This is a genomic window from Escherichia sp. KTE31 (genome assembly GCF_000407925.1).
Classification (GTDB): Bacteria; Pseudomonadota; Gammaproteobacteria; order Enterobacterales; family Enterobacteriaceae; genus Escherichia; species Escherichia ruysiae.
Map to the genome: position 1 here is coordinate 1,374,832 of NZ_KE136722.1, position 57,671 is coordinate 1,432,502.

The 57,671-nt window shown below is 50.9% G+C and carries 49 protein-coding genes and 4 pseudogenes (2 of these 53 only partly in view); 35 read left to right on the top strand and 18 right to left on the bottom strand.

Annotation, left to right across the window (positions count from 1 at the left end; genetic code table 11):
• Positions 1-93, top strand: partial view of a phosphoglucomutase (alpha-D-glucose-1,6-bisphosphate-dependent) gene (pgm, locus tag WES_RS14525; protein ID WP_001297249.1) — the 3' end only. It extends 1,548 nt beyond the left edge of the window; only the last 93 of its 1,641 coding nucleotides appear in the window; its start codon lies off the left edge, out of view; it ends in the stop codon at positions 91-93.
• 222 nt (positions 94-315) lie between these two features.
• On the opposite strand, the gene potE is transcribed toward pgm, so the two are convergent.
• The 10 genes and pseudogenes from potE to kdpF all read right to left on the bottom strand — a co-directional run bounded on the left by potE (position 316) and on the right by kdpF (position 12,277).
• Positions 316-1,635: a putrescine-ornithine antiporter gene (gene potE, locus WES_RS14520; RefSeq protein WP_000075810.1), complete on the bottom strand. Its 1,320-nt coding sequence runs from the start codon at positions 1,633-1,635 to the stop codon at positions 316-318.
• A complete protein-coding gene (gene speF / locus WES_RS14515) occupies positions 1,632-3,830 on the bottom strand; it encodes an ornithine decarboxylase SpeF (RefSeq protein WP_016159080.1) in 2,199 nt (732 codons plus the stop codon). The genes potE and speF overlap by 4 nt, the downstream gene beginning before the upstream one ends.
• 303 nt (positions 3,831-4,133) lie before the next feature.
• Positions 4,134-4,238 (bottom strand): leader peptide SpeFL, encoded by a 105-nt coding sequence (gene speFL, locus WES_RS23945; protein WP_107164369.1) that lies wholly within the window; start codon positions 4,236-4,238, stop codon positions 4,134-4,136.
• Positions 4,205-4,324, bottom strand: a pseudogene (locus tag WES_RS24705) (TonB-dependent receptor). The gene speFL and the pseudogene WES_RS24705 overlap by 34 nt, the downstream one beginning before the upstream one ends.
• A gap of 187 nt (positions 4,325-4,511) precedes the next feature.
• Complete coding sequence (gene kdpE / locus WES_RS14510; protein WP_016159079.1) at positions 4,512-5,189, bottom strand: two-component system response regulator KdpE; 678 nt, start codon at positions 5,187-5,189, stop codon at positions 4,512-4,514.
• Complete coding sequence (kdpD, locus tag WES_RS14505) at positions 5,186-7,870, bottom strand: two-component system sensor histidine kinase KdpD (protein WP_016159078.1); 2,685 nt, start codon at positions 7,868-7,870, stop codon at positions 5,186-5,188. The genes kdpE and kdpD overlap by 4 nt, the downstream gene beginning before the upstream one ends.
• Complete coding sequence (kdpC, locus tag WES_RS14500) at positions 7,863-8,435, bottom strand: K(+)-transporting ATPase subunit C (protein ID WP_016159077.1); 573 nt, start codon at positions 8,433-8,435, stop codon at positions 7,863-7,865. Before kdpC ends, kdpD begins: the two co-directional genes overlap by 8 nt.
• 8 nt (positions 8,436-8,443) lie before the next feature.
• Positions 8,444-10,492: a potassium-transporting ATPase subunit KdpB gene (gene kdpB / locus WES_RS14495; RefSeq protein WP_016159076.1), complete on the bottom strand. Its 2,049-nt coding sequence runs from the start codon at positions 10,490-10,492 to the stop codon at positions 8,444-8,446.
• A gap of 22 nt (positions 10,493-10,514) precedes the next feature.
• Positions 10,515-12,188, bottom strand: a complete 1,674-nt coding sequence (gene kdpA, locus WES_RS14490; protein WP_016159075.1) for a potassium-transporting ATPase subunit KdpA — start codon at positions 12,186-12,188, stop codon at positions 10,515-10,517.
• Positions 12,188-12,277, bottom strand: coding sequence for a K(+)-transporting ATPase subunit F (gene kdpF, locus WES_RS0121135; RefSeq protein ID WP_001272653.1), 90 nt, complete (start codon positions 12,275-12,277; stop codon positions 12,188-12,190). Before kdpF ends, kdpA begins: the two co-directional genes overlap by 1 nt.
• 312 nt (positions 12,278-12,589) lie before the next feature.
• Here kdpF and WES_RS14485 point away from each other — a divergent pair, with 312 nt between their 5' ends.
• The 9 genes and pseudogenes from WES_RS14485 (at position 12,590) to phrB (ending at position 22,771) form a co-directional block, all read left to right on the top strand.
• Positions 12,590-12,796 carry a YbfA family protein gene (locus tag WES_RS14485; protein ID WP_000424926.1) on the top strand — a complete coding sequence of 69 codons (207 nt, stop codon included), beginning with the start codon at positions 12,590-12,592 and terminating at the stop codon, positions 12,794-12,796.
• Positions 12,797-13,039: 243 nt separating this feature from the next.
• Entirely contained in the window at positions 13,040-17,191 is a 4,152-nt protein-coding gene (locus tag WES_RS14480) for an RHS element core protein (protein WP_016235166.1), read from the top strand.
• Positions 17,188-17,685 (top strand): hypothetical protein, encoded by a 498-nt coding sequence (locus WES_RS14475; RefSeq protein WP_016159072.1) that lies wholly within the window; start codon positions 17,188-17,190, stop codon positions 17,683-17,685. Before WES_RS14480 ends, WES_RS14475 begins: the two co-directional genes overlap by 4 nt.
• Positions 17,686-17,697: 12 nt before the next feature.
• Positions 17,698-17,959: pseudogene (locus WES_RS24710) on the top strand (RHS repeat-associated core domain-containing protein); the annotation flags it as partial.
• A 9-nt stretch (positions 17,960-17,968) separates the two neighbouring features.
• Positions 17,969-18,382, top strand: coding sequence for a phospholipase A2 family protein (locus tag WES_RS23560; protein WP_016159071.1), 414 nt, complete (start codon positions 17,969-17,971; stop codon positions 18,380-18,382).
• 21 nt (positions 18,383-18,403) lie between these two features.
• Positions 18,404-19,024 (top strand): ankyrin repeat domain-containing protein, encoded by a 621-nt coding sequence (locus WES_RS14470; protein ID WP_016159070.1) that lies wholly within the window; start codon positions 18,404-18,406, stop codon positions 19,022-19,024.
• A 298-nt stretch (positions 19,025-19,322) separates the two neighbouring features.
• Positions 19,323-20,306: pseudogene (locus WES_RS22470) on the top strand (ISAs1 family transposase).
• A gap of 540 nt (positions 20,307-20,846) precedes the next feature.
• Entirely contained in the window at positions 20,847-21,356 is a 510-nt protein-coding gene (locus tag WES_RS14455) for a YbgA family protein (RefSeq protein ID WP_001075790.1), read from the top strand.
• The gene (gene phrB / locus WES_RS14450) at positions 21,353-22,771 is read left to right on the top strand and encodes a deoxyribodipyrimidine photo-lyase (RefSeq protein WP_016159067.1); all 1,419 of its coding nucleotides are present in this window, start codon (positions 21,353-21,355) and stop codon (positions 22,769-22,771) included. The genes WES_RS14455 and phrB overlap by 4 nt, the downstream gene beginning before the upstream one ends.
• 129 nt (positions 22,772-22,900) lie before the next feature.
• Here the strand turns inward: phrB and dtpD are convergent, their stop codons facing one another.
• Positions 22,901-24,382: a dipeptide permease DtpD gene (gene dtpD, locus WES_RS14445; RefSeq protein WP_016159066.1), complete on the bottom strand. Its 1,482-nt coding sequence runs from the start codon at positions 24,380-24,382 to the stop codon at positions 22,901-22,903.
• A gap of 270 nt (positions 24,383-24,652) precedes the next feature.
• On the opposite strand from dtpD, the gene ybgI reads away from it, so the two are divergent.
• From ybgI to nei, 5 genes are read left to right on the top strand one after another with little or no spacing between them, the layout of a single operon-like run.
• Entirely contained in the window at positions 24,653-25,396 is a 744-nt protein-coding gene (gene ybgI, locus WES_RS14440; protein WP_000798868.1) for a radiation resistance protein YbgI, read from the top strand.
• A 22-nt stretch (positions 25,397-25,418) separates the two neighbouring features.
• On the top strand, positions 25,419-26,075 hold the full coding sequence (gene pxpB / locus WES_RS14435; RefSeq protein ID WP_016159065.1) for a 5-oxoprolinase subunit PxpB: 657 nt from the start codon (positions 25,419-25,421) through the stop codon (positions 26,073-26,075).
• Positions 26,069-27,001 (top strand): 5-oxoprolinase subunit PxpC, encoded by a 933-nt coding sequence (gene pxpC, locus WES_RS14430; protein WP_000912708.1) that lies wholly within the window; start codon positions 26,069-26,071, stop codon positions 26,999-27,001. Before pxpB ends, pxpC begins: the two co-directional genes overlap by 7 nt.
• The gene (pxpA, locus tag WES_RS14425; protein WP_016159064.1) at positions 26,991-27,725 is read left to right on the top strand and encodes a 5-oxoprolinase subunit PxpA; all 735 of its coding nucleotides are present in this window, start codon (positions 26,991-26,993) and stop codon (positions 27,723-27,725) included. The genes pxpC and pxpA overlap by 11 nt, the downstream gene beginning before the upstream one ends.
• A gap of 35 nt (positions 27,726-27,760) precedes the next feature.
• Positions 27,761-28,552, top strand: a complete 792-nt coding sequence (nei, locus tag WES_RS14420) for an endonuclease VIII (protein WP_001113993.1) — start codon at positions 27,761-27,763, stop codon at positions 28,550-28,552.
• A gap of 60 nt (positions 28,553-28,612) precedes the next feature.
• On the opposite strand, the gene WES_RS14415 is transcribed toward nei, so the two are convergent.
• From WES_RS14415 to WES_RS23960, 7 genes are all read right to left on the bottom strand, one after another.
• Positions 28,613-29,659 (bottom strand): AbrB family transcriptional regulator, encoded by a 1,047-nt coding sequence (locus WES_RS14415; protein WP_001144721.1) that lies wholly within the window; start codon positions 29,657-29,659, stop codon positions 28,613-28,615.
• Positions 29,660-29,810: 151 nt separating this feature from the next.
• Positions 29,811-30,872 (bottom strand): fimbrial protein, encoded by a 1,062-nt coding sequence (locus WES_RS14410; protein ID WP_000102196.1) that lies wholly within the window; start codon positions 30,870-30,872, stop codon positions 29,811-29,813.
• Positions 30,869-31,600: a fimbrial biogenesis chaperone gene (locus WES_RS14405; RefSeq protein ID WP_016159063.1), complete on the bottom strand. Its 732-nt coding sequence runs from the start codon at positions 31,598-31,600 to the stop codon at positions 30,869-30,871. Before WES_RS14405 ends, WES_RS14410 begins: the two co-directional genes overlap by 4 nt.
• Positions 31,601-31,614: 14 nt before the next feature.
• The gene (locus WES_RS14400; RefSeq protein ID WP_167578187.1) at positions 31,615-34,074 is read right to left on the bottom strand and encodes a fimbria/pilus outer membrane usher protein; all 2,460 of its coding nucleotides are present in this window, start codon (positions 34,072-34,074) and stop codon (positions 31,615-31,617) included.
• Between the two features lie 50 nt (positions 34,075-34,124).
• Positions 34,125-34,691 carry a fimbrial protein gene (locus WES_RS14395; RefSeq protein WP_000472410.1) on the bottom strand — a complete coding sequence of 189 codons (567 nt, stop codon included), beginning with the start codon at positions 34,689-34,691 and terminating at the stop codon, positions 34,125-34,127.
• 385 nt (positions 34,692-35,076) lie between these two features.
• Positions 35,077-36,360 carry a citrate synthase gene (gltA, locus tag WES_RS14390; protein WP_000785828.1) on the bottom strand — a complete coding sequence of 428 codons (1,284 nt, stop codon included), beginning with the start codon at positions 36,358-36,360 and terminating at the stop codon, positions 35,077-35,079.
• A gap of 205 nt (positions 36,361-36,565) precedes the next feature.
• Positions 36,566-36,673 carry a hypothetical protein gene (locus WES_RS23960; RefSeq protein ID WP_122983127.1) on the bottom strand — a complete coding sequence of 36 codons (108 nt, stop codon included), beginning with the start codon at positions 36,671-36,673 and terminating at the stop codon, positions 36,566-36,568.
• A gap of 380 nt (positions 36,674-37,053) precedes the next feature.
• Here WES_RS23960 and sdhC point away from each other — a divergent pair, with 380 nt between their 5' ends.
• From sdhC to cpoB, 20 genes and pseudogenes are all read left to right on the top strand, one after another.
• The gene (gene sdhC, locus WES_RS14385) at positions 37,054-37,458 is read left to right on the top strand and encodes a succinate dehydrogenase cytochrome b556 subunit (protein WP_000263351.1); all 405 of its coding nucleotides are present in this window, start codon (positions 37,054-37,056) and stop codon (positions 37,456-37,458) included.
• Positions 37,452-37,799: a succinate dehydrogenase membrane anchor subunit gene (sdhD, locus tag WES_RS14380; protein WP_000254365.1), complete on the top strand. Its 348-nt coding sequence runs from the start codon at positions 37,452-37,454 to the stop codon at positions 37,797-37,799. The genes sdhC and sdhD overlap by 7 nt, the downstream gene beginning before the upstream one ends.
• The gene (gene sdhA / locus WES_RS14375; protein WP_016159061.1) at positions 37,799-39,565 is read left to right on the top strand and encodes a succinate dehydrogenase flavoprotein subunit; all 1,767 of its coding nucleotides are present in this window, start codon (positions 37,799-37,801) and stop codon (positions 39,563-39,565) included. The genes sdhD and sdhA overlap by 1 nt, the downstream gene beginning before the upstream one ends.
• 15 nt (positions 39,566-39,580) lie before the next feature.
• Positions 39,581-40,297, top strand: a complete 717-nt coding sequence (gene sdhB / locus WES_RS14370; RefSeq protein WP_001235258.1) for a succinate dehydrogenase iron-sulfur subunit SdhB — start codon at positions 39,581-39,583, stop codon at positions 40,295-40,297.
• Positions 40,298-40,555: 258 nt separating this feature from the next.
• Positions 40,556-43,357: a 2-oxoglutarate dehydrogenase E1 component gene (gene sucA, locus WES_RS14365; RefSeq protein WP_016159060.1), complete on the top strand. Its 2,802-nt coding sequence runs from the start codon at positions 40,556-40,558 to the stop codon at positions 43,355-43,357.
• A gap of 14 nt (positions 43,358-43,371) precedes the next feature.
• Complete coding sequence (odhB, locus tag WES_RS14360) at positions 43,372-44,589, top strand: 2-oxoglutarate dehydrogenase complex dihydrolipoyllysine-residue succinyltransferase (protein ID WP_016159059.1); 1,218 nt, start codon at positions 43,372-43,374, stop codon at positions 44,587-44,589.
• Between the two features lie 184 nt (positions 44,590-44,773).
• On the top strand, positions 44,774-45,940 hold the full coding sequence (gene sucC, locus WES_RS14355) for an ADP-forming succinate--CoA ligase subunit beta (protein WP_001048602.1): 1,167 nt from the start codon (positions 44,774-44,776) through the stop codon (positions 45,938-45,940).
• A complete protein-coding gene (gene sucD, locus WES_RS14350; RefSeq protein ID WP_000025458.1) occupies positions 45,940-46,809 on the top strand; it encodes a succinate--CoA ligase subunit alpha in 870 nt (289 codons plus the stop codon). Before sucC ends, sucD begins: the two co-directional genes overlap by 1 nt.
• A gap of 219 nt (positions 46,810-47,028) precedes the next feature.
• Positions 47,029-47,633: pseudogene (locus tag WES_RS14345) on the top strand (tetratricopeptide repeat protein); the annotation flags it as partial.
• Between the two features lie 1,479 nt (positions 47,634-49,112).
• Positions 49,113-50,681: a cytochrome ubiquinol oxidase subunit I gene (gene cydA / locus WES_RS14340; RefSeq protein WP_010345240.1), complete on the top strand. Its 1,569-nt coding sequence runs from the start codon at positions 49,113-49,115 to the stop codon at positions 50,679-50,681.
• Positions 50,682-50,696: 15 nt separating this feature from the next.
• A complete protein-coding gene (cydB, locus tag WES_RS14335) occupies positions 50,697-51,836 on the top strand; it encodes a cytochrome d ubiquinol oxidase subunit II (protein ID WP_016159057.1) in 1,140 nt (379 codons plus the stop codon).
• A 14-nt stretch (positions 51,837-51,850) separates the two neighbouring features.
• Positions 51,851-51,964: a cytochrome bd-I oxidase subunit CydX gene (gene cydX / locus WES_RS14330; protein ID WP_000270283.1), complete on the top strand. Its 114-nt coding sequence runs from the start codon at positions 51,851-51,853 to the stop codon at positions 51,962-51,964.
• Positions 51,964-52,257: a cyd operon protein YbgE gene (gene ybgE, locus WES_RS14325; protein WP_000034602.1), complete on the top strand. Its 294-nt coding sequence runs from the start codon at positions 51,964-51,966 to the stop codon at positions 52,255-52,257. The genes cydX and ybgE overlap by 1 nt, the downstream gene beginning before the upstream one ends.
• A gap of 149 nt (positions 52,258-52,406) precedes the next feature.
• Positions 52,407-52,811, top strand: coding sequence for a tol-pal system-associated acyl-CoA thioesterase (ybgC, locus tag WES_RS14320; protein WP_001098384.1), 405 nt, complete (start codon positions 52,407-52,409; stop codon positions 52,809-52,811).
• Positions 52,808-53,500 (top strand): Tol-Pal system protein TolQ, encoded by a 693-nt coding sequence (gene tolQ / locus WES_RS14315; RefSeq protein ID WP_000131314.1) that lies wholly within the window; start codon positions 52,808-52,810, stop codon positions 53,498-53,500. Before ybgC ends, tolQ begins: the two co-directional genes overlap by 4 nt.
• Before the next feature lie 3 nt (positions 53,501-53,503).
• The gene (gene tolR / locus WES_RS14310; RefSeq protein WP_000124988.1) at positions 53,504-53,932 is read left to right on the top strand and encodes a colicin uptake protein TolR; all 429 of its coding nucleotides are present in this window, start codon (positions 53,504-53,506) and stop codon (positions 53,930-53,932) included.
• 64 nt (positions 53,933-53,996) lie between these two features.
• Positions 53,997-55,265, top strand: coding sequence for a cell envelope integrity protein TolA (gene tolA, locus WES_RS14305; RefSeq protein WP_016159056.1), 1,269 nt, complete (start codon positions 53,997-53,999; stop codon positions 55,263-55,265).
• Between the two features lie 132 nt (positions 55,266-55,397).
• A complete protein-coding gene (gene tolB / locus WES_RS14300) occupies positions 55,398-56,690 on the top strand; it encodes a Tol-Pal system beta propeller repeat protein TolB (RefSeq protein ID WP_010352214.1) in 1,293 nt (430 codons plus the stop codon).
• A 34-nt stretch (positions 56,691-56,724) separates the two neighbouring features.
• Positions 56,725-57,246, top strand: coding sequence for a peptidoglycan-associated lipoprotein Pal (gene pal, locus WES_RS14295; RefSeq protein ID WP_010352216.1), 522 nt, complete (start codon positions 56,725-56,727; stop codon positions 57,244-57,246).
• A 9-nt stretch (positions 57,247-57,255) separates the two neighbouring features.
• Positions 57,256-57,671 carry the 5' portion of a cell division protein CpoB gene (gene cpoB, locus WES_RS14290; RefSeq protein WP_016159055.1) on the top strand. 376 nt of this gene lie beyond the right edge of the window, so the window shows 416 of its 792 coding nt (coding positions 1-416); its start codon is at positions 57,256-57,258; the stop codon falls past the right edge of the window.

Consider the following 57,671-nt stretch of genomic DNA (forward strand, 5'->3'; position numbering starts at 1 on the left):
ATCTACTGCGAAAGCTTCCTCGGTGAAGAACATCGCAAGCAGATTGAGAAAGAAGCGGTTGAGATTGTTAGCGAAGTTCTGAAAAACGCGTAAACACATTAAATAAGAAAAAGGGCGGTCGGAAGATCGCCCTTTTTACTTATGACTGCCTGATGCGCTACGCTTATCAGGCCTACGAGGATAGTGCAATATATTGAATTTGCGCGATTTTGTGGGCTGGATAAGGCGCTTGCGCCACCTGCGGCATGAACAACGAGCACTTTGTTAATAATCCCAAAGGGCGATCATTCGATCGCCCTTTTTTACTTCGCTTTATTAACCGTGTTTATTTTTCAGTTCAAAGCGGGGTGATACCAGACCATACAGTGTCCAGCCGAGGAAGGTCACGATGGAGCCATACAGCATGGCCTCTTCCCCAGACGAGTACAGTGCATAGAAGCTGTACATTGCACCAATAAAGGCAACAAAGTTAGCCACTTTCGCTTTAGCAGCCGGAACATTAGCTGCTTTCTGAATGATCACCAGTGCCGCCATCGACAGAATATACGGGATGATATTGGTCACCACGGCCAGGTTAACCAACACGTTGAACTGGCTGTTCAGCGACGGGCTAATGGTCATCAGCGATAACCCACTCTGGATAATCACAATGGTCAACATTCCCTGAACCGGTGCATCCACTTTGGTTACACGAGAGAAAATTTTCGGGAAGTACCCTTCATCGGCAGAAGATTTAAACACCTGGGCAATGGTGAACTGCCAGCCGAGCAATGAACCGCAGCAGGACATCACCATCAACGCCATAATCACTTTACCGACTTCCGGTGTGAACATCTGCGCGAAGGCCAGACCAAACGGTGCCGTTGAATTTGCCAGCTCCATATTTGGCACAATCCCGGCAATCACGTTAGTAGAGACGATATAAATTACTGCCGCACCCAACGTACCGCCAAGAACAGCAATTGGCACGTTACGTTCCGGGTTTTCTACCACTTCAGCGTTCGCACAGGCCGATTCCAGACCGAGAAAAGCCCACAATGTCATGGCGATGGAAGAACCAACCGCGCTAAAGAAGGGCGCATGATGCGGGTTCCAGGAGTCAGCGTAAAGCGTCGGGCTGAACCAGAACCAGCCGATAATGCACAGGCCAATTACCGGAATAATGACACCCCACACGGTAATGCTACTGATCTGCCCGGTAATGCGTGCACCACCAAAGTTAGCCACGGTACATACCCACAGCACAGCAATAGTGGCAAGACCAATCTGAACAGGCGAAAGGGTTGTGTCAAACAACTCAGTACCGTAGCCAACGGCGGAAATAGCGATGGCGACATTGGCAATCAGCAGTGACACACCGTAGGTATAGTTCGCCATGAAGTTACCGGATTTACCGAAGGCATATTCGGCATAACCCCCCATACCACCTGATTTACGACTATACATACCGCATTTTGCAAAGGCCCAGGCCAGCGCCATTGAGCCTACGGCGGTGACCAGCCAGGAGATAATCGAGATCGTCCCGACTTCGGCTAGTTTGGTCGGCAGCATAATGATGCCGGAACCCATCATGTTGACCATCGTCAGTATGGTTAACTGCACGACGCCCATTTTATTCGCTTTAGCCTGACTCATAATTTTTCTCCCTTCAGCAGGGCGCTTTGTGCTTCGCTTGATTTGATGACATAGCACCAGACCTGTTTGCGACCGTCATGTTCTTCGATGTAGACCCCCTGTAATTCCGGCGCAAAACCTGGCAGCAGGTTAATGCCTTCTTCCAGGGCAATGAAGTAACGCAGAACTGCACCGCCCCAGACTTCACCCGGAACAACACACAGCACGCCCGGAGGATAAGGCAGGGCACCTTCGGCTGCGATACGCCCTTCTGCATCCGGCAGACGAACCAGTTCCACCTCACCGCGTAAGTAGGCGTAGTTGGCTTCTTGTGGATTCATGCTGACGCGAGGGAAGTGTTCCTTACGGAACATCTCTTTTTGCAGTTGTTTCACGTTATGACGGGCATACAGGTCGTGCATTTCCTGGCACAACTGACGCAGGGTATAACCGGCGTAACGGGCTTCATGCTGTTTGTAAATGGAAGGCAGTACGTCCGCCAGAGGCGCATCATCTTCCAGCAGTTTTTCGAAACGTACCAGCAGGGCGACAAGCTGCTGTAGTTTGGCCATATCTTCTGCCGGAGTCAGCAGGAACAAAATGGAGTTAAGGTCGCATTTTTCTGGAACGACACCATTTTCACGCAGGAAGTTAGCGAGAATGGTTGCAGGGACACCGAATGCCTCATATTCGCCGTTACGTGCATCAATGCCTGGGGTAGTCAGTAGCAGCTTGCACGGATCGACAAAATATTGGTTTTCTGCGTAGCCTTCAAAAGAGTGCCAGTGTTCTCCTGGTACAAACTGGAAGAAGCGCAGGTCATTGGCAATTTCAGCGGTGGGATATGACTGCCATAGCTTGCCATCCACCAGTTCAGGAACGAACGGACGAATATGATGACAGTTTTCAAGAATCAGTTTGCGGGCATCAATGCCATTTGCCACGCAGTCCATCCACATATTGCGACCGCTTACGCCTTCATGCATTTTAGCGTTGACGTCCAGTGCCGCGAACAACGGATAGAACGGGCTGGTGGAGGCATGCATCATAAAGGCATTGTTCATGCGTTTATGCGGTACATAACGCTGTTGCCCCTTGATATGGCTGTCTTTTTTATGAATTTGTGATGTCTGGGAAAAACCCGCCTGCTGTTTATGGACTGACTGCGTAACCAGAATGCCCGGATCGTTTTCATTAAGCTCCAGCAGCAGCGGCGAACAGTCAGCCATCATCGGGATAAACTGCTCGTAGCCGACCCATGCGGAGTCAAACAGAATGTAGTCACACAGATGACCAATTTTATCCACTACCTGACGGGCGTTATAAATTGTACCGTCGTAGGTGCCTAACTGAATAACCGCGAGGCGGAACGGACGAGCCTCTTTTGCCCGCTGCGGTGCGACTTCTGCAATCAGTTCGCGCAGGTAATTTTCTTCGAAGCAGTGCGCATCAATGCCACCGATAAAGCCATACGGGTTGCGTGCTGTTTCCAGATAAACCGGTGTTGCACCAGCTTGTAGCAACGCCCCGTGGTGATTAGATTTATGGTTATTGCGGTCAAACAGCACCAGATCGCCCGGTGTCAGCAGTGCGTTTAATACCACTTTGTTTGAAGAGGAGGTGCCGTTTAAAACGAAGTAGGTTTTATCGGCATTAAACACTTTTGCTGCGTGTTGTTGTGCGATACACGGTGCGCCTTCATGAATCAGCAGGTCACCCATTGCCACGTCGGCGTTGCACAAGTCAGAACGGAAAAGAGTTTCACCAAAATACTCTACAAACTGGTTACCTGCCGGATGGCGACGGAAAAATTCGCCGCCCTGATGACCGGGGCAATCAAATGCGCTGTTACCCTGATTGACATAATCGACCAGTGCGCGGAAGAAAGGTGGGCGTAACTGGGTTTCATAATGGCTGGCAGCGGTTTCTAACTGGCGACCGTAAAACGTTTTCCGCGCTTCGCAATGTTCGAAGACACCCGAAATACGTGACAGGTATTTTGCTGGCACATGATCTTCATTTTCCGTGGCAATAAATACAGGAATGCCATAGCCAGTAGCGTCTATTTCATCGAGTTTTCCACGTTCAACATCATCGACCGATAAAACAATGGCAGCAACGTCAATATAATTACTTTCGTCAATGTTCACGCATACACGATGAGTGGAAAAGTAATTCTGGCAAGAACGACTAACGGCAATTTTTAATTCTGACATTTTTCATCTCTTTATTTCAGGTAATAGCAGGTCCTCAATTTCTCAAAAGAGAAATTGATAACGCCGGAAAAAAGCAAAACATCACCCCTGATAAATAAATCAGTAGCTTGCTTTTTGTAGATGCAATAACCCGACCAGCCCGGTAACTGGCAATACTCTACCTGTCCAGATTGCGACGTAGCGATCTGAATTAATAAGGGTATAAAAGGGTTAGCAATGTATGAGCACCAGGGATACAGGTATTAACCTGTGATGCTTAAAGACAGGGAGACCTGTATTTTGAGGTGCCCTTTAGTCAGAAGACTAGCGGGCATTAAAGAAATGAAAGTCAAAGCTATTGCGATGGGAAAACTTCATAATATGAGTTGTTCGCCTTATATGGGGCATTGCACGGTTATTATTTTCCATTTCCCTTTACCTTTTTCTGTATCAGTTGAAGGTAAAATTATTCTATCCAGGAAATGTCTCTAATCTATGAAGAAGATCAAAAAAATGGTCAAACTAAAAGTTGTTAATCATAAAGTATGGATGGTGCAAAACAGAATGTTGCTTTGTTTTTTTGATTTTGTAATTTAATTGTTTGTGTTTTGTTAGTGCATTAATCCTGCTGAATAATAATGTTTCAGCAGGGCTAATTTTAAAATAATAATTCTTTTAAAAGTGCAAAAAATGAATAAATATTCAAAGCATAAACCGATACCCAATACCGGTTTCAGTAATAAAATGGCGAGGCCGAGCTGGGTCTTGTTCCAGTTTTTGTCGCAGATGCCCCATATAAATACGCAAATAGTGGCTGTGTTCAACCGCGTTTGGTCCCCACACCTGGTTGAGGAGCTGGCGCTGGGTGAGCACTTTTCCCGCATTATTGAGCAACACTGCCAGCAGGCGAAACTCAATCGGGGTGAGATGCACCTCGTCCTCACCGCGATGGATCACCCGAGCCGCTAAATCGACGGTAACATCAGAAAACTTCACTACCGGATCGGGTGCGGCGGTAGCTGAGTGGCGGCGTAAAGCGACGCGCAGACGCGCCTGCAATTCGCCAATGCCAAACGGTTTACTCAGGTAATCATCAGCTCCGGCATCCAGCGCGGCGATTTTGTCGCTCTCTTCACTACGTGCGGAAAGCACAATCACCGGCACTACGCTCCACTGGCGCAGGTCGCGGATAAACTCAATTCCATCGCCATCGGGCAGGCCGAGATCGAGAATAATCAAATCCGGCTTGCGGGTTGCCGCTTCCAGCAAGCCGCGTTGCAGCGTTTCGGCCTCAAAGACGCGCATACCGTCGCCCTCCAGCGCCGTGCGCAGAAAGCGACGAATAGCCTGTTCATCTTCAACAATCAGAACGTTTGTCACATATCCTCATGAAATTCTTCAAGTTCAGGGGCAGTTTGCTGGGGAAGTGTAACACGAAAACAGGCACCACCTTCCGGTCGGTTGAACGCGGTAATGGTGCCGCCGTGTACATCCACAATCGCCCGACAAATTGCCAGCCCAAGCCCGACGCCCGGTACTGCCGACTCCTTATTTCCGCGAGCAAACTTATCGAATATCGTCTGCTCCTGGCCTGGCGGAAGACCGGGGCCGTTATCCCAGACATCCAGTTGTAGATTTTCGCCCTCAACGTGGGTATCGATACCAATTTCGGCCTGTGCGCCCGCGTATTTCACCGCGTTCTCCAGCAGATTAATCAGCAACCGTTCAAAGAGTGGCCCGTCAACGTGGATTAAAGTCAGTGGTTCTGGCAATGACAGGTTGATGGGCGATGATAAACCCGGTTCCAGCATTTGCAGCGCACTGCCGACCACTTCTTCCAGCGTTAACCACTCTTTCTTCAAATTAAAGCCGCCGGACTGAATTCGCGCCATATCGAGTAAATTATTCACCAGGCGGGTGGTGTTCAGCACATGTTGGCGAATTTCGCTGGCCTGGCGAGCGTGCGGAGAACCTTCACTCGCCAGATCGAGCGTTAAGATTTCTGCCTGACCGAATAGCACCGTGAGCGGCGTGCGTAAATCATGCGAAAGTGCCGCCAGCAGAGCGTTGCGGATCTGTTCACGTTCGCTTGCCATCCGCGCCTGTTCTTCGCTGGCGGTCAGCGTCAGCCGCTCAAGGGCATTGGCGACTAACAGCGTAAACGTTTCCAGCAGGCGCTGCTGTTCCGGGATCATCAACTGGCGCAGATTCCCCGGTTCCACCACCACCAGCCCGTAGGTTTTCTCGCCGCTTTTTAACGGCAAAATCTGGTACGGTACGCCGGGTAACGTGTCGGTGCCCGCGCCCGCTGGCAGGCCTTTATCAAAACTCCACTGCGCGATGGCATCGTCCCACGGCGTCATTCCCTGCGGATGCGTCAACGGCTGCAATTTACCATTGTCATCAGGTAGCAACACCTGGCTGCGAGCATGAAACGTGGAGGCAATAAATTGTTCGCTGGTGGCGGCGATATCCTGCGGACTGCGGCCTACCGCCAGAGCTTTCGACATTTCATATAAGTGTCGTGTGCGTTGCTCGCGGTAACGGGCTACCCGCGCCTGATAACGCACGCCAGCAGTAAGGTTCCCGATCACCAGCCCGACGGTTAACATCACCGCGAAGGTCAGCAGATATTGCACATCAGAGACGGCGAGCGTGCCGCGTGGGGCGATAAAAAAGAGATCGAAACTCACTACATTAATGACGGTGGCGACCACCGAAGGCCAGCGCCCATAAAATAGCGCCACCACCACCACGCCAAGCAGATACAGCATCACCAGGTTGGCGGCATCAAACGCCATCAGCCACTGCATGGCAATTAGGGTGATAACGGCGCATAACGCGGCGGCAACCACGCATCCCTGAATCTGTACCCGCCACTTGTCTTTAAAAGAGCGGCTATCCGGCGCGTTATTAAGTGTGCGGGCAGGCGGTTCATCAAGCGCGACCAGCACCTGATCGAGATCGGGGGCGATGCGCGCCAGCCGATCAGCAAACGTTTCCCGACGCCACCAGCGGCGCGAGGCCGGACGACCGAGAATAATCTTGCCGAGATTATGTTCACGGGCATAACGCACTACTGCTTTTTCTTCTGCCGGATCAGAAAGCGTTGCCGTCTCTGCACCTAACTCCTGCGCCAGACGTAAGGCGCTGAGAATTGCCCGGCGTTTTTTCTCCGATAAGCGGTGCAGGGCAGGGGTTTCAACATACACCGCGTGCCAGATGCTCCCCAGCCTTGACGCCAGCCGCGCCGCCGCGCGAACCAGTTTTTCGCTGCCGGTGTTATGCCCGATGCATAAAAGGATCGCGTCGCGCGTGTGCCAGACTTTCTCTTCGCCAGGATGCCCCCGCCAGGCGCGCATTTGCTCATCTACGCGATCGGCAGTACGGCGCAGTGCCAGTTCGCGCAGGGCGATCAGATTGCCTTTGCGGAAAAAATGTTCAATGGCGCGCTCCGCCTGCCCGGCAATATAGACTTTGCCTTCTTTCAGCCGTTGACGCAGATCGTCCGGGGGCAAGTCCACCAGAACTACGTCGTCGGCGGCATCGAAAAAAGGATCGGGCACGGTTTCCCGTACCTGAATTCCGGTGACGCCGCTGACCACATCGTTCAGGCTTTCCAGATGTTGAACGTTGACGGTAGTGAAAACATCAATGCCAGCTTCCAGCAGCTCTTCGATGTCCTGCCAGCGTTTGGGATGACGGGAACCTGGCGCATTACTGTGCGCCAGTTCGTCCATTAAGATAAGCGCCGGACGGCGGGCGAGGGCGGCATCGAGATCAAACTCGCTGATATGCCGCCCACGATACGCCTGGCGTTTCAGTGGCAAAACAGCCAGACCTTCCAGCATGGCGGCGGTATCTTTCCGCCCGTGGGTTTCTACCACGCCAACCACAATATCCAGCCCTTGCGCCCGCAGTCGCTGGGCTTCTGCCAGCATCGCCCAGGTCTTCCCGACGCCTGCACAGGCACCGAAGAAAACTTTTAGCTTCCCCCGATGCGGCGCGGCAGTTTGTTCCAGCAGACGGTCGGGATCGGGACGTAAGGGTTCGTTATTCATCAAGCTTATCCAGCGCCAGATTGAGTTCGACAATATTGACGACCGGCTGGCCGATATATTTCACCAGCGGTTGTTGGCTGTATTTTGCGATCAGCTGCGTGAGCTGTTCAACGCTGAGATTACGCGCTTTCGCCACGCGTGGGATCTGCCAGACCGCCGCTTGCGGGGTAATGTTATTGTCCAGCCCGCTTGCTGACGCCGTCACCAGTTCAACCGGAACGTTCGTGCTGGCATCCGGGTTAGCGGCTCGTAATGCAGTAACGCGTGCGGCTATTAGTTTATCCAGCTCCGGGTTACTGACCGCCAGATTGCTCCCGCCAGAAGCCTGTGGATTATAGGGCATTTCTGCCGTTGCCGACGGGCGACCCTGAAAATAGCCGTTGCCGGTAAAATTCTGCCCGATTAATGCCGAACCCCGCACCGTATCACCTTCACGAATCAACGAACCGTTGGCCTGCCAGGGAAACCACCATTGCCCCAGCACGGTGGTCAGCAGCGGGTAAACGCCGCCAGTAATCAATAACAGAAAGATAAATGTCGATAATGCCGGACGTAATCCACTCATGGTAACCCTCACACCAGACCGCAAACGGTCAGCAGTAAATCAATGACTTTGATACCAATAAACGGCACCAGCAGCCCACCCAGACCGTAAATCCATAAGTTACGGCGCAACATGGCAGAAGCGGTAAGCGGTTTATAACTCACGCCTTTTAACGCCAGAGGAATCAAAAAGACGATAATCAAGGCGTTGAAAATGACCGCACTGAGAATGGCGGAGTCGGGCGAATGAAGGCGCATGATGTTCAGCGCATTTAACTGCGGATACGTTGCCGCGAACGCCGCCGGAATAATGGCGAAGTATTTCGCCACATCATTGGCAATGCTGAAGGTGGTCAGCGAGCCACGGGTCATCAGCATCTGTTTGCCAATGTGCACCACCTCGATCAACTTGGTCGGGTTAGAGTCGAGATCGACCATATTGCCCGCTTCTTTCGCCGCCTGAGTACCGGAGTTCATCGCCACCGCGACATCTGCCTGCGCCAGCGCCGGAGCATCATTGGTGCCGTCGCCGGTCATCGCCACCAAACGGCCTTCCGCCTGATACTGACGAATCAATGCCAGCTTGGCCTCCGGTGTCGCTTCGGCGAGAAAATCATCGACACCCGCTTCCGCAGCTATCGCGGCGGCAGTCAGACGGTTATCGCCGGTAATCATCACCGTTTTAATGCCCATTTTGCGCAGCTGGGCGAAGCGCTCTTTAATACCGCCTTTGACGATATCTTTCAGCGCAATAACGCCCAGCACACGAGAACCTTCCACCACCACCAGCGGCGTGGCTCCCTGACGCGCAACCTGATCGACTTTTTGATCAACATCGGCAGGGAAGTGACCGCCGTTAGCCTCAACATGGCGGCGAATGGCATCGACAGAACCTTTACGGATCATGCGGTTGTCGATGTTGATCCCGCTCATCCGGCTTTGCGCAGTAAACGGTACAAAGGTGGCATGGAGCGACTGCACATCGCGCTCGCGCAGGTTAAAACGTTGCTTGGCGAGGATCACAATACTGCGGCCTTCCGGCGTTTCATCAGCCAGCGAAGCCAGTTGTGCGGCGTCAGCCAGCGTTTTTTCATCCACGCCCTGCGCAGGGATAAACTCCGATGCCTGACGGTTACCGAGTGTGATGGTGCCGGTTTTATCCAGTAGCAGGACGTCAACGTCACCCGCTGCTTCAACTGCCCGTCCGCTGGTGGCAATCACATTCGCGCCCAGCATCCGACTCATCCCGGCGACGCCGATAGCCGACAGCAGGCCGCCGATGGTGGTCGGGATCAGACAGACCAGCAGCGCCACCAGTACCGTTACGCTGACCGCGTTACCGCCCCAGGCAGAAAATGGCCATAGCGTTGCGGTTGCCAGTAAAAAGACGATGGTCAGGGCAATCAGCAGGATGGTCAGGGCAATCTCGTTCGGCGTTTTGCGTCGCTGCGCGCCTTCCACCATCGCGATCATCCGATCCAGAAACGTCTCGCCGGGATTAACGCTGCACTCGATCACCAGCCAGTCAGAAAGAATACGCGTGCCACCAGTGACGGAGGCAAAATCGCCGCCGGATTCACGGATCACCGGTGCCGATTCCCCGGTGATGGCACTTTCATCGACCGATGCGCCACCTTCAATAACTTCACCATCGCAGGGGATGATATCGCCTGCTTCTACCAGCACGATGTCGCCTTTACGCAGTTGATCGGCAGGAATTTTGTCCGCCGCAGCGCCATATTTCGGCTCACGTAGCTTACGGGCAAAGGCGGTTTTTTTGACCCCTTTCAGACTGTTGGCCTGCGCTTTACTGCGGCCTTCTGCCAGCGCCTCGGCGAAATTAGCGAACAGCACAGTGATCCACAGCCAGCCACTAATTGCCGCACTAAACAGCGCATTGCCAGGCATCGCACCGCTTGCCATCGCGATGCTAATAGCGGTGGTCAGCAGACTGCCGATCCAGACGATAAACATCACCGGATTGCGCCATTGCGCCTGTGGGCTTAATTTTTTAACCGCTTCTTTCAGCGCCTGAACGACAAGTGTTGGTTCGAATAGCGCCAGTTGTTTACGACTCATATTCAGTGCTCACTCAATATCATCAAGAGAGATACTCCGCCACCGGACCAAGCGCCAGGGCAGGAATAAAGGTCAGTGCGCCAACCAGCAACACGGTGCCGATTAACAGGCCAACAAACAGCGGGCCGTGCGTTGGCAGCGTGCCGGAGCTGGCGGGTTGGCTCTTTTTACTCACCAGCGAACCGGCAATTGCCATCACCGGGATAATCACCCCGAAGCGACCGACAAACATGCAGAACGCCAGTAAACAGTTCCAGAACGGAGAGTTGGCGCTTAATCCGGCAAAGGCGCTGCCGTTGTTATTAGCGGCGGACGACACGGCATACAGCACTTCGCTAAAACCATGCGGGCCAGGGTTGAGCATGGCGCTACGTCCGGCGTCGGTCATCATCGCCAGCGCCGCGCCCATCAGCACCAGCGTCGGGGTGACCAGAATCGCCAGCGCGGTCAGTTTCATCTCGCGCACGTCGATTTTTTTACCCAGATATTCCGGTGTGCGACCAATCATCAGTCCGGCAATAAACACCGCCAGCAGGACGAACAGCATCATGCCGTAAAGGCCAGAACCAACGCCGCCGAATACCACTTCACCAATTTGCATCAACCACATCGGCACCATGCCGCCAGGGGCGGTAAACGAATCATGCATCGCAATCACCGCACCGCAGGAAGCCGCCGTGGTCACGACTGCAAACAGGCTACTGACCAGCACGCCAAAACGGCTCTCTTTACCTTCCATATTGATGTTGCTGTCCGCGCCGAGCGCCAGCAGATGCGGATTACCCTGAACTTCTGCCCACATCACCACGCCTGTGCAGATGACAAAAATCACCGACATCGCCCACAACAACATGCGTCCCTGGCGGCGATCGCCCGCCACTTCGCCAAAGGCAAAGCACAGTGCTGTTGGGATCAAGAAGATCGCCAGCATTTGCACGAAGTTGGTCAGTGCGGTCGGGTTTTCAAACGGATGCGACGAGTTGGCATTAAAGAAGCCACCGCCATTAGTGCCGAGCATCTTAATCGCTTCCTGAGAAGCCACCGGCCCCATCGGTAACAGTTGTTGTGCTCCTTCAATGGTCGTCACAGCCTGATAGGGCAGAAAGTTTTGCAGCGCACCTTGTTGAATAAAAAACAGTGCGATCAACAACGCCACAGGGGCTAACACCCATAACGTGATGCGTAGCAGATCGACCCAGGCATTACCGAGCGTGCTCATGCTCTGGCGGGTAAACGCGCGGATAAGGGCAAAAATCACCGCAATCCCGCTGGCGGCAGAAAGAAAGTTTTGTACCGTTAGGCCCGCCATTTGGCTGAAATAACTCAACGTGGTTTCACCGCTGTAAGATTGCCAGTTGGTATTAGTCACAAAGCTGACGGCAGTATTCAGCGCCAGATCCCACGACAGCCCCGGCAGTTGCTGCGGATTAAGCGGCAGATAATGCTGACCGAGCAACATAAAATACAGTAGCGCCAGCCCCAGCATATTCAGACAGAGAATGGCAGAGAGATATTGCCTCCAGTTCATCTCGCGACCAGAGACGCCAAGTGCGCGAAAGAGTACGCGCTCAACGCTCGCCGTACCGGGAAGAGGAATATCATTAATCAGCCGCGCCAGCCCGCTGCCTAAAGGGCGCGCCAGCACCATCAGTACCAGTAAAAACGTGGCGATCAGTAACAACCCTTGCGCAGCCATCAAAACGCCTCCGCATTGATCAGGGCATAAACCAGATACCCCAGTAATAAAAACACCAGCAACACGCCGGTTATCACGCCTGCACTCACAGTGCACCTCCAGTGGCCTAAAAGTGATACCGGAAGGGTAGAATTCTGGCTGCAAAGATTTCGCAAAAATCTGCGGGCGGGGTGTAAAAAAAGTATAAAAATGGCAAAGACCGCAATTTAACTAATGGTTAGTATTTATTTAACTTTTATGTAACTTAATTACAGGGTGAATGTAAATAAACCATCAATAAGCAAAAATAAGTGGTCGGATGAGTAGTAAAATTACACAAAAGGCGGTACTATTTTCATCAGATAAACAAATTCATTTTCCGGTGCTATTCACCGGGTAGATACAAAAGGGGGGAGAAAAGTATGGAACTCTACAGAGAATATCCTGCATGGCTTATCTTTTTACGCCGTACTTATGCGGTTGCAGCGGGCGTTCTGGCGCTGCCTTTCATGCTTTTCTGGAAAGACCGAGCCCGCTTTTACAGCTACCTACATCGCGTCTGGTCGAAAACCAGCGAGAAACCGGTGTGGATGGATCAGGCCGAAAAGGCGACCGGTGATTTTTATTGATTGCTAAGTTCTGAATACATTGAAAACCGCCAGGGGAAACACTGGCGGTTTTTTTGTATCGGGAAGACGTTCAGATAAGTATTTATACAACGCATTACCCCATCGAATATATATTCATGAAATGTATATAAATATTTTCTTAATTGCTGTTATCTGACGGATATCTCACTTAAGGCTTTCTTATAAATCTGTAGGGTTTTGCCTGGAAGCAGACAACTAACCCGATAAAACAAGGATGAGCAGATGAGCGGAAAACCGGCGGCGCGTCAGGGCGACATGACGCAGTATGGCGGTGGCATTGTTCAGGGTTCAGCCGGGGTGCGCATCGGTGCCCCCACCGGTGTGGCCTGTTCGGTGTGCCCCGGCGGGGTGACGTCCGGTCATCCGGTCAATCCGCTGCTCGGTGCAAAAGTCCTTCCCGGCGAAACCGACCTTGCCCTGCCCGGCCCGCTGCCGTTCATTCTTTCCCGCACCTACAGCAGTTACCGGACAAAAACGCCCGCACCGGTGGGGATTCTCGGCCCCGGCTGGAAAATGCCTGCGGATATCCGCTTACAGCTGCGCGATAACACACTGATACTCAGTGATAACGGCGGCAGGAGCCTTTATTTTGAGCCGCTGTTCCCCGGTGAGGATGGTTACAGCCGCAGCGAGTCACTCTGGCTGGTGCGCGGCGGCGTCCTGAGACTGGATGAAGGTCACCGGCTGGCCGCACTCTGGCAGGCGCTGCCGGAAGAGCTTCGCCTGAGTCCGCACAGTTATCTGGCGACGAACAGCCCGCAGGGGCCGTGGTGGCTGCTCGGCTGGTGTGAACGGGTGCCGGAGGCGGATGAGGTGCTGCCCGCGCCGCTGCCGCCGTACCGGGTGCTGACCGGGATGGTGGACCGCTTCGGGCGTACACAGACGTTCCACCGCGAAGCCGCCGGTGAATTCAGCGGCGAAATCACCGGCGTGACCGATGGCGCAGGCCGTCACTTCCGGCTGGTACTGACCACGCAGGCGCAGCGGGCAGAAGAGGCCAGAAAGCAGTCTACTTCCGGCGGGACGGAACAGGCCGCTTTTCCTGACACCCTGCCGGGCTGCACCGAATATGGCCGGGATAACGGTATCCGCCTGTCCGCCGTGTGGCTGACGCACGACCCGGAATATCCGGAGAATTTACCTGCCGCACCGCTGGTGCGCTATGGCTGGACGCCGCGCGGCGAACTGGCGGCGGTGTATGACCGCAGCGGCACACAGGTGCGCAGCTTTACTTACGATGATAAATACCGGGGCCGGATGGTGGCGCACCGTCACGCAGGCCGACCGGAAATCCGTTACCGTTACGACAGCGACGGGCGGGTGACGGAGCAGCTTAACCCGGCGGGCTTAAGCTACACGTATCAGTATGAGAAAGACCGTATCACCGTCACCGACAGCCTGAACCGCCGTGAAGTCCTGCATACCGCAGGCGAAGTCGGTCTGAAGCGGGTGGTGAAAAAGGAGCTCGCTGACGGCAGCGTCACGCAGAGCCGGTTTGATGCGGTGGGCAGGCTTAAGGCACAGACGGATGCCGCAGGCCGGACGACAGAGTACAGCCCGGATGTGGTGACGGGGCTTGTCACAGACATCACCACGCCGGATGGCAGAGAATGGGTGTTTTACTATAACCACCACAACCAGTTAACGTCAGCCACCGGGCCTGACGGACTGGAAATGCGCCGCAAATATGATGAATACGGACGTCTGATTCAGGAAACAGCCCCTGACGGCGATATCACCCGCCACCGTTATGATAATCCACACAGTGACTTACCCTGCGCAACGGAAGATGCCACCGGCAGCCGGAAAACCATGACGTGGAGCCGTTACGGTCAGTTGCTGACCGTCACCGACTGTTCCGGTTATGTAACCCGTTATGACCATGACCGCTTCGGGCAGGTGACGGCGGTGCACCGCGAGGAAGGCCTGAGCCAGTACCGCGCATACGACAGCCGTGGACAGTTAATTGCGGTGAAAGACACGCTGGGCCATGAAACGCGGTATGAATACAACACCGCCGGTGACCTGACCGCCGTCATCGCCCCGGACGGCAGCAGAAACGAGACACAGTACGATGCGTGGGGAAAGGCCGTCCGCACCACGCAGGGCGGGCTGACGCGCAGTATGGAATACGATGCTGCCGGACGGGTCATCCGCCTGACCAGTGAAAACGGCAGCCACACCACCTTCAGTTACGATGTCCGCGACCGGCTGATACAGGAAACCGGCTTTGACGGCCGGACACAGCGTTATCACTACGACCTGACCGGTAAACTTATCCGCAGCGAGGATGAGGAGCTGGTCACCCTCCGGCACTACGATGATGCTGACCGCCTCACGCAGCGAACGGTGAATGGTGAAACCGCAGAGCAGTGGCAGTATGACGAACGCGGCTGGCTGACAGACATCAGCCATATCAGCGAAGGGCACCGGGTGGCGGTGCATTACGGGTATGATGAGAAAGGCCGCCTGACCGGTGAGCGCCAGACGGTGCATCACCCGCAGACGAATGAACTGCTCTGGCAGCATGAGACCGGACATGCGTACAACGCGCAGGGGCTGGCAAACCGCCGTATACCGGACAGCCTGCCCGCCGTGGAATGGCTGACCTACGGCAGCGGCTGGCTGGCAGGCATGAAACTCGGCGACACACCGCTGGTGGATTTCACCCGCGACCGCCTGCACCGGGAAACGCTGCGCACCTTCGGCCGTTATGAACTCACCACCGCTTACACCCTCACCGGGCAGCTACAGAGCCAGCACCTGAACAGCCTGCTGTCTGACCGCGATTACACCTGGAACGACAACGGCGAACTCATCCGCATCAGCAGCCCGCGCCAGACGCGGGGTTACAGCTACAGCGCCTCGGGCAGGCTGACCGGCGTCCACACCACGGCAGCGAATCTGGATATCCGCATCCCGTATGCCACGGACCCGGCAGGTAACCGCCTGCCCGACCCGGAGCTGCACCCGGACAGCACCCTCAGCATGTGGCCGGATAACCGTATCGCCCGTGACGCTCACTATCTTTACCGGTATGACCGTCACGGCAGGCTGACGGAGAAAACCGACCTCATCCCGGAAGGGGTTATCCGCACGGATGATGAGCGGACTCACCGGTACCATTACGACGGTCAGCACCGGCTGGTGCACTACACGCGGACACAATACGAAGAGCCGCTGGTCGAAAGCCGTTATCTTTACGACCCGCTGGGCTGCAGGGTGGCGAAACGGGTATGGCGGCGTGAACGGGACCTGACGGGCCGGATGTCGCTGTCACGGAAACCGGAAGTGACCTGGTACGGCTGGGACGGCGACCGGCTGACCACGATACAGAACGACAGGAGCCGCATCCAGACGGTATACCTGCCGGGAAGCTTCACGCCACTCATCAGAGTTGAAACTGCCACCGGTGAGCTGGCGAAAACGCAGCGCCGCAGCCTGGCGGACGCCCTTCAGCAGTCCGGCGGTGAAGACGGTGGCAATGTGGTGTTCCCGCCGGCGCTGGTGCAGATGCTCGACCGGCTGGAAAGTGAAATCCTTACTGACCGGGTGAGCGAGGAAAGCCGCCGCTGGCTGGCATCGTGCGGCCTGACCGTGGAGCAGATGCAAAACCAGATGGACCCGGTGTACACGCCGGCGCGAAAAATCCACCTGTACCACTGCGACCATCGCGGCCTGCCGCTGGCGCTTATCAGCCCTGACGGGGCAACAGCGTGGTACGCAGAATACGATGAATGGGGCAATCTGCTGAGTGAGGATAACCCGCATCATCTGCAGCAGCTTATCCGCCTGCCGGGGCAGCAGTATGATGAGGAGTCCGGACTGTATTACAACCGCCACCGCTATTATGACCCGCTGCAGGGGCGGTATATCACTCAGGATCCGATTGGGCTGAAGGGGGGATGGAATTTTTATCAGTATCCGTTGAATCCGATCTCAGAGATAGACCCACAAGGGTTAAATCCGTTAATTCTTGGTGTTGTAGCATTGATGAGTTGCGGTTTGTTTTCATCAGGTGGTGTTATTCAAAGTGGGCAACAACGCAGAGATCAATATGGCCGTAAAGTTAATCCAGAAGCCGACAAATTAACAGATGAACATAAGTCAGGTGTAAATCCTGGAGGTAACTGTAGTCCCCAGAACCTGAGTGACTTACAAAATGAAAAAAACAGATTATGTAACCAATCCAGAGCTTGCGCTCCTCAGATGCTGAGAAAAGAAATATTTAGACGGTACGAGATAAATTTGGCGTGCGCTTCGGTCAGAAAGCAGATTAATAATCAATGTTTTGGTGGCGGAGATAAAGCCCATATGGAAGAAGAGAATAAAGCATATAAAACAGCAGCTGATTGCAGTGGTTTAATAAAATGAAAGAAATAATTTTCTCTAACGAAAGTGCAGTCTATGATGAACTTATAATTCATTTCCCAAGCCAGCCATTACCTTATATTTCAAATGATATGACAGGGCTGGACGAACTAGATATAGTATATAATTTTTTCCAACAGAAACAATGGGATGAAATAGCCAACAATTTAAAAATAAAGGATGATTCTTATGCTTTAGAGTTAGGAGTTACATTCCTCTCTGAAAAAACATTCTGCTATTATATCCCTCTATATATTTATGCCTCGTTGTTTAATAAGAATGATTTTTGGGTTTTTGAATCCGATTTTATTCAACAATATTTATGTCCTGAGTTTCGTGATTACGATGATTTTTTAAATTTTGTTTTTAATTTTTCAGATATACAACTATCTATTATTGCACAATTTATGTCTTATGAATCAGACGCTGGATTCTTTTATGCAAGTAAAGCTTGCATGGATTTTTGGGAAGATTATTCACATCTAAAAGTTCTCTAATCGTCGGAGTAGATGAGAAATAAGATGACGTTGGCATATAGATCACTGCGAAAAATCCACCTGTACCACTGCGACCATCGCGGCCTGCCGCTGGCGCTTATCAGCCCTGACGGGGCAGCAGTATGATGAGGAGTCAGGCCTGTATTACAACCGCCACCGCTATTATGACCCGCTGCAGGGGAGGTATATCACTCAGGATCCGATTGGGCTGGCGGGGGGATGGAATTTTTATCAGTATCCGTTGAATCCTGTCACAAATTCAGACCCTCTGGGGCAAAAAGGGATGCGTCCTGATGGTCATCCTTGGGGCTATAGATGTGGAGATGAAGATTCAGATAGATATGTTCCTGATGAACTGTTTGGCGTTAACTTCCTGCAAGCATGTAGAAATCATGATAAATGTTACGAAGCATTTGGAAGTGTTAAATCTGTTTGTGATGATAATCTTGGTTCTGATATTAAGTTAGCATGTAATGAACAGCTAAAAGGATTTGGTAAAGTCATTCTTCCTGTATGTGAGCTTTCAGGGAGTGGTTATAGTTGGGTAGTACGTACTTTTGGTGAGGGCGCTTTTAAAGCTGCACAGGGAAATAATAAAGAGCTAGAAATGTTAGATTTTTTAGAGTTTGGTCTGGGAATGAATGTTGATCCTGTTTATCATAATGAAGCATATGAGAAAGTTATAACAGCCAATTAACTAAAGTTATTGGGGGAGATAATGTTTCCAAAATTTGTCATAGGGTTCTTGCTATTTATAACGCCAATGCTTATGGGATGTGTTGCATTAAATGATATGTTTGGAAAGAACTTCTCTTTAAATTCTGTGGCTGGTTTTCCAAGTGATCTTCCAGAATTAGAAAAGATATGGTACTTTTGTGAAAAATGTTTGAGAGAACGAAATTGTAAATCTGAATATATTGACCAATGTAATACAGTTACGATCCCAACTAGAAATGAAGCATTAGCTCGAGCTGTCGAGAGAGCTAATGTTGAAGCGGTTTATTTTCTTATTAATGTAGCAAAAGCGGATGTTAATAGTGTTACAGGTAGATATCAAGAGACCCCATTAATAATCGCTAGCTATTACGGTACTAAAGTACATCAAGAAATAGCTGACTTTTTACTTTCGCATGGGGCGCACATGGATGATACAGGATTGGACTCAAAGACAGCTTTGATGACTGCAATATGGAAGAATAATACCGACTTTGCAGAAAAAGGTGCTAATCCCTCTTCAACGCCCAGAGGGGACATTGATGGCTTGGCTTGCAGGTATGCAGCGAAAAAAATCTTTTTAGCCTACTGCCATCAATTCCTACTTGCTGTACTTTACTTTTAAAAAGTTCAGAAGTAACAAAAGATATTATATTTTCATGTAAATCGATGAATAATTAACAGCCAATAATTATAAACATATACATTGATGTTAAGGTTGTATCACAATAGAAGTTGATACAACGGGCTGTGAAAGAACAGTATCACCGGAGGGCCGATTGGGCCAGAATATCATAAATACATTTTTTGTACTAAATGATTAGCATTTTATGTTCAATATTTGAGATGTTCCTTGTTATCCCAAACTGTTTTTCACAGCTTATATATAATCAAATACTCCTTACATAAATAAGGAGAACAAAATGGCACTTAAAAAATTGATGGAACATATTTCTATTATCCCCGGATTACAGACAAGCCTGGAAAGTGGAACATAAATTGTCAGATATCCTGGCGCTGACAATCTGTGCCGTCATTTTCGGGGCTGAAGGATAGGAAGATATAGAGGATTTTGGGGAAACACATCTCGATTTTTTGAAGCAATATGGTCATTTTAAAAATGTCATCCCTGTTCACGATTCCATTGCCAGCGTTGTATCCTGTATCAGTCCTGCAAAATTTCACCAGTGCTTTATTAACTGGATGCGTGACTGCCATTCCTCAAATGATAAAGACGTCATTGCCATTGATGGAAAAAAGCTCCGGCACTCTTATGATAAGAGTCGCCGCAAAGGAGTGATTCATGTCATTAGTGCGTTCTCAACAATGCACAGTCTTGTCCTCGGGCAGATTAAGACAGATGAGAAATCTAATGAGATTACAGCTATCCCTGAACTTCTTAACATGTTGGATATTAAAGGAAATGTGATCGCGACTGATGCGATGGGTTGCCAGAAAGATATTGTAGAGAAGAAATCCGTCTTCATATTGTTTGCGATGTCCCTGATGAACTTATTGATTTTACGTTTGAATGGAAAGGACTGAAAAAATTATGCGTGGCAGTCTCCTTTCGGTCAATAATAGCAGAACAAAAGAAGGAGCCTGAAATGACGGTCAGATATTATATCAGTTCTGCTGATTTAACCGCAGAAAAGTTTACGACAGCGATTCGAAATCACTGGCACGTGGAGAATAAGTTGCACTGGCGCCTGGATGTGGTAATGAATGAAGACGACTGCAAAATAAGAAGAGGAAATACAGCAGAATTATTTTCAGGGGTCAGACATATCGCCATTAATATTTTGACGAAATATAAGGTATTCAAGGCAGGGTTAAGACGTAAGACGCGAAAAGCAGCCATGGACAGAGACTACATCGCATCAGTCCTTGCGGGGAGCGGGCTTTAGTAATCTTGCTCTGGTTTTCAATTAAATACCATAAATATGAAAGCGTGAAGGATCAAAAATACCACGAAATTCTGATTTATTATGGTATTAAAGGTTCGGGGATAAATAGAGTAGATGGATGATTTTTCTCATGTACAAAGGCTGGAAGAGCTTGTGGTTTAATTTGCATGGCTGACGTTGGTGAAAGTCGCTATTTTAAAGTTGCAAAAATATCTATGAATAAGAATAATTTGATTATAAAGATGAGTAATGTAGAAATAGTATCTAAGATAACAAGGTGAATATTTATTTTAACAGCCTTTATGTTTTTTAAAGAGAAAAATGGTGTGTGATTATTGGTTTACAATACAATTAATAGTGAGGTAATCAAGCATTGAGAACTGTTACTTCCTAAAAATAAAAAAATTAGTGCAGCTCGGAAAATAGTGGAATGATTCACGCTCAGATGAAGTTGATAATATTTTTACCAACAAAATGCTTCCCCATAAATCTCATTCCCCATCGTCTACACTTACTCCTGTAAACCGTTCAGGAGCAGTAATGAATCAACAACTTTTTGATGAAAGCACCCTAATCCGTATCTTCGCGCTTCACGAGTTACACCGTCTTAAAGAGCGAGGCTTAACTCGCGCGGCGCTTCTCGATTATCACAGCCGCTATAAACTCGTATTTCTGGCTCATTCTCAGCCCGAGTACCGCAAGCTCGGCCCGTTCGTGGCAGATATTCATCAGTGGCAAAATCTGGACGATTTTTACAATGAATACCGCCAGCGCGTAATCGTTTTGCTATCTCACCCCGCCAACCCGCGCGATCACACCAACGTTTTGATGCACGTTCAGGGGTATTTTCGTCCGCATCTTGATTCCACAGAACGTCAGCAACTGGCGGCGCTTATCGACAGTTATCGATGTGGCGAGCAACCGCTTCTTGCGCCGCTGATGCGTATCAAACACTATATGGCGCTTTATCCTAATGCCTGGCTTTCAGGGCAACGTTATTTCGAACTTTGGCCGCGTGTTATTAACTTGCGCCATGCAGGAGTTTTATGACCACCCATCTGGTCTGGTTTCGCCAGGATTTACGTTTGCAGGATAATCTCGCGCTGGCTGCCGCCTGCCGCAATTCGTCTGCACGCGTGCTGGCGCTATTTATTGCCACGCCGCAGCAGTGGTCAGCGCATAATATGTCGCCGCGTCAGGCTGAGCTAATCAATGCGCAACTGAACGGGCTACAAATCGCGCTGGCAGAAAAAGGCATTCCTTTGTTATTTCATGAAGTGGATGACTTTGCCGACAGCGTTGAAATGGTTAAACAGGTGTGCGTGGAAAATCGCGTTACCCATCTGTTTTATAACTATCAATATGAAGTGAATGAGCGGGCGCGGGATGTGCTGGTAGAAAAAACGCTGCGTAACGTGGTGTGTGAAGGATTTGATGACAGCGTGATCCTGCCGCCTGGCGCGGTGATGACCGGCAATCACGAGATGTACAAAGTCTTTACGCCGTTTAAGAATGCCTGGCTGAAACGGCTGCGGGAAGGGATGCCGGAGTGCGTCTCCGCACCGAAAGTGCGCCCAGGCGGGGCAATAACAGCAGGAACGCCGATTCCGCTGAATTACCCTCGTCAGTCTTTCGATACTGCGCATTTCCCGGTGGAAGAAAAAGCGGCGATTGCGCAATTACGCCATTTTTGCCAGAACGGTGCCGGAGAGTATGAGCAACAGCGTGATTTTCCGGCAGTAGAAGGCACCAGCCGTTTGTCCGCAAGCCTCGCAACGGGAGGATTATCGCCTCGCCAGTGTTTGCATCGCCTGCTGGCGGAACAACCGCAGGCGCTGGACGGTGGAGCGGGTAGCGTCTGGCTTAATGAGTTGATATGGCGCGAGTTTTACCGGCACCTGATAACGTATTACCCCTCGCTGTGTAAACATCGTCCGTTTATTGCCTGGACCGACCGCGTGCAGTGGCAGCGCAATCCCGCACATTTAAAGGCCTGGCAGGAAGGCAAAACCGGATACCCGATTGTCGATGCCGCCATGCGTCAGCTTAACAGCACTGGCTGGATGCATAACCGTCTGCGGATGATCACTGCCAGTTTTCTGGTGAAAGATTTGTTGATCGACTGGCGCGAAGGGGAGCGGTATTTCATGTCGCAGCTTATCGATGGTGATTTGGCAGCCAATAACGGCGGCTGGCAGTGGGCGGCTTCTACGGGTACTGATGCCGCGCCGTATTTTCGTATATTCAACCCGACACCCCAGGGCGAGAAATTTGACCGCGAGGGTGGGTTTATCCGTCAGTGGTTACCGGAGCTGCGCGATGTGCCGGGAAAATCGGTGCATGAGCCGTGGAAATGGGCGCAGAAAGTGGGTGTAAAGCTGGATTATCCAGAGCCGATTGTCGATCACAAAGAAGCGAGAGTACGAACACTGGCAGCGTATGAGGCGGCGAGGAAAGGGAAATAACAGACGCGTCAGGCAATTGTGCCCAGATGCCGGATGCGACGTGAACGCCGTATCCGGCCTACCTGATAGTGCAAATTTAATGAGCCATCCAGGCCTGAAAAAACGCGTCAGCGTCGCATCAGGCGCTTATTAAGACTCCAGCGCCAGCGCGCGATTTCTGAACTTCAGCGTCTGATACAGCCAAATCATCAGCACCAACCCCACACAAGCCAGTGCACCCCAGGTGATTTGATCAAACACTTCAATATACGCGTTGATGGAGTAGTTGATCGCTCCGGAAGCATCAAACGAAGCTTGCGATGTCTGATCGGCAATGACGCCCGCCAGATAGTTAGCAATCGCGCCGGAAAGCAGCATATAAATGCCGGTTAATACGCCGGTCACGCCGGGAATTTCAATGCGCGTAATTTGCGACATGGCTACCGGATCGATAAACAGTTCGGCAAAGCCCATCACTGCCAGCCCCAGAACCATCAGCGGCAGGGAAGAGTGTCCATACATCGCAGACCAGCGGGCGCTTAAGGTCAGAATGCAGAATCCGGCGCTCATCAGGCCTAGGCCAAGAGCAAATTTTCCCCAGATGCGCACGGTACGATTACCTGCGACGCTTTCTTTAACTACCCATGCCAGGAACACACCGCACAGCATAACTGCGAAGGCATTAATCGACTGGAACATAGCCGTCGGGACGGTATAACCAAACATATCGCGGTTAACGAAGCGGTCGATATAAAGGCTAATCGAGCTACCTCCCTGTTGTGCGAAGGCCCAGAACAACATGCTGAAGAAGGTGAGGGTAACAATCAGCCCCAGTTCTTTACGCTGTTTCTGGTTTTCTGCTTTGCGATAAATTTTTGCCAGCACCGCCAGTCCAATCACCGTGGCAACAACTAAGGCGTATACCGACCATTCTTTCCAGAACAATACAGTAATCAGCGCAGGTGTTGCGACCAGCAGAACCAGCAGCCATCCCCAGTTCGGCAGGAGAAAGTTTTTCGCACACAGCACCTCCTTATTAACGCCCCGGGTATGAGCGAAGTGACGATTGCCGCATAAGAAAATGACCAGCCCGGCGATCATCCCGACCGCAGCCAGGCCAAAGCCCATTGCCCAGCTGTATTCTTCCTGGGCGTAACCACAGGCGATTGGGGCGATAATAGAACCCACGTTACCTGCCGCATACATCAGCGAGAAACCGCCATCACGACGCGGATCGGTTGGCTCATAGAGTTCGCCAAGCAGGCAACTGACGTTGGATTTAAACAGGCCATAGCCGCAGACGATAATCGCCAGCGACAAATAGAGGAATGTCGGATGGATCTCGCTGGCTCCCAGCACCAGATGTCCGACCGCCATCAACAACGCTCCCAGCATTACCGCCATACGGTTGCCGAGCACTTTATCGGCCAGGAAGCCGCCAAGAATTGGTGTGACATATACCAGTGAACAGTAGGCACTGAATAACGCGTAAGCGTGGGTATCGTTGTACTTCAGTTGATTGGTGAGATAGAGAATCAGCAGGGCGCGCATTCCGTAGAAGCTAAAATATTCCCAGATTTGTAGCGCGACAACGTAGTAGATAGCGCGCGGCTGTGATGCGTGTTTATTCATGATAATTCCACAGTTGGATGCGACGCCACGTAATAAAAGCGCGGTGTGCGTGTGTTTCCTTAAAGTTAAAACCTTGATACAGATCTGATTATTTATGCAATATGCTGTCTGTTTGCATAAATATACATGAACTGTAGTGTGATGAGATAAACAATTTGCGCCTTTTGGCCGCCTGTTTGTTTCTTAATATGTCAAAAGATTGGCTATCGACGAACAGGCGAGGTAACGCTATGTTAACGGTGTAGCTATCAGAATACGGAAGGCGCGAAGATGAAAAACACCGAACTGGAACAACTGATTAACGAGAAACTGAACAGCGCGGCGATAAGTGATTACGCGCCGAATGGTTTGCAGGTGGAAGGCAAAGAGACGGTGCAAAAAATTGTTACCGGTGTCACTGCCAGCCAGGCTTTGCTCGATGAGGCAGTGCGTCTGGGCGCGGATGCGGTCATTGTGCATCATGGCTACTTCTGGAAAGGCGAATCTCCGGTAATTCGCGGCATGAAGCGTAACCGTTTAAAAACCTTGCTGGCGAATGATATCAACCTGTATGGCTGGCATCTGCCGCTGGACGCGCATCCGGAGCTTGGCAATAACGCACAACTGGCGGCGTTACTGGGGATCACGGTCATGGGCGAAATTGAGCCGTTGGTGCCGTGGGGCGAACTGACCATGCCTGTGCCGGGGCTGGAACTGGCTTCCTGGATTGAAGCGCGTCTGGGACGCAAGCCGTTATGGTGTGGCGATACTGGACCTGAGGTGGTGAAACGCGTCGCCTGGTGCACGGGCGGCGGACAAAGTTTTATTGATAGCGCCGCGCGTTTTGGCGTGGATGCATTTATTACTGGCGAAGTTTCTGAACAGACCATTCATTCGGCGCGCGAGCAGGGATTGCATTTTTATGCCGCAGGTCACCATGCCACCGAACGCGGCGGTATTCGCGCGTTGAGTGAGTGGTTGAATGAAAATACCGATCTTGAAGTGACTTTTATTGATATTCCTAATCCGGCATAACGAATAATCAGAGGGATCGAAAGTGCAACGAGCGCGTTGTTATCTGATAGGTGAAACGGCGGTAGTGCTGGAACTGGAACCGCCGGTGACGCTGGCTAGCCAGAAACGGATTTGGCGTCTGGCGCAGCGTCTGGTTGATATGCCGAATGTGGTGGAAGCCATTCCTGGCATGAACAATATTACGGTGATTTTGCGTAATCCTGAGTCGCTGGCGCTGGATGCTATAGAGCGTTTGCAACGCTGGTGGGAGGAGAGTGAGGCGCTGGAACCGGAGTCACGCCATATCGAAATCCCGGTGGTTTACGGTGGTGCTGGCGGGCCGGATTTATCGGTGGTCGCGGCACATTGTGGGTTGAGTGAAAAACAGGTCGTTGAATTGCACTCCTCCGTGGAATACGTGGTCTGGTTTTTAGGTTTTCAACCGGGCTTCCCGTATCTCGGGAGTTTGCCGGAACAACTACACACGCCACGGCGCGCTGAACCGCGCTTGCTCGTTCCGGCAGGTTCTGTCGGGATCGGCGGGCCGCAGACTGGTGTTTATCCGCTGGCAACGCCGGGGGGGTGGCAATTAATAGGCCATACCTCGCTCAGTTTATTTGACCCGACGCGGGACGAACCCATCTTATTATGTCCGGGAGACAGCGTGCGCTTTGTGCCGCAGAGGGAGGGAGTATGTTGAAAATTATTCGTGCGGGGATGTATACCACCGTGCAGGATGGTGGTCGTCACGGTTTTCGCCAGTCGGGTATCAGCCACTGCGGCGCACTGGATATGCCTGCGCTGCGTATTGCTAATCTGCTGGTGGGTAACGATGCCAACGCTCCCGCACTGGAAATCACGCTCGGTCAGTTAACGGTTGAATTTGAACGCGACGGCTGGTTTGCCCTGACTGGTGCAGGTTGCGAAGCGCGGCTGGATGATAACGCTGTCTGGACCGGCTGGCGCTTGCCGATGAAAGCAGGCCAGCGTTTAACCCTTAAACGGCCGCAACATGGCGTTCGTAGCTATCTGGCGGTCGCAGGCGGTATTGATGTTCCGCCAGTTATGGGGTCATGCAGTACCGATCTCAAAGTGGGGATTGGCGGGCTGGAAGGGCGTTTACTGAAGGATGGTGACCGACTCCCGATTGGCAAAGCAAAGCGGGATTTTATGGAAGCGCAGGGCGTTAAACAGCTTCTGTGGGGAAACCGCATTCGCGCCTTGCCGGGGCCGGAATATCATGAGTTCGATCGCGCCTCGCAGGATGCATTCTGGCGTTCGCCCTGGCAACTTAGCCCGCAAAGTAACCGGATGGGCTATCGCTTACAGGGGCAAATCTTAAAACGCACCACCGATCGCGAACTGTTATCTCACGGTTTGCTGCCGGGTGTGGTGCAAGTGCCGCATAACGGTCAGCCGATTGTGCTGATGAACGACGCGCAAACCACCGGCGGTTACCCGCGCATTGCCTGCATTATTGAAGCCGACATGTACCATCTGGCGCAAATCCCACTCGGACAGCCCATTCATTTTGTCCAGTGTTCGCTGGAAGAGGCACTGAAAGCGCGCCAGGATCAGCAACGTTATTTCGAACAATTAGCGTGGCGGCTGCACAATGAAAATTGACCTGAACGCCGATCTGGGCGAAGGCTGCGCCAGCGACGCTGAACTGTTAACGCTGGTTTCCTCAGCCAATATTGCCTGTGGATTTCATGCAGGCGACGCGCAAACCATGCAGGCAAGCGTGCGTGAAGCAATAAAAAATGGTGTCGCAATTGGCGCTCACCCGAGCTTTCCCGACAGGGAAAACTTTGGACGTAGCGCCATGCAACTGTCGCCGGAAACGGTTTACGCCCAGACGCTGTATCAAATTGGCGCGCTGGCAGTGATTGTCCGTGCAGAAGGTGGCGTGATGCGCCACGTCAAACCGCACGGCATGTTGTATAACCAGGCGGCGAAAGACGCACAACTGGCAGATGCCATCGCCAGAGCGGTTTACGCTTGCGATCCGGCATTGATTCTCGTTGGACTGGCGGGAAGCGAGCTGATCCGTGCAGGCAAGCGTAATGGCCTGACAACGCGCGAGGAAGTGTTTGCCGATCGCGGCTATCAGGCTGACGGCTCGCTGGTGCCGCGAAGCCAGCCGGGCGCGTTGATTGAAAACGAAGAACAGGCGCTGGCGCAGACGCTGGAGATGGTGCAACACGGCAGAGTCAAAAGTATCACCGGCGAATGGGCGAAGGTCACGGCGCAAACGGTCTGTCTGCATGGCGACGGCGAGCACGCACTGGCGTTCGCCCGCCGACTACGCGCTACATTTACCCAAAAGGGGATTGTTGTCGCAGCATAATCCCGCTGAACAAAGAACGAAAAAAGGATATCACCATGCCTGAAGGCCCGGAGATCCGCCGCGCAGCGGATAACCTGGAGGCGGCGATCAAAGGCAAACCTCTAACTGATGTCTGGTTTGCCTTCCCGCAGTTAAAACCTTATCAATCACGACTTATCGGTCAACACGTTACCCATGTGGAAACGCGTGGTAAGGCGTTGTTAACTCATTTTTCCAACGACTTAACGCTCTATAGTCATAATCAGCTTTACGGCGTCTGGCGCGTGGTCGATACCGGCGAAGAGCCGCAGACCACGCGAGTATTGCGGGTAAAACTGCAAACGGCTGACAAAACCATTCTGCTTTATAGCGCCTCGGATATTGAGATGTTGACGCCGGAACAACTGACCACACATCCGTTTTTACAACGCGTTGGCCCCGATGTGCTCGACCCAAATCTGACGCCGGAGGTAGTGAAAGAACGGTTATTGTCGCCGCGCTTTCGTAACCGGCAGTTTGCTGGATTACTGCTCGATCAGGCGTTTCTGGCGGGGCTTGGCAATTATTTGCGGGTGGAGATCCTCTGGCAGGTCGGATTGACCGGAAGTCATAAAGCGAAAGAGCTCAACGAGGCGCAACTGGATGCACTCGCGCACGCGCTACTGGATATTCCGCGTCTTTCTTACGCTACGCGGGGGCAGGTGGATGAGAATAAACATCATGGCGCGCTGTTTCGCTTTAAGGTTTTTCATCGTGATGGCGAACCGTGCGAACGCTGTGGCGGCATCATTGAGAAAACCACGCTGTCATCGCGCCCGTTTTACTGGTGCCCTGGCTGCCAGCATTAGGCAGAACGTTTCGGCGCATAGGTTGAAATAAACCGTGCACTGGTGCCCTGGCTGCCAGCATTAGGCAGAACGTTTCGGCGCATAGGTTGAAATAAACCGTGCAATGGCTGGCCCCGTCAGCAAAATACTGAACAAGCGCAGGGTTTGCATCGCCATAATGAGCGCCATATCGGCATTGCTCCCTGCGGCGATGACCGCCACCGTATCAAGTCCGCCAGGGCTGGTGGCGAGGTAGGCGGTCATAAAATCAATATGCATAAACCGGGTCAGCCCCCACGCCATACCCGCACAAATAGCCAGTAGAGCAAAAATCGACAGCAGGATTTGCGGTAGCGGGCGTAGTGCTCGCAGTAAGATTTGCTTATCGAAGCCCAGACCAATTCGCCAACCAATCGCCATATAAGCTATCGCCAGCAGCCATTCTGGTAACTCAATTGTGATGAACTCGCCAGACTGGAGTACCGCGCCCGCCAGCATCGGGATGAGCATCGTGCCGGAAGGAAGACGTAGCAGGCATCCCGCCGTACCGGCAACGACCGCGAGCAAAATCGTAAGCAGGAGATTAATGCTGACTGGCGGGAACCAGACGATCTGTTGATTAACCGCTTCAGCGTTATCGCCCAGCATCATCCGCGTAACCAGAACTGCCGCACCTGCGACAAACAGTACTCGCAAATATTGCATAAACGCCACCAGACGGATATCTGCGCCGTAATCCTGCGCCATAGCGACCATTGCCGCTGCGCCGCCAGGAGAAGAACCCCAGGCGCCGGTATTACCCGGTAGCGAGCTATAGCGCACCAATAACCAGCCCACGATGGCGCTGGAAAGCAGCGTCACCAGTAAAATGGCTAACACAATTGGCCAGTTAACGGCCAGAGTAGTGAGGATCGAGCCAGTGAGGTTTTGCGCAATCATGCAGCCAAGAATGGCCTGCGCAGCAAGAAAAGCGGAGCGAGGGAGTTGCAGAGTCATTCCGCGCATACTGAAGATGATCCCGGCGATCATCGGCCCAAGTAATAGTGCCGCCGGGAGATGTACCGCGAGGAAACCAATAGAAAGGAGAAGTGATAACACACATAACATTCCCCACTGCAAGACTGGCATCCTTCGCTCCATCATTATTTTCTCTTTGGTGTATCGATACAGCATAAAGAAAGCCGGGCCTGGAAAAAATAACGGTAATCAAGGAAAAGGGGAAAATAAGCAATTATCTGAAAGCGATGCCCTTTCTGGCTGCAAAGGGCATCATGGTAACTCAGTTATAGTTAATCTTAAAAAGCACTACTGTATCGAAGGGACCAGCCTCGATGGGGGTGCCTGGTATGGATGACAATTCGGCGGTAAAGTTTTTTTCATAAACTAACATGTCGCTGGTGAAATCGGCATATTCGCTGTATTTGTTGAAAGTATAGGGCGAGGCGTTTTCATCCAGTAAACGTAGTTTAAGGCCATTACCAATCAACAATGCTTTATCTTCTTCAACCAACGTTTCTTCGGTATAAAACGAGGAACTGACTTTAAATCCGTCGGTGCACTGGTCATTTTGTGATTTCGTCGTCTTAATACTAAAACTTTTCGACATCGTGTGACGGCGAATATCCAGTACGTTAAATTTACCAAAATCAATCACCTGTGTTTCAGGCGAAATAGAAAAGTTAACGCTGCAATCCAGTACACGGATGTTTTCCAGACCGGTAATGTGATATTTCAGGTTTTGGGCGGAAGGATCTTCATTAACACTGCCAGCGCCATCAAATTGCACCACAATATAGTCGCTCAGCGTACTTTGATAATCATGCGGCGGCATTTCACGAACTTTAACATAGAGCCGCATACGCGCGAGAAATGTACGCGACATATGAATATTGCTGGGATCGCCGGAACAAATCTTATTTTGCCACCCCATGGCAATGATTTGCTCTGGTGTGTAGATATCAATTTTCTTGCTGTCGATACACTGGTTGGTGTCGATTCGGCTTTTCCCGAGACTGGCATCGTAATCAACGCCGTTATATGTTACGCCAAGTTGATAATAGCGATCCTGCATTCCGGGGTAGGGGTTTACCCAGGCATAAACATGCTCGCTTTCAAAGTTGCCGTTAGTATTGTTGTCACAATAGACGGGAATTTTAATATCGTCAGATTCCCAGATTTTATCGCCAGGTTTGGCATTGCCTGGCACAGCAAAGGGTTGAATAGCTTCTGATTTTTCTACAGATCCGCCAGATGCGCCAAAATAGCAGTTCAGCGCCAGCGCAGACTTCAACGGCAGAAATAACAGACAGATGATGAGCAACAATCCCTTGTCAGTACTCATTTCTTCGCCTCCACCGCCTGTAAACGACATTGTCCGTTACAGTTCAGAGTATTCATCCGTAATGCGCCGTAATCATCCATGTAACCCAGGTAAAAATGATTACCGTTATAGCTTCCAGTATTCGTTGTGACGGTGCTAAAAGGGGCAATCATCAGCGATTTAAAACCGGGGAGCACACCTTTATCATTTTGCCCAAGATAGGCAATCGTCAGGTAATAGGCGGTAGGGTTTTTCAGGGTAAGTTGGTTGCCCTGCTGGCTAACCTGTAACTGTAGCTCTACGTGTTCACCTGTTTTCTTGCGCAATGCCGCAGGTCGCCAGAACAACTTGATACGGCTTTGGATCGCGACCTGAAGTATCGCATGGTCGCTGCTTTTATCCGGTGCTGGCGGAATTTCGCGCATGTTATAGTAGAACAGCGTTTCACGATCGTCGGGCAACTGTGTGGTTGACGCTTGCTTTACAATCCGCACCTGCGATGTTGCTTTTGGTTCCAGGCGCTGTATTGGTGGCAGAGCGATCAGAAGATCGTCGCTTTTCTCCCCTTTATCATTTTCTATCCAGGAATAAGCAAGGTAAGGCAGTTTGTCACTCTGATTTTCTATGCGCAGGCTGGTGGCTTTGTCGTTGGCGTTAAACACAACTCGTGTGCGATCGGGTTGCACGGCAGCGTGGCTACCCAGGCTGACAGCTAACAGAATCAGGGGCAATCCTTTAATAAATGTCATTCTCTTTTCCTTAATTAATGACAAGGTAAAATCAGGCGTTTGGTCGTATCTTCCAGACGTTCTGGCAGATGAATAATGCAACTTTGTTTGTCACCCCAGAGCACTGTAAATTGCTGGTTTTCAGCTACTCCACCAAGCCAGGCATGGCCTTCCTCGCTAACCATACCTACACTGATTCCGCTGCCATTCTGCTGAATATCGGCACCGAGAGGGGGATAGTGACCGCTGACGTCGCGAATAATAATGTTAACGTCTTTACCAGAACGGGAAGCCAGCGATTTGTAACCAATAGCGCCTTCAATCCACGTTTCTTTGATGACGTTTTCAGCAACAGTCACGCCGTCAGGTAAATCATTCATGTTGACTGCCACGGTGGAAGGTTGGTAACTGGAAATTAGCGGCACTACCGCAATACCAAAATGGTTGGTGTAGTCGAGGTTACCCTGAACCGGAATATTTGCCACGCCGTCGGTGCTGACCATCAGCCGTGGCTCGTTGGTTGAACTGCGGCGATGGAAGGCTGCGCCATATTGAGTGGCGGTAAAGGAACCACTCCAGCTACTGCTGACGGAGCTGTAATCATTGGCGGCATAAGTGCCAGACAAATCCCATTCACCGGCTGAACTCAGGTGTTGATAGTTGCCGCTCACCTGTGCGCCATTATCAGGGCGATCGGATTGTGCTCCGGCAGACATGCCCCAGCTATTACGTTCATCCAGCGTATCGTTCCACGACATGCGGTGTGTAGTGCTGTTACTACTGTTTTGCATGTCATAGCCGACTCGACCACCGTTACCGACAGGTAATGAAATCGACAGGTAAATCTGGTTGTCGCGATCTTTGTCTTCGTAGTGGGTTGTGTTGAATGACGTCGAAATTGATATATCTTTCCACTCACCGATATCAATATTAAAACCTGCCGTTATGTTGGCAGTCGTGGAGGTATTTGCGTTCCACCAGGTCTGATGTAACAGGTTGGCGTACAGGTTGAGGTTCAGAGGGGGTATCGGTTGGCCTACTGATAAGCTGATCGTCTGTTTTTCGTCTTGTGCATCGTTGTCGTTGTATTTGTGATCCAGATAGTTGGCGTAGCTGTGAAAATGACGATCGGAGAAGCGATAAGCAGCGAGTGAAATCGTACTATTTGTGGCGTCCACTTGTTTGCTGTAATTGAAACGGTAGCTTAAGCCTCGCTCGTCCTGCTGGGTATCAAATTGGCTACTGGCCCAGGTGACATCAAATGACAATGCTCCCAGCCAGAGCATATTTTGCCCGATGCCTATTGCGCCAGAATGATAGTCATTTCCGGAGAGTAGCAAACCGCCATATAACGAGGTATTCGAGAGCATCCCCCAGGACATTTCATTGCTAAAAAAGGTTTCATTTTCAGTTTGATGAGACATTGAGGTTCGCGGCTGCCCAACAGCAAGTTTATAGCGAACCTGACCCTGGCGCGTCAGGAAGGGTGTCGAGGCGGCCGAAACCTGAAAGTTGTTCACACGTCCATCGTCTTCCGTCACTTTGACATCCAGCGTACCCTGGACAGACTGATTGATGTCATCAATGATAAACGGGCCTGGCGGGACTTTTTTCTGGTAAATAACTCGCCCCGAATGACTTACGGTGACGGTGGCGTTGGTTTGCGCGATACCGCTGATTTGTGGGGCGTAACCGCGCAGTTCCCAGGGCAACATCCGGTCATCGCTGGTCAGTGCCGCACCGGTATAAGAAAAACCGTCGAAAATATTGGAACTGAAATCAGTTTCGCCCAGGGTTAATTTCGAACCTAATTGCGGTAGTGGGCGAAAAAGATAAGTACGTGATATTCCGCCGCTCTGGTCATGGGCATCGTCGCTTTCGAAACGGCTCAACTGGTAATCGCTGCGTAAGCGCCATGCACCCATGTTAATACCGGTAGTACCATAAGCGTTCAGGTTGGTGTTGCTGCTACTGCCTTGTGGACGGTAGTTGCTGGCAAACAGGTTGTAATCCATCAGAAAGCCGGCTACACCTTCTTTCCATGTTGATGGCGGCATCCAGTTTTCTGAGTGCCATGCCAGCCACGCTTGCGGAATGGTGATATTGAGTTGCTGATTGGTTTGATCGAAATTGAAGAGTATTTCTGGATGCGGACTAAAATCAACACACTGATTTCTCTGTATTAATGATTGACGGAAGTCTGGTTTTAAACCGAATTTATCCACCAGTGATTCATCAATGCACGGAATGGTTTTATCACCGCTTTTTTGCCAGCTAATTTTTTGCCCGTTACTGATTTGGTTATTATTAACGGCAATGCTAACAAAATATTCACCGGGGGCAATCACCCCTTTGTCTTTTAATAATGAAATATCAATGCTATCACGCATCGATTTGTCGAGGACGCTCAGGTTAAATTCGACCGCCAGCGCGGACGGCATTACCATCGTCAGGCAGGAAATAAAAGAGAGTCGATAAATATTCACGGTGTCCATACCTGATAAATATTTGCAGAAAGGCGGCTACGTCGCCGCCATAATTATGCTTATTTATAATCCAGAACGTAGGTCGCGTTAGCGGTTACGGCACCAGCCGTGACATTGACTGCATTATCAATTTGTTCCATCCAGGCAAAGAAGTTCAGCGTTTGTTCTGTTGAGCTTGAATCCAGGTCGAGGTCTGGCGCAGCTGTACCCAATACGATGTTTGTGTCATTTTTGTCCATCAGTCTTACGCCGACACCTGTTGCTTCGCCAGCACTGGTATTACTCAACAGAGGTGTTGCCCCGGTCGTTTTAGCCGAACCGTCGAAGGTTACGGCAACTTTGGATATCGGCGAACCGCTACCATTATCAGAACTTGGCAGGTCACAGTTTATTAAGCGAATGTCGACGGCCACTTTATTGCTGTGATGATCCCGGTTTATATGGGTCGTCGTGACTTGTCCAAGGTCAATATTTTTATCAACATCATCTGGATGAATGTCACAAGGAGCTTCAATAATTTCACCTTTAAAGTGAATCTCACCAGAGCCTTCGTCTGCAGCATAAACAGGAGCAGTGAACAACAGAGATACGGCCAATGCGGCCAATGTTTTTTGTCCTTTAAACATAACAGAATCCTTTAAGGAAATAGAAAAATAGTATAGCTCTGCCAGATTATCTGATTTTGCGTGTGGAGTGTTTTTAGTTTTACTTAAAAATAGATTTAGTATTACTAAATACGAAAGTAATTAATTTGTGATGTGAATTGATTTGGCTATTAAAAATAGAAGTGAGAAATGGATATGCATAATATTCAGAAGGTTATAAACAGGACGGAGAGGACAATTATTCCTAAAAAGATATTATATTGATTGCTATGTAAGCTGCTTGTTTTTTTGTTCCTTGTCCGCTTTTTAATTTTATTTTTACAATTTTTCGTGTTTTATCCAACAAAAAATAACCCGCCATATAAAAAGGGCGGGTTAGATGAATTTACTGCTCAGTCATCAACGATTAACGTTTGATATCGCTTTTAAAGTCACGTTTTTCATAGCCAGTATACAGCTGACGCGGACGGGCAATTTTCATGCCGTCACTGTGCATTTCGCTCCAGTGGGCGATCCAGCCAACCGTACGTGCCATAGCGAAGATCACGGTGAACATGGAAGACGGAATACCCATCGCTTTCAGGATAATACCGGAGTAGAAATCGACGTTCGGGTACAGTTTCTTCTCGATAAAGTACGGGTCGTTCAGCGCGATGTTTTCCAGCTCCATTGCCACTTCCAGCAGGTCATCTTTGGTGCCCAGCTCTTTCAGGACTTCATGGCAGGTTTCACGCATTACGGTGGCGCGCGGGTCGTAATTTTTGTACACGCGGTGACCGAAGCCCATCAGGCGGAAAGAATCATTTTTGTCTTTCGCACGACGAACAAATTCCGGAATGTGCTTAACGGAGCTGATTTCTTCCAGCATTTTCAGCGCAGCTTCGTTAGCACCACCGTGAGCTGGCCCCCACAGCGAAGCAATACCTGCTGCGATACAAGCAAACGGGTTTGCACCCGAAGAGCCAGCGGTACGCACGGTAGAGGTAGAAGCATTCTGCTCGTGGTCAGCGTGCAGGATCAGAATACGATCCATTGCACGTTCCAGAATTGGATTGACTTCATACGGTTCGCACGGCGTGGAGAACATCATGTGCAGGAAGTTGCCAGCGTAAGAAAGGTCATTGCGCGGGTAAACAAATGGCTGACCGATGGAGTATTTGTAACACATCGCAGCCATGGTCGGCATTTTCGACAGCAGACGGAACGCGGCGATTTCACGATGACGTGGGTTATTGACGTCAAGTGAGTCGTGATAAAACGCTGCCAGCGCGCCGGTAATACCGCACATGACCGCCATCGGATGAGAGTCGCGACGGAAGGCGTGGAACAGGCGGGTGATCTGTTCGTGGATCATCGTATGACGGGTAACTGTAGTTTTAAACTCGTCATACTGTTCCTGGGTCGGTTTTTCACCATTCAGCAGAATGTAACAGACTTCCAGGTAGTTAGAATCGGTCGCCAGCTGATCGATCGGGAAACCTCGATGCAGCAAAATACCTTCATCACCATCAATAAAAGTAATTTTAGATTCGCAGGATGCGGTTGAAGTGAAGCCTGGGTCAAAGGTGAAGACACCTTTTGAACCGAGAGTACGGATATCAATAACATCTTGACCCAGCGTGCCTTTCAGCACATCCAGTTCAACAGCTGTATCCCCGTTGAGGGTGAGTTTTGCTTTTGTATCAGCCATTTAAGGTCTCCTTAGCGCCTTATTGCGTAAGACTGCCGGAACTTAAATTTGCCTTCGCACATCAACCTGGCTTTACCCGTTTGTTATTTGGCTCGCCGCTCTGTGAAAGAGGGGAAAACCTGGGTACAGAGCTCTGGGCGCTTGCAGGTAAAGGATTCATTGATGACGAATAAACGGCGAATCAAGCACTTAGCAATCCGAATTATTAAACCTGTCTATCACTAATAACTGTCCTGGATGGATTGGTCAATACTTCCACACTGTTACATAAGTTAATCTTAGGTGAAATAGTGACCCCATAACTTTTACGCATTATATGCTTTTCCTGATGATGTTTGTAACAACTTTGTTGAATGATTGTCAAATGAGATGGTTAAAAATTAAATAAATGTTGTTATCGTGACTCAGATCACTGTTCTGGATAAAACCCGACAAAGCATATGTAGGTTAATTGTAATGATTTTGTGAACGGCCTATACTGCCGCCAGGTCTCCGGAACACCCTGCAATCCCGAGCCACCCAGCGTTGTAACGTGTCGTTTTCGCATCTGGAAGCAGTGTTTTGCATGACGCGCAGTTATAGAAAGGACGCTGTCTGACCCGCAAGCAGACCGGAGGAAGGAAATCCCGACGTCTCCAGGTAACAGAAAGTTATCCTCTGTACCCGTAGTCCCCAGGGAATAATAAGAACAGCATGTGGGCGTTATTCATGATAAGAAATGTGAAAAAACAAAGACCTGTTAATCTGGACCTACAGACCATCCGGTTCCCCGTCACGGCGATAGCGTCCATTCTCCATCGCGTTTCCGGTGTGATCACCTTTGTTGCAGTGGGCATCCTGCTGTGGCTTCTGGGTACCAGCCTCTCTTCCCCTGAAGGTTTCGAGCAAGCTTCCGCCATTATGGGCAGCTTCTTCGTCAAATTTATCATGTGGGGCATCCTTACCGCTCTGGCGTATCACGTCATCGTAGGTATTCGCCACATGATGATGGATTTTGGCTATCTGGAAGAAACATTCGAAGCGGGTAAACGCTCCGCCAAAATCTCCTTTGTCATTACTGTCGTGCTTTCAATTCTTGCAGGAGTCCTCGTATGGTAAGCAACGCCTCCGCATTAGGACGCAATGGCGTACATGATTTCATCCTCGTTCGCGCTACTGCTATCGTCCTGACGCTCTACATCATTTATATGGTCGGTTTTTTCGCTACCAGTGGCGAACTGACATATGAAGTCTGGATCGGTTTCTTTGCCTCTGCGTTCACTAAAGTGTTCACCCTGCTGGCGCTGTTTTCCATCTTGATCCATGCCTGGATCGGCATGTGGCAGGTGTTGACCGACTACGTTAAACCTCTGGCTTTGCGCCTGATGCTGCAACTGGTGATTGTCGTTGCACTGGTGGTTTACGTGATTTATGGATTCGTTGTGGTGTGGGGTGTGTAATGAAATTGCCAGTCAGAGAATTTGATGCAGTTGTGATTGGTGCTGGTGGCGCAGGTATGCGCGCGGCGCTGCAAATTTCCCAGAGCGGCCAGACCTGTGCGCTGCTCTCTAAAGTCTTCCCGACCCGTTCCCATACCGTTTCTGCGCAAGGCGGCATTACCGTTGCGCTGGGTAATACCCATGAAGATAACTGGGAATGGCATATGTACGACACCGTAAAAGGGTCGGACTATATCGGTGACCAGGACGCGATTGAATATATGTGTAAAACCGGGCCGGAAGCGATTCTGGAACTGGAACACATGGGTCTGCCGTTTTCGCGTCTTGATGATGGTCGTATCTATCAACGTCCGTTTGGCGGCCAGTCGAAAAACTTCGGCGGTGAGCAGGCGGCACGTACAGCGGCAGCGGCTGACCGTACCGGTCACGCACTGTTGCACACGCTTTATCAGCAGAACCTGAAAAACCATACCACTATTTTCTCCGAATGGTATGCGCTGGATCTGGTGAAAAACCAGGATGGCGCAGTGGTAGGTTGTACCGCACTGTGCATCGAAACTGGTGAAGTGGTTTACTTCAAAGCTCGCGCTACCGTGCTGGCGACCGGCGGGGCAGGGCGTATTTATCAGTCCACCACTAATGCCCACATTAACACCGGCGACGGCGTCGGCATGGCTATCCGTGCAGGCGTACCTGTGCAGGATATGGAAATGTGGCAGTTCCACCCGACGGGGATTGCCGGTGCGGGCGTACTGGTAACCGAGGGCTGCCGTGGTGAAGGCGGCTATCTGCTGAACAAACATGGCGAACGCTTTATGGAGCGTTATGCGCCGAACGCTAAAGACCTGGCGGGTCGTGATGTGGTGGCGCGCTCCATCATGATCGAAATCCGTGAAGGTCGCGGCTGTGATGGTCCGTGGGGACCACACGCAAAACTGAAACTCGACCACCTGGGTAAAGAAGTTCTCGAATCCCGCTTGCCGGGTATCCTGGAACTCTCCCGTACCTTCGCTCACGTTGATCCGGTTAAAGAACCGATTCCGGTTATCCCAACCTGTCACTATATGATGGGCGGTATACCGACCAAAGTGACCGGTCAGGCGCTGACGGTGAACGAGAAGGGCGAAGATGTGGTGATCCCTGGCCTGTTCGCGGTGGGGGAAATTGCTTGCGTATCGGTACACGGTGCTAACCGCCTTGGCGGCAACTCGCTGCTGGATCTGGTGGTATTTGGTCGCGCGGCAGGTCTGCATCTGCAAGAGTCTATCGCCGAGCAGGGCGCACTGCGCGATGCCAGCGAGTCTGATGTTGAAGTTTCTCTGGAGCGCCTGAACCGCTGGAATAATAACCGTAACGGTGAAGATCCGGTGGTGATTCGTAAAGCACTGCAAGAATGTATGCAGCATAATTTCTCGGTATTCCGTGAAGGTGATGCGATGGCGAAAGGGCTTGAGCAGTTGAAAGTGATCCGCGAGCGTCTGAAAAATGCCCGTCTGGATGACACTTCCAGCGAGTTCAACACCCAGCGCGTTGAATGCCTGGAACTGGATAACCTGATGGAAACGGCGTATGCAACGGCTGTTTCTGCCAACTTCCGTACTGAAAGCCGTGGCGCGCATAGCCGCTTCGACTTCCCGGATCGTGATGATGAAAACTGGCTGTGCCACTCCCTGTATCTGCCAGAGTCGGAATCCATGACGCGACGTAGCGTCAACATGGAACCGAAACTGCGCCCGGCATTCCCGCCGAAGATTCGTACTTACTAATGCGGAGACAGGAAAATGAGACTCGAGTTTTCAATTTATCGCTATAACCCGGATGTTGATGATGCTCCGCGTATGCAGGATTACACCCTGGAAGCGGAAGAAGGTCGCGACATGATGCTGCTGGATGCGCTTATTCAGCTGAAAGAGAAAGATCCCAGCCTGTCGTTCCGCCGCTCCTGCCGTGAAGGTGTGTGTGGTTCCGACGGTCTGAACATGAATGGCAAGAATGGTCTGGCCTGTATTACCCCGATTTCGGCACTCAACCAGCCGGGCAAGAAGATTGTAATTCGTCCGTTGCCAGGTTTACCGGTGATCCGCGATTTGGTGGTAGACATGGGACAATTCTATGCGCAATATGAGAAAATTAAGCCTTACTTGTTGAATAATGGACAAAATCTACCAGCTCGTGAGCATTTACAAATGCCAGAGCAACGTGAAAAACTCGACGGGCTGTATGAATGTATTCTCTGCGCATGTTGTTCAACCTCTTGTCCGTCTTTCTGGTGGAATCCCGATAAGTTTATCGGTCCTGCAGGCTTGTTAGCGGCGTATCGTTTCCTGATTGATAGCCGTGATACCGAGACTGACAGTCGCCTTGACGGTTTGAGTGATGCATTCAGTGTATTCCGCTGTCACAGCATCATGAACTGCGTCAGTGTATGTCCGAAAGGGCTGAATCCGACGCGTGCCATCGGCCATATCAAGTCGATGTTGTTGCAACGTAATGCATAAATACCAGGCCTGATAAGACGCGCAAGCGTCGCATCAGGCAACCAGTGCCGGATGTGGCGTAAACGCCTTATCCGGCCTGGAAAAGAAATGCAGGAAATCTTTAAAAACTGCCCCTGACACTAAGACAGTTTTTAAAGGTTCCTTAGCGGACGCAGAAAACACGACAAGTCCGCAACAAGTGAACCCCGGCACGCACATCACTGTGCGTGGTAGTATCCACGGCGAAGTAAGCATAAAAAAGATGCTTAAGGGATCACGATGCAGAACAGCGCTTTGAAAGCCTGGTTGGACTCTTCTTACCTCTCTGGCGCAAACCAGAGCTGGATAGAACAGCTCTATGAAGACTTCTTAACCGATCCTGACTCGGTTGACGCTAACTGGCGTTCGACGTTCCAGCAGTTACCTGGTACGGGAGTCAAACCGGATCAATTCCACTCTCAAACGCGTGAATATTTCCGCCGCCTGGCGAAAGACGCTTCACGTTACTCTTCAACGATCTCCGACCCTGACACCAATGTGAAGCAGGTTAAAGTCCTGCAGCTCATTAACGCATACCGCTTCCGTGGTCACCAGCATGCGAATCTCGATCCGCTGGGACTGTGGCAGCAAGATAAAGTGGCCGATCTGGATCCGTCTTTCCACGATCTGACCGAAGCAGACTTCCAGGAGACTTTCAACGTTGGTTCATTTGCCAGCGGCAAAGAGACCATGAAACTCGGCGAGCTGCTGGAAGCCCTCAAGCAAACCTACTGCGGCCCGATTGGTGCCGAGTATATGCACATTACCAGCACCGAAGAAAAACGCTGGATCCAACAGCGTATCGAGTCTGGTCGCGCGACTTTCAATAGCGAAGAGAAAAAACGCTTCTTAAGCGAACTGACCGCCGCTGAAGGCCTTGAACGTTACCTCGGCGCAAAATTCCCTGGCGCAAAACGCTTCTCGCTGGAAGGCGGTGACGCGTTAATCCCGATGCTTAAAGAGATGATCCGCCACGCGGGCAACAGCGGCACCCGTGAAGTGGTTCTCGGGATGGCGCACCGTGGTCGTCTGAACGTGCTGGTGAACGTGCTGGGTAAAAAACCGCAAGACTTGTTCGACGAGTTTGCCGGTAAACATAAAGAACACCTCGGCACGGGTGACGTGAAATACCACATGGGCTTCTCGTCTGACTTCCAGACCGATGGTGGCCTGGTGCACCTGGCACTGGCGTTTAACCCGTCTCATCTTGAGATTGTAAGCCCGGTAGTTATCGGTTCTGTTCGTGCCCGTCTGGACAGACTTGATGAGCCGAGCAGCAACAAAGTGCTGCCAATCACCATCCACGGTGACGCCGCAGTGACCGGGCAGGGCGTGGTTCAGGAAACTCTGAACATGTCGAAAGCGCGTGGTTATGAAGTTGGTGGTACGGTACGTATCGTTATCAACAACCAGGTTGGCTTCACCACCTCTAACCCGCTGGATGCCCGTTCGACGCCGTACTGTACTGATATCGGCAAGATGGTTCAGGCACCGATTTTCCACGTTAACGCGGACGATCCGGAAGCCGTTGCCTTTGTGACCCGTCTGGCGCTCGATTTCCGTAACACCTTTAAACGTGATGTCTTCATCGACCTGGTATGCTACCGCCGTCATGGCCATAACGAAGCCGACGAGCCGAGTGCAACTCAGCCGCTGATGTATCAGAAAATCAAAAAACATCCAACGCCGCGCAAAATCTACGCTGACAAGCTGGAGCAGGAAAAAGTGGCGACGCTGGAAGATGCCACCGAGATGGTTAACCTGTACCGCGATGCGCTGGATGCTGGCGATTGCGTGGTGGCAGAGTGGCGTCCGATGAACATGCACTCCTTCACCTGGTCGCCGTACCTCAACCACGAATGGGACGAAGAGTACCCGAACAAAGTTGAGATGAAGCGCCTGCAGGAGCTGGCTAAACGCATCAGCACGGTGCCAGAAGCCATTGAAATGCAGTCTCGCGTTGCCAAGATTTATGGCGATCGCCAGGCGATGGCTGCTGGTGAGAAACTGTTCGACTGGGGCGGTGCGGAAAACCTCGCTTACGCCACGCTGGTTGATGAAGGCATTCCGGTTCGCCTGTCGGGTGAAGACTCCGGTCGCGGTACGTTCTTCCACCGTCACGCGGTGATCCATAACCAGTCTAACGGTTCCACTTACACGCCGCTGCAACATATCCATAACGGCCAGGGCGCGTTCCGCGTCTGGGACTCCGTACTATCTGAAGAAGCTGTGCTGGCGTTTGAATACGGTTATGCCACCGCAGAACCACGCACCCTGACCATCTGGGAAGCACAGTTCGGTGACTTCGCCAACGGTGCGCAGGTGGTTATCGACCAGTTCATCTCCTCTGGCGAACAGAAATGGGGTCGGATGTGTGGTCTGGTGATGCTACTGCCGCACGGTTACGAAGGGCAGGGGCCGGAGCACTCCTCCGCGCGTCTGGAACGTTATCTGCAACTTTGCGCTGAGCAAAACATGCAGGTTTGCGTACCGTCTACCCCGGCACAGGTTTACCACATGCTGCGTCGTCAGGCGCTGCGCGGGATGCGTCGTCCGCTGGTCGTGATGTCGCCGAAATCCCTGCTGCGTCATCCGCTGGCGGTTTCCAGCCTCGAAGAACTGGCGAACGGCACCTTCCTGCCTGCCATCGGTGAAATCGACGAGCTTGATCCGAAGGGCGTGAAGCGTGTCGTGATGTGTTCTGGTAAGGTTTATTACGACCTGCTGGAACAACGCCGTAAGAACAATCAACGCGATGTCGCCATTGTGCGTATCGAGCAACTCTACCCGTTCCCGCACAAAGCGATGCAGGAAGTGTTGCAGCAGTTTGCTCACGTCAAGGATTTTGTCTGGTGCCAGGAAGAACCGCTCAACCAGGGCGCATGGTACTGCAGCCAGCATCATTTCCGTGAAGTGATTCCGTTTGGGGCTTCTCTGCGTTATGCAGGCCGCCCGGCCTCCGCCTCTCCGGCGGTAGGGTATATGTCCGTTCACCAGAAACAGCAACAAGATCTGGTTAATGACGCGCTGAACGTCGAATAAATAAAGGATACACAATGAGTAGCGTAGATATTCTGGTCCCTGACCTGCCTGAATCCGTAGCCGATGCCACCGTCGCAACCTGGCATAAAAAACCCGGCGACGCAGTCGTACGTGATGAAGTGCTGGTAGAAATCGAAACTGACAAAGTGGTACTGGAAGTACCGGCATCAGCAGACGGCATTCTGGATGCGGTTCTGGAAGATGAAGGTACAACTGTAACGTCTCGTCAGATCCTCGGTCGCCTGCGTGAAGGCAACAGCGCCGGTAAAGAAACCAGCGCCAAATCTGAAGAGAAAGCGTCCACTCCGGCGCAACGCCAGCAGGCGTCTCTGGAAGAGCAAAACAACGACGCGTTAAGCCCGGCGATCCGTCGCCTGCTGGCTGAACACAACCTCGAAGCTAGCGCGATTAAAGGCACTGGTGTCGGTGGTCGTCTGACCCGTGAAGATGTGGAAAAACATCTGGCGAAAGCCACGGCGAAAGAGTCTGCACCGGCTGCTGCTGCTCCAGCGGCACAACCAGCACTGGCTGCACGTAGCGAAAAACGTGTCCCGATGACTCGCCTGCGTAAGCGTGTGGCAGAGCGTCTGCTGGAAGCGAAAAACTCCACCGCCATGTTGACCACGTTCAACGAAGTCAACATGAAGCCGATTATGGATCTGCGTAAGCAGTACGGTGAAGCATTTGAAAAACGTCACGGCATCCGTCTGGGCTTTATGTCCTTCTACGTGAAAGCGGTGGTTGAAGCCCTGAAACGTTACCCGGAAGTGAATGCTTCTATCGATGGCGATGATGTGGTTTACCACAACTATTTCGACGTCAGCATGGCGGTTTCTACGCCGCGCGGTCTGGTGACGCCGGTTCTGCGTGATGTCGATACTCTCGGCATGGCAGATATCGAGAAGAAAATCAAAGAGCTGGCTGTTAAAGGCCGTGACGGTAAGCTGACGGTTGAAGATCTGACCGGTGGTAACTTCACCATAACCAACGGTGGTGTGTTCGGTTCCCTGATGTCAACGCCTATCATCAACCCGCCGCAGAGCGCAATTCTGGGTATGCACGCTATCAAAGATCGTCCGATGGCGGTGAATGGTCAGGTTGAGATCCTGCCGATGATGTACCTGGCGCTGTCCTACGATCACCGTCTGATCGATGGTCGCGAATCCGTGGGCTTCCTGGTAACGATCAAAGAGTTGCTGGAAGATCCGACGCGTCTGCTGCTGGACGTGTAGTAGTTTAAGCCTCACCTGCACTGTAGACCGGATAAGGGGTTATCGCCTTCTCCGGCAATTGAAGCCTGATGCGACGCTGGCGCGTCTTATCAGGCTTACGGGTGACCGACAATGCCCGGAAACGATACGTCATATTCGGTCTACGGTTTAAAAGATAACGATTACTAAAGGATGGACAGAACACATGAACTTACATGAATATCAGGCAAAACAACTTTTTGCCCGCTATGGCTTACCGGCGCCAGTGGGTTATGCCTGTACTACTCCGCGCGAAGCAGAAGAAGCCGCTTCAAAAATCGGTGCGGGTCCGTGGGTAGTGAAATGTCAGGTTCACGCTGGTGGCCGTGGTAAAGCGGGCGGTGTGAAAGTTGTAAACAGCAAAGAAGACATCCGTGCTTTTGCAGAGAACTGGCTGGGCAAGCGTCTGGTAACGTATCAAACAGATGCCAATGGCCAACCGGTTAACCAGATTCTGGTTGAAGCGGCGACCGATATCGCTAAAGAGCTGTATCTCGGCGCCGTTGTTGACCGTAGTTCCCGCCGTGTGGTCTTTATGGCCTCCACCGAAGGCGGCGTGGAAATCGAAAAAGTGGCGGAAGAAACCCCGCACCTGATCCACAAAGTTGCGCTTGATCCGCTGACTGGCCCGATGCCGTATCAGGGACGTGAGCTGGCGTTCAAACTGGGTCTGGAAGGTAAACTGGTTCAGCAGTTCACCAAAATCTTCATGGGCCTGGCGACCATTTTCCTGGAGCGCGACCTGGCGCTGATCGAAATCAACCCGCTGGTTATTACCAAGCAGGGCGATCTGATTTGCCTCGACGGCAAACTGGGCGCTGATGGTAACGCACTGTTCCGCCAGCCTGATCTGCGCGAAATGCGTGACCAGTCGCAGGAAGATCCGCGTGAAGCACAGGCTGCACAGTGGGAACTGAACTACGTTGCGCTGGACGGTAACATCGGTTGCATGGTTAACGGCGCGGGCCTGGCAATGGGCACCATGGACATCGTTAAACTGCACGGCGGTGAACCGGCTAACTTCCTGGACGTTGGCGGCGGCGCAACCAAAGAACGTGTAACCGAAGCGTTCAAAATCATCCTCTCTGACGACAAAGTGAAAGCCGTTCTGGTTAACATCTTCGGCGGTATCGTTCGTTGCGACCTGATCGCTGACGGTATCATCGGCGCGGTAGCGGAAGTGGGTGTTAACGTACCGGTCGTGGTACGTCTGGAAGGTAACAACGCCGAACTCGGCGCGAAGAAACTGGCTGACAGCGGCCTGAATATTATTGCAGCAAAAGGTCTGACGGATGCAGCTCAGCAGGTTGTTGCCGCAGTGGAGGGGAAATAATGTCCATTTTAATTGATAAAAACACCAAGGTTATCTGCCAGGGCTTTACTGGTAGCCAGGGGACTTTCCACTCAGAACAGGCTATTGCATACGGCACCAAAATGGTTGGCGGCGTAACCCCAGGTAAAGGCGGTACCACCCACCTCGGCCTGCCGGTGTTCAACACCGTGCGTGAAGCCGTTGCTGCCACTGGCGCTACCGCTTCTGTTATCTACGTACCAGCACCGTTTTGCAAAGACTCCATTCTGGAAGCTATCGATGCAGGCATCAAACTGATTATCACCATCACTGAAGGCATCCCGACGCTGGATATGCTGACTGTGAAAGTGAAACTGGACGAAGCAGGCGTTCGTATGATCGGCCCGAACTGCCCAGGCGTTATCACCCCGGGTGAATGCAAAATCGGTATCCAGCCTGGTCACATTCACAAACCGGGTAAAGTGGGTATCGTTTCCCGTTCCGGTACACTGACCTATGAAGCGGTTAAACAGACCACGGATTATGGTTTCGGTCAGTCGACCTGTGTTGGTATCGGCGGCGACCCGATCCCAGGTTCTAACTTTATCGACATCCTCGAAATGTTCGAAAAAGATCCGCAGACCGAAGCGATCGTGATGATCGGTGAGATCGGCGGTAGCGCAGAAGAAGAAGCAGCTGCGTACATCAAAGAGCATGTTACCAAGCCAGTTGTGGGCTACATCGCTGGGGTGACTGCGCCGAAAGGCAAACGTATGGGCCACGCGGGTGCCATCATTGCCGGTGGGAAAGGGACTGCGGATGAGAAATTCGCGGCTCTGGAAGCCGCAGGCGTGAAAACCGTTCGCAGCCTGGCGGATATCGGTGAAGCACTGAAAACTGTTCTGAAATAAATATCTGTAATAAGAAATAGCCCTCGCCGCTTCCCTCTACAGGAATGGCGAAGGGCTGTCGGTTTCGACATGGTTGGCCATCTTATGATGGCCTTTTTTGTTTTTATTCGGGCGCTAATCTGAAAAGCTTTCCCGCTGCTTTTTTTCCCATCCCTTGCGCAATAATGCCCGGTGAAATATCTCTTCTCCATGCAGTAAAAGGATTTATACATGAAGAAAATTGTTCTGCCGAGCTCCCTGGTGCGTAGTTATAGTGTCCCTGCTGGAGAACGAGGGAACATCTGGACCGTGTTTAAACTCAATCCAGACGGCGAGTTTGAAGATATCAACTCTGTTACCAGCGCCAATTTTAATGACACCACATTAGGCGTCAGGGATTTAGCCACTGTGATAATGCCTGCGACGGGCTCTTCAACTCCGGCTTCGCCCGCGATGCAAAACAGTGGAGATACTCAACTGGCAAGAAAATATAATCGTGAAGGCGAAGCTGTTTACAAAACCGGTCAACTTGAGCAAGCCATTCAACTCTTCCAACAGGCAACAGAATTAGACGGCAATTACGGACAGGCATTTAGTAACCTGGGTCTGGCTTATCAGAAAAATGGCAACATAGCGGAAGCGATTTGGGCAAATCGTAAAGCGATCTCGTTAGCCAGTGGAGCAAATGCGGCGACAACGCGCGCTAACTCCTATTATAACATTGCCAAAATTTATGAAACTGCAGGACAGAATGCTGATGCATTGCAGCATTATCAACTCGCTTATGCGGAAAAAATAAGCCCTCTTATGAAGAGGCTATCGCACGTGTAAAAGCAAAAATGTAAATCAGCTGTATTTTGAGGGCAACTGATGATACCCGCTGTTTACGAACATTTTATTTGCCGGTTACACAGTTTCCTGATTTGACCTGCGTGAGAGGCGCAGGTCATTAATCATTTCAAATGTGAACTACGGTCGAAAATATTATTTCAGTATGAATTAATATATATTTTTTTTGGGGGCTTTATAAGTAGCTGGTGCTTCTTTACAATGCGATTGTATAAAAAATTTTTTTAATATAATTAGTTATATCACTTGATGTACTACTGAATTATCAACTATTACTTTAAGGTTCAGTAGTCGTAAAGCCGTATCTCCAGATAATTAAATTTCTGATATCTTACAACATCATCATATTCAAATGGTTAAATTAAGAATATTACACGGCCAAAACAGGCAGATTGAAGCCATCTGTTAGATGTTGCAGAACAACCTTGATTCCAACGGCGAAATCATGTTTACCCACCAGGTTGCTGTTCATATGGAGCTGAATACCACTCAGTTCATGCTTGATGAGTCGATATCGCTAATATCCATAGATAGAGGAGAGTACAATCGCATCAACGCCAATCACATGTGTTGCTTTCTTCATGGGGAATCCTTTGTAAGGCAGAGAGTTAATATTTTTAGACAGAGTGGCGTGTTACCCGAGAATATCCTGTGTTTTCTAACGCCTGGCTATAATTCCGTTTTGTTGTTTCGTATCCCCGTTATGACAATTTCTCTTGATTTTCAATCGTTGAGGGAATCATTGAATACAGATCGGGAAATATCAATGCCATATATAAATTCTTTTGAAAATTCTTGTTCTATCTGACTATACCGAAGGTATCTATTTCTTTTTGTGATTATTACCAGAGAAACAATAGGTAATGGATTTACAGTTCGGCGCTCATAAAGACAACAATCAATTAACTATGATAAAAATTTGTTATGTGAAATAGCAACAAATTGGCTACTCTAATCAATTAGGATTATAAAAAATTGATAAGGTGGCTTTGTTAAATAAAATACTGGTTTTTTATCTATGTCTTTTTGTTGTGATAATTATGTTGCATTATTATTTTACAATAAATTAACAATAGGGCTTTTGGTGATTCATACTTCACACATAATTAACACATCTGATTGATTTTGATGTAAATCAATTTTTAATTCTTGAAAAAAATCTGCAAAACACGATAAATTGTCGTAGATCAAATTGGTGAGATGGTGACAATTTCGCTATAAATTGATCACTGTCGAAAAATGCAATTTTGCTCAATAAAAACCTGTTTATTGTAAGGATTTTGCGGCGTAATATAATTACGGGATCAATTTGGTTTATTCATTAACATATTTGTAACTTTTTTATCATTGTCTTTCCTCTTTTGATGAAATGGCAACGATAGGGGCGAGCAAATAATTTTGTATTGGGGCATGCGTGTGACCCTTTCTAACGGGGTTCACTCTCGGAGTCTTCATGCGATGAGCAAGGAGTCATGATGTTAGATATAGTCGAACTGTCGCGCTTACAGTTTGCCTTGACCGCGATGTACCACTTCCTTTTTGTGCCGCTGACGCTCGGTATGGCGTTCCTGCTGGCCATTATGGAAACGGTCTACGTCCTTTCCGGCAAACAGATTTATAAAGATATGACCAAGTTCTGGGGCAAGTTGTTTGGTATCAACTTTGCTCTGGGTGTGGCAACCGGTCTGACCATGGAGTTCCAGTTCGGGACTAACTGGTCTTACTATTCCCACTATGTGGGGGATATCTTCGGTGCGCCGCTGGCAATCGAAGGTCTGATGGCCTTCTTCCTCGAATCCACCTTTGTAGGTCTGTTCTTCTTCGGTTGGGATCGTCTGGGTAAAGTTCAGCATATGTGTGTCACCTGGCTGGTGGCGCTCGGTTCAAACCTGTCCGCTCTGTGGATTCTGGTTGCGAACGGCTGGATGCAAAACCCAATCGCGTCCGATTTCAATTTCGAAACTATGCGTATGGAGATGGTGAGCTTCTCCGAGCTGGTGCTTAACCCGGTTGCTCAGGTGAAATTCGTTCACACTGTAGCGTCTGGTTATGTGACTGGCGCGATGTTCATCCTCGGTATCAGCGCATGGTATATGCTGAAAGGTCGTGACTTCGCCTTCGCAAAACGCTCCTTTGCTATCGCTGCCAGCTTCGGTATGGCTGCCGTCCTGTCTGTTATTGTTCTGGGTGATGAATCTGGTTACGAAATGGGCGATGTGCAGAAAACCAAACTGGCTGCTATTGAAGCCGAGTGGGAAACTCAACCTGCGCCTGCCGCCTTTACTCTGTTTGGTATTCCTGATCAGGAAGAGCAGACGAACAAATTTGCGATCCAGATCCCTTACGCGCTGGGTATTATCGCAACGCGTTCCGTGGATACACCGGTTATCGGCCTGAAAGAACTGATGGTGCAGCACGAAGAACGTATTCGTAACGGGATGAAAGCGTACTCTCTGCTCGAACAACTGCGTTCTGGTTCCACCGATCAGGCTGTACGTGACCAGTTCAATAGCATGAAGAAAGACCTCGGTTACGGTCTGCTGCTGAAACGCTATACGCCAAACGTGGCAGATGCGACTGAAGCGCAGATTCAACAGGCAACCAAAGACTCCATTCCACGTGTAGCGCCGCTGTACTTCGCGTTCCGTATCATGGTGGCGTGTGGCTTCCTGCTGCTGGCAATTATCGCGCTCTCCTTCTGGAGTGTAATCCGCAACCGCATTGGTGAGAAAAAATGGCTGCTGCGCGCCGCGCTGTACGGTATTCCGCTGCCGTGGATTGCTGTAGAAGCGGGCTGGTTCGTTGCTGAATACGGTCGTCAACCGTGGGCTATCGGTGAAGTGTTGCCTACCGCAGTAGCGAACTCGTCACTGACTGCAGGCGATCTCATCTTCTCGATGGTGCTGATTTGCGGCCTGTATACCCTGTTCCTGGTGGCAGAATTGTTCTTAATGTTCAAATTTGCACGCCTTGGCCCAAGCAGCCTGAAAACCGGTCGCTATCACTTTGAGCAGTCTTCCACGACTACTCAGCCGGCACGCTAAGACAGGAGTCGTCAAATGATCGATTATGAAGTATTGCGTTTTATCTGGTGGCTGCTGGTTGGCGTTCTGCTGATTGGTTTTGCAGTCACTGACGGTTTCGACATGGGGGTGGGGATGCTCACCCGTTTCCTCGGTCGTAACGACACCGAGCGTCGAATTATGATTAACTCTATCGCGCCACACTGGGACGGTAACCAGGTATGGCTAATCACCGCAGGTGGCGCACTGTTCGCTGCCTGGCCGATGGTTTATGCCGCTGCGTTCTCCGGCTTCTATGTCGCGATGATCCTCGTACTGGCGTCTTTGTTTTTCCGTCCGGTCGGTTTTGATTACCGTTCCAAGATTGAAGACACCCGTTGGCGCAACATGTGGGACTGGGGCATCTTCATTGGTAGCTTCGTTCCGCCGCTGGTGATTGGTGTGGCGTTCGGTAACCTGTTGCAGGGCGTACCGTTCAACGTTGATGAATATCTGCGTCTGTACTACACCGGTAACTTCTTCCAGTTGCTTAACCCGTTCGGCCTGCTGGCCGGTGTGGTGAGCGTAGGGATGATCATTACTCAGGGCGCGACCTATCTGCAGATGCGTACCGTGGGCGAACTGCACCTGCGTACCCGTGCAACTGCACAGGTGGCGGCGCTGGTGACACTGGTCTGCTTCGCACTGGCTGGCGTGTGGGTGATGTACGGTATCGACGGTTATGTCGTTAAATCGACAATGGACCATTACGCAGCATCTAACCCGCTGAATAAAGAAGTTGTTCGTGAAGCTGGCGCATGGCTGGTGAACTTCAACAACACGCCGATTCTGTGGGCCATTCCGGCGCTGGGTGTTGTTCTGCCGCTGCTGACCATCCTGACTGCACGTATGGATAAAGCCGCGTGGGCGTTTGTGTTCTCCTCCCTGACGTTGGCCTGCATCATCCTGACTGCCGGTATTGCAATGTTCCCGTTTGTGATGCCGTCCAGCACCATGATGAATGCAAGTCTGACGATGTGGGATGCAACTTCCAGCCAGCTGACGCTTAACGTCATGACCTGGGTTGCGGTGGTTCTGGTTCCGATCATTCTTCTCTACACCACCTGGTGTTACTGGAAAATGTTCGGACGTATCACCAAAGAAGACATTGAACGTAACACCCACTCTCTGTACTAAGTAAGGAGCTAATAATGTGGTATTTCGCATGGATTCTGGGAACGCTTCTTGCCTGTTCATTTGGGGTAATCACCGCGCTGGCGCTTGAGCACGTCGAATCAGGCAAAGCCGGTCAAGAAGACAGCTAATGAGTAAAATTATCGCAACTTTGTATGCGGTAATGGACAAGCGCCCCCTGCGGGCGCTTTCCTTCGTGATGGCGCTTCTGTTAGCAGGATGTATGTTTTGGGACCCATCACGTTTCGCCGCGAAGACCAGTGAACTGGAAATCTGGCATGGTTTATTGCTGATGTGGGCCGTCTGTGCTGGCGTGATTCACGGCGTGGGTTTTCGTCCGCAGAAGGTTCTTTGGCAAGGGATTTTTTGCCCACTGCTTGCCGATATTGTTCTCATTGTCGGGCTGATTTTCTTCTTCTTTTAAATCAGAATTCTCTTTAAAAATTTATGGACCTTCAACAGTCCATAAATTTTTACGCTCCCTTAACTTGCCCTCATTCCCAAACCTCAATCGCACGCGTATAGTAGCAGCGTTTAAAAGTTCTAACTTTTGTTGCATTACCGGGATGTAAAGTGAATACAACGCTGTTTCGATGGCCGGTTCGCGTCTACTATGAAGATACCGATGCCGGTGGTGTGGTGTACCACGCCAGTTACGTCGCTTTTTATGAAAGAGCACGCACAGAGATGCTGCGTCACCATCACTTCAGTCAACAGGCGCTGATGGCTGAACGCGTTGCCTTTGTGGTACGTAAAATGACGGTGGAATATTACGCACCTGCGCGGCTCGACGATATGCTCGAAATACAGACTGAAATAACATCAATGCGTGGCACCTCTTTGGTTTTCACGCAACGTATTGTCAACGCCGAGAATACTTTGCTGAATGAAGCTGAGGTTCTGGTTGTTTGCGTTGACCCACTCAAAATGAAGCCTCGTGCGCTTCCCAAGTCTATTGTCGCGGAGTTTAAGCAGTGACTGACATGAATATCCTTGATTTGTTCCTGAAGGCTAGCCTTCTGGTTAAACTTATCATGTTGATTTTGATTGGTTTTTCAATCGCATCCTGGGCCATTATTATCCAGCGGACCCGTATTCTTAACGCTGCAGCACGCGAAGCTGAAGCGTTTGAAGATAAATTCTGGTCTGGAATCGAACTCTCTCGCCTCTATCAAGAGAGCCAGGGGAAACGGGATAATCTGACTGGTTCGGAACAAATCTTTTACAGCGGGTTCAAAGAATTTGTGCGCCTGCATCGTGCCAATAGCCATGCGCCGGAAGCCGTAGTGGAAGGGGCGTCGCGTGCGATGCGTATTTCCATGAACCGTGAACTTGAAAATCTGGAAACGCACATTCCGTTCCTCGGTACGGTTGGCTCCATCAGCCCGTATATTGGTCTGTTTGGTACGGTCTGGGGGATCATGCACGCCTTTATCGCCCTCGGGGCGGTAAAACAAGCAACATTGCAAATGGTTGCGCCCGGTATCGCAGAAGCGTTGATTGCGACGGCAATTGGTCTGTTCGCCGCAATTCCGGCGGTAATGGCCTACAACCGCCTCAACCAGCGCGTAAACAAACTGGAACTGAATTACGACAACTTTATGGAAGAGTTTACCGCGATTCTGCACCGCCAGGCGTTTACCGTTAGCGAGAGTAACAAGGGGTAAGCCATGGCCAGAGTACGTGGACGAGGTCGTCGCGATCTCAAGTCCGAAATCAACATCGTACCGTTGCTGGACGTGCTTTTGGTGCTGTTGCTGATCTTTATGGCAACAGCGCCAATCATCACCCAGAGCGTAGAAGTCGATCTGCCGGACGCCACTGAATCGCAGGCGGTGAGTAGCAACGATAATCCGCCAGTGATTGTTGAAGTATCTGGTATTGGTCAGTACACCGTGGTGGTTGAGAAGGATCGCCTGGAGCGTTTACCACCAGAGCAGGTGGTGGCGGAAGTATCCAGCCGTTTCAAGGCTAATCCGAAAACGGTCTTTCTGATCGGTGGCGCAAAAGATGTGCCTTACGATGAAATAATTAAAGCACTGAACTTGTTACACAGTGCGGGTGTGAAATCGGTTGGTTTAATGACGCAGCCTATCTAAGCATCTGCGTTTTCCTTGCTTGAAAGAGAGCGGGTAACAGGCGAACAGTTTTTGGGAACCGAGAGTGTCAAAGGCAACCGAACAAAACGACAAGCTCAAGCGGGCGATAATTATTTCAGCAGTGCTGCATGTCATCTTATTTGCGGCGCTGATCTGGAGTTCGTTCGATGAGAATATAGAAGCTTCAGCCGGTGGCGGCGGTGGTTCGTCCATCGATGCCGTAATGGTTGATTCAGGTGCGGTAGTTGAGCAGTACAAGCGTATGCAAAGCCAGGAATCAAGCGCGAAGCGTTCCGATGAGCAGCGCAAGATGAAGGAACAGCAGGCAGCTGAAGAACTGCGTGAGAAACAAGCGGCTGAACAGGAACGCCTGAAGCAACTTGAGAAAGAGCGGTTAGCTGCTCAGGAACAGAAGAAGCAGGCTGAAGAAGCCGCTAAACAGGCCGAGTTAAAGCAGAAGCAAGCGGAAGAGGCGGCAGCGAAAGCGGCAGCAGATGCTAAAGCGAAGGCTGAAGCGGATGCCAAAGCAGCCGCAGAAGCAGCGAAGAAAGCGGCTGCAGACGCGAAGAAAAAAGCGGAAGCAGAAGCTGCCAAAGCCGCTGTTGAGGCACAGAAAAAAGCCGAGGCAGCAGCTGCGGCGCTGAAGAAGAAAGCGGAAGCGGCAGAAGCAGCCGCAGCAGAAGCGAGAAAAAAAGCGGCAGCCGAAGCTGCTGAAAAAGCGAAGGCCGAAGCTGAGAAGAAAGCAGCGGCAGAAAAAGCGGCTGCTGATAAGAAAGCGGCAGCAGAGAAAGCCGCAGCCGAGAAAAAAGCAGCAGCAGAAAAAGCGGCTGCTGAAAAGGCTGCAGCTGAGAAGAAAGCAGCAGCAGAAAAAGCGGCTGCTGAAAAGGCTGCAGCTGAGAAGAAAGCAGCGGCAGAAAAAGCCGCCGCAGCAAAAGCTGCCGCAGAGGCAGATGATATTTTCGGTGAGCTAAGCTCTGGTAAGAATGCACCGAAAACCGGCGGTGGGGCGAAAGGGAACAATGCTTCGCCTGCCGGGAGTGGTAATACTAAAAACAATGGCGCATCAGGCGCAGATATCAATAACTATGCCGGGCAGATTAAATCTGCTATCGAAAGTAAGTTCTATGACGCATCGTCCTATGCAGGCAAAACCTGTACGCTGCGCATAAAACTGGCGCCAGATGGTATGTTACTGGATATCAAACCTGAAGGTGGCGATCCCGCACTTTGTCAGGCTGCGTTGGCAGCAGCTAAACTTGCGAAGATCCCGAAACCACCAAGCCAGGCAGTATATGAAGTGTTCAAAAACGCACCATTGGACTTCAAGCCGTAATCGCGATGTTGACCGTCACGGCGGTTAACATCAAACATCGGTTGTCGCTGGGTTCTGGTAGTTTTGTGTATTTGAGTTTGTTAACATTCTGCTAAATTATCGTGGGCTATCTGTCCAGATAAGGGAGATATGATGAAGCAGGCATTACGAGTAGCATTTGGTTTTCTCATACTGTGGGCATCAGTTCTGCACGCTGAAGTCCGCATTGTGATCGACAGCGGTGTAGATTCCGGTCGTCCTATTGGTGTAGTTCCTTTCCAGTGGGCAGGGCCTGGCGCGGCACCCGAAGATATTGGTGGCATCGTTGCTGCTGACTTGCGTAACAGCGGTAAATTTAATCCGTTAGATCGCGCTCGTCTGCCACAGCAGCCGGGTAGTGCGCAGGAAGTTCAACCTGCTGCATGGTCTGCGCTGGGCATTGATGCTGTCGTTGTAGGTCAGGTCACTCCAAATCCTGACGGCTCTTACAATGTTGCTTATCAGCTGGTTGATACCGGCGGTGCGCCGGGTACTGTACTTGCTCAGAACTCATATAAAGTTAACAAGCAATGGCTGCGTTACGCCGGTCATACCGCCAGTGATGAAGTGTTTGAAAAACTGACTGGCATTAAAGGTGCGTTCCGTACCCGTATTGCCTACGTTGTTCAGACCAACGGCGGTCAGTTCCCGTATGAACTGCGCGTATCTGACTATGACGGTTACAACCAGTTTGTGGTTCATCGCTCACCGCAGCCGCTGATGTCTCCGGCGTGGTCACCAGATGGTTCTAAACTGGCATATGTCACCTTCGAAAGCGGTCGTTCCGCGCTGGTTATTCAGACGCTGGCAAATGGCGCTGTACGTCAGGTGGCTTCATTCCCGCGTCATAACGGTGCGCCTGCATTCTCGCCAGACGGCAGCAAGCTGGCATTCGCTCTGTCGAAAACTGGTAGCCTGAACCTGTACGTAATGGATTTGGCTTCTGGTCAGATTCGTCAGGTGACTGATGGTCGCAGCAACAACACCGAACCGACCTGGTTCCCGGACAGCCAGAACCTGGCATTTACTTCTGACCAGGCCGGTCGTCCGCAGGTTTATAAAGTGAATATCAACGGCGGTGCGCCACAACGTATTACCTGGGAAGGTTCGCAGAACCAGGATGCGGATGTCAGCAGCGACGGTAAGTTTATGGTAATGGTCAGCTCCAATGGTGGGCAGCAGCACATTGCCAAACAAGATCTGGTAACGGGAGGCGTACAAGTACTGTCGTCAACGTTCCTGGATGAAACGCCAAGTCTGGCACCTAACGGCACTATGGTAATCTACAGCTCTTCTCAGGGGATGGGATCCGTGCTGAATTTGGTTTCTACAGATGGGCGTTTCAAAGCGCGTCTTCCGGCAACTGATGGACAGGTCAAATTCCCTGCCTGGTCGCCGTATCTGTGATAATAATTAATTGAATAGTAAAGGAATCATTGAAATGCAACTGAACAAAGTGCTGAAAGGGCTGATGATTGCTCTGCCTGTTATGGCAATTGCGGCATGTTCTTCCAACAAGAACGCCAGCAATGACGGCAGCGAAGGCATGCTGGGTGCCGGCACTGGTATGGATGCGAACGGCAGCAACGGCAATATGTCTTCCGAAGAGCAGGCTCGTCTGCAAATGCAACAGCTGCAGCAGAACAACATCGTTTACTTCGATCTGGACAAGTACGATATCCGTTCTGACTTCGCTCAAATGCTGGATGCACACGCAAACTTCCTGCGTAGCAACCCGTCTTACAAAGTCACCGTAGAAGGTCACGCGGACGAACGTGGTACTCCGGAATACAACATCTCCCTGGGTGAGCGTCGTGCGAACGCCGTTAAGATGTACCTGCAGGGTAAAGGCGTTTCTGCAGACCAGATCTCCATCGTTTCTTACGGTAAAGAAAAACCTGCAGTACTGGGTCATGACGAAGCGGCATATTCCAAAAACCGTCGTGCGGTACTGGTTTACTAAGAGAATTGCATGAGCAGTAACTTCAGACATCAACTATTGAGTCTGTCGTTACTGGTTGGTATAGCGGCCCCCTGGGCCGCTTTTGCTCAGGCACCAATCAGTAGTGTCGGCTCAGGCTCGGTCGAAGACCGCGTCACTCAACTTGAGCGTATTTCTAATGCTCACAGCCAGCTTTTAACCCAACTCCAGCAACAACTCTCTGATAATCAGTCCGATATTGACTCCCTGCGTGGTCAGATTCAGGAAAATCAGTATCAACTGAATCAGGTCGTGGAGCGGCAAAAGCAGATCCTGTTGCAGATCGATAGCCTCAGCAGCGGTGGTGCAGCGGCGCAATCAACCAGCGTCGATCAAAGCGGTGCTGCGGCATCAACGACGCCAACAGCTGATGCAGGTACTGCGAATGCTGGCGCGTCGGTGAAAAG

Excerpts from the sequence above, each read along its gene's own strand:
- kdpA (WP_016159075.1), bottom strand. The coding sequence starts at position 12,188 with ATGGCTGCGCAAGGGTTGTTACTGATCGCCACGTTTTTACTGGTACTG.
- WES_RS14455 (WP_001075790.1), top strand. The coding sequence starts at position 20,847 with ATGAATCAACAACTTTTTGATGAAAGCACCCTAATCCGTATCTTCGCG.
- sdhA (WP_016159061.1), top strand. The coding sequence starts at position 37,799 with ATGAAATTGCCAGTCAGAGAATTTGATGCAGTTGTGATTGGTGCTGGT.
- WES_RS14480 (WP_016235166.1), top strand. The coding sequence starts at position 13,040 with ATGAGCGGAAAACCGGCGGCGCGTCAGGGCGACATGACGCAGTATGGC.
- sdhB (WP_001235258.1), top strand. The coding sequence starts at position 39,581 with ATGAGACTCGAGTTTTCAATTTATCGCTATAACCCGGATGTTGATGAT.
- gltA (WP_000785828.1), bottom strand. The coding sequence starts at position 36,360 with ATGGCTGATACAAAAGCAAAACTCACCCTCAACGGGGATACAGCTGTT.
- potE (WP_000075810.1), bottom strand. The coding sequence starts at position 1,635 with ATGAGTCAGGCTAAAGCGAATAAAATGGGCGTCGTGCAGTTAACCATA.
- dtpD (WP_016159066.1), bottom strand. The coding sequence starts at position 24,382 with ATGAATAAACACGCATCACAGCCGCGCGCTATCTACTACGTTGTCGCG.
- cydX (WP_000270283.1), top strand. The coding sequence starts at position 51,851 with ATGTGGTATTTCGCATGGATTCTGGGAACGCTTCTTGCCTGTTCATTT.
- sucA (WP_016159060.1), top strand. The coding sequence starts at position 40,556 with ATGCAGAACAGCGCTTTGAAAGCCTGGTTGGACTCTTCTTACCTCTCT.
- speF (WP_016159080.1), bottom strand. The coding sequence starts at position 3,830 with ATGTCAGAATTAAAAATTGCCGTTAGTCGTTCTTGCCAGAATTACTTT.
- WES_RS14485 (WP_000424926.1), top strand. The coding sequence starts at position 12,590 with ATGGAACTCTACAGAGAATATCCTGCATGGCTTATCTTTTTACGCCGT.
- cydB (WP_016159057.1), top strand. The coding sequence starts at position 50,697 with ATGATCGATTATGAAGTATTGCGTTTTATCTGGTGGCTGCTGGTTGGC.
- odhB (WP_016159059.1), top strand. The coding sequence starts at position 43,372 with ATGAGTAGCGTAGATATTCTGGTCCCTGACCTGCCTGAATCCGTAGCC.
- pxpC (WP_000912708.1), top strand. The coding sequence starts at position 26,069 with ATGTTGAAAATTATTCGTGCGGGGATGTATACCACCGTGCAGGATGGT.
- sucC (WP_001048602.1), top strand. The coding sequence starts at position 44,774 with ATGAACTTACATGAATATCAGGCAAAACAACTTTTTGCCCGCTATGGC.
- kdpC (WP_016159077.1), bottom strand. The coding sequence starts at position 8,435 with ATGAGTGGATTACGTCCGGCATTATCGACATTTATCTTTCTGTTATTG.
- pxpA (WP_016159064.1), top strand. The coding sequence starts at position 26,991 with ATGAAAATTGACCTGAACGCCGATCTGGGCGAAGGCTGCGCCAGCGAC.
- WES_RS23960 (WP_122983127.1), bottom strand. The coding sequence starts at position 36,673 with ATGCGTAAAAGTTATGGGGTCACTATTTCACCTAAGATTAACTTATGT.
- WES_RS14415 (WP_001144721.1), bottom strand. The coding sequence starts at position 29,659 with ATGCCAGTCTTGCAGTGGGGAATGTTATGTGTGTTATCACTTCTCCTT.
- tolB (WP_010352214.1), top strand. The coding sequence starts at position 55,398 with ATGAAGCAGGCATTACGAGTAGCATTTGGTTTTCTCATACTGTGGGCA.
- WES_RS14410 (WP_000102196.1), bottom strand. The coding sequence starts at position 30,872 with ATGAGTACTGACAAGGGATTGTTGCTCATCATCTGTCTGTTATTTCTG.
- WES_RS14470 (WP_016159070.1), top strand. The coding sequence starts at position 18,404 with ATGTTTCCAAAATTTGTCATAGGGTTCTTGCTATTTATAACGCCAATG.
- WES_RS23560 (WP_016159071.1), top strand. The coding sequence starts at position 17,969 with ATGCGTCCTGATGGTCATCCTTGGGGCTATAGATGTGGAGATGAAGAT.
- sdhD (WP_000254365.1), top strand. The coding sequence starts at position 37,452 with ATGGTAAGCAACGCCTCCGCATTAGGACGCAATGGCGTACATGATTTC.
- WES_RS14395 (WP_000472410.1), bottom strand. The coding sequence starts at position 34,691 with ATGTTTAAAGGACAAAAAACATTGGCCGCATTGGCCGTATCTCTGTTG.
- WES_RS14475 (WP_016159072.1), top strand. The coding sequence starts at position 17,188 with ATGAAAGAAATAATTTTCTCTAACGAAAGTGCAGTCTATGATGAACTT.
- nei (WP_001113993.1), top strand. The coding sequence starts at position 27,761 with ATGCCTGAAGGCCCGGAGATCCGCCGCGCAGCGGATAACCTGGAGGCG.
- cydA (WP_010345240.1), top strand. The coding sequence starts at position 49,113 with ATGTTAGATATAGTCGAACTGTCGCGCTTACAGTTTGCCTTGACCGCG.
- kdpD (WP_016159078.1), bottom strand. The coding sequence starts at position 7,870 with ATGAATAACGAACCCTTACGTCCCGATCCCGACCGTCTGCTGGAACAA.
- WES_RS14405 (WP_016159063.1), bottom strand. The coding sequence starts at position 31,600 with ATGACATTTATTAAAGGATTGCCCCTGATTCTGTTAGCTGTCAGCCTG.
- speFL (WP_107164369.1), bottom strand. The coding sequence starts at position 4,238 with ATGGAAAATAATAACCGTGCAATGCCCCATATAAGGCGAACAACTCAT.
- ybgE (WP_000034602.1), top strand. The coding sequence starts at position 51,964 with ATGAGTAAAATTATCGCAACTTTGTATGCGGTAATGGACAAGCGCCCC.
- tolR (WP_000124988.1), top strand. The coding sequence starts at position 53,504 with ATGGCCAGAGTACGTGGACGAGGTCGTCGCGATCTCAAGTCCGAAATC.
- phrB (WP_016159067.1), top strand. The coding sequence starts at position 21,353 with ATGACCACCCATCTGGTCTGGTTTCGCCAGGATTTACGTTTGCAGGAT.
- kdpB (WP_016159076.1), bottom strand. The coding sequence starts at position 10,492 with ATGAGTCGTAAACAACTGGCGCTATTCGAACCAACACTTGTCGTTCAG.
- WES_RS14400 (WP_167578187.1), bottom strand. The coding sequence starts at position 34,074 with ATGGACACCGTGAATATTTATCGACTCTCTTTTATTTCCTGCCTGACG.
- sdhC (WP_000263351.1), top strand. The coding sequence starts at position 37,054 with ATGTGGGCGTTATTCATGATAAGAAATGTGAAAAAACAAAGACCTGTT.
- sucD (WP_000025458.1), top strand. The coding sequence starts at position 45,940 with ATGTCCATTTTAATTGATAAAAACACCAAGGTTATCTGCCAGGGCTTT.
- ybgI (WP_000798868.1), top strand. The coding sequence starts at position 24,653 with ATGAAAAACACCGAACTGGAACAACTGATTAACGAGAAACTGAACAGC.
- pal (WP_010352216.1), top strand. The coding sequence starts at position 56,725 with ATGCAACTGAACAAAGTGCTGAAAGGGCTGATGATTGCTCTGCCTGTT.